This window comes from Pseudonocardia aurantiaca (genome assembly GCF_039526725.1).
Lineage (GTDB): Bacteria > Actinomycetota > Actinomycetes > Mycobacteriales > Pseudonocardiaceae > Pseudonocardia > Pseudonocardia aurantiaca.
The window spans coordinates 165,630-222,115 of record NZ_BAAAJG010000015.1 but is presented as its reverse complement, the minus strand read 5'-3'; the positions used below and the strand labels follow the sequence as shown (position 1 = coordinate 222,115).

Annotated in this window: 57 protein-coding genes and 1 riboswitch (2 of these 58 cut by a window edge); of the genes, 20 read left to right on the top strand and 37 right to left on the bottom strand. The window is 72.7% G+C overall.

Annotated features, from left to right (window positions below; genetic code table 11):
- Positions 1–380: the 3' portion of a LutC/YkgG family protein gene (locus ABD143_RS23265; protein WP_343982202.1), read on the top strand. Its footprint begins 250 nt before the window's first position; the window shows 380 of its 630 coding nt (coding positions 251–630); its start codon lies beyond the left edge, outside the window; the stop codon is at positions 378–380.
- A gap of 16 nt (positions 381–396) precedes the next feature.
- On the opposite strand, the gene ABD143_RS23260 is transcribed toward ABD143_RS23265, so the two are convergent.
- Complete coding sequence (locus ABD143_RS23260; RefSeq protein ID WP_343982199.1) at positions 397–1,275, bottom strand: dihydrodipicolinate synthase family protein; 879 nt, start codon at positions 1,273–1,275, stop codon at positions 397–399.
- A gap of 9 nt (positions 1,276–1,284) precedes the next feature.
- Positions 1,285–1,542, bottom strand: a complete 258-nt coding sequence (locus ABD143_RS23255) for a hypothetical protein (protein WP_343982196.1) — start codon at positions 1,540–1,542, stop codon at positions 1,285–1,287.
- Positions 1,543–1,708: 166 nt separating this feature from the next.
- Between ABD143_RS23255 and ABD143_RS23250 the strand changes: the two genes are divergently transcribed.
- Positions 1,709–2,479 carry a tetratricopeptide repeat protein gene (locus tag ABD143_RS23250; protein ID WP_343982193.1) on the top strand — a complete coding sequence of 257 codons (771 nt, stop codon included), beginning with the start codon at positions 1,709–1,711 and terminating at the stop codon, positions 2,477–2,479.
- Between the two features lie 30 nt (positions 2,480–2,509).
- On the opposite strand, the gene ABD143_RS23245 is transcribed toward ABD143_RS23250, so the two are convergent.
- From ABD143_RS23245 to ABD143_RS23235, 3 genes are all read right to left on the bottom strand, one after another.
- The gene (locus ABD143_RS23245) at positions 2,510–3,298 is read right to left on the bottom strand and encodes an ABC transporter ATP-binding protein (protein WP_343982190.1); all 789 of its coding nucleotides are present in this window, start codon (positions 3,296–3,298) and stop codon (positions 2,510–2,512) included.
- Complete coding sequence (locus ABD143_RS23240; protein WP_343982187.1) at positions 3,291–4,070, bottom strand: ABC transporter permease; 780 nt, start codon at positions 4,068–4,070, stop codon at positions 3,291–3,293. The genes ABD143_RS23245 and ABD143_RS23240 overlap by 8 nt, the downstream gene beginning before the upstream one ends.
- A gap of 2 nt (positions 4,071–4,072) precedes the next feature.
- Complete coding sequence (locus tag ABD143_RS23235; RefSeq protein WP_343982184.1) at positions 4,073–5,110, bottom strand: ABC transporter substrate-binding protein; 1,038 nt, start codon at positions 5,108–5,110, stop codon at positions 4,073–4,075.
- Positions 5,099–5,211: riboswitch (TPP riboswitch) on the bottom strand. It overlaps the preceding gene by 12 nt.
- Before the next feature lie 302 nt (positions 5,212–5,513).
- Between ABD143_RS23235 and ABD143_RS23230 the strand changes: the two genes are divergently transcribed.
- The gene (locus ABD143_RS23230) at positions 5,514–5,834 is read left to right on the top strand and encodes a hypothetical protein (RefSeq protein ID WP_343982180.1); all 321 of its coding nucleotides are present in this window, start codon (positions 5,514–5,516) and stop codon (positions 5,832–5,834) included.
- Positions 5,835–5,868: 34 nt separating this feature from the next.
- On the opposite strand, the gene ABD143_RS23225 is transcribed toward ABD143_RS23230, so the two are convergent.
- The 6 genes from ABD143_RS23225 to ABD143_RS23200 form a co-directional block, all read right to left on the bottom strand.
- Positions 5,869–6,798 (bottom strand): hypothetical protein, encoded by a 930-nt coding sequence (locus tag ABD143_RS23225; RefSeq protein ID WP_343982177.1) that lies wholly within the window; start codon positions 6,796–6,798, stop codon positions 5,869–5,871.
- Positions 6,799–7,419: 621 nt separating this feature from the next.
- Entirely contained in the window at positions 7,420–8,622 is a 1,203-nt protein-coding gene (locus tag ABD143_RS23220) for an ROK family protein (RefSeq protein ID WP_343982174.1), read from the bottom strand.
- The gene (locus ABD143_RS23215) at positions 8,619–10,097 is read right to left on the bottom strand and encodes a sugar ABC transporter permease (RefSeq protein ID WP_379659720.1); all 1,479 of its coding nucleotides are present in this window, start codon (positions 10,095–10,097) and stop codon (positions 8,619–8,621) included. Before ABD143_RS23215 ends, ABD143_RS23220 begins: the two co-directional genes overlap by 4 nt.
- 38 nt (positions 10,098–10,135) lie before the next feature.
- Positions 10,136–10,909: an ATP-binding cassette domain-containing protein gene (locus ABD143_RS23210; protein ID WP_343982168.1), complete on the bottom strand. Its 774-nt coding sequence runs from the start codon at positions 10,907–10,909 to the stop codon at positions 10,136–10,138.
- Positions 10,910–11,005: 96 nt separating this feature from the next.
- Positions 11,006–12,133 (bottom strand): sugar ABC transporter substrate-binding protein, encoded by a 1,128-nt coding sequence (locus tag ABD143_RS23205; protein ID WP_343982165.1) that lies wholly within the window; start codon positions 12,131–12,133, stop codon positions 11,006–11,008.
- A 335-nt stretch (positions 12,134–12,468) separates the two neighbouring features.
- Positions 12,469–13,284, bottom strand: coding sequence for an EamA family transporter (locus ABD143_RS23200; RefSeq protein WP_343982840.1), 816 nt, complete (start codon positions 13,282–13,284; stop codon positions 12,469–12,471).
- A gap of 351 nt (positions 13,285–13,635) precedes the next feature.
- Here ABD143_RS23200 and ABD143_RS23195 point away from each other — a divergent pair, with 351 nt between their 5' ends.
- From ABD143_RS23195 to aac(3), 3 genes are all read left to right on the top strand, one after another.
- The gene (locus ABD143_RS23195; protein ID WP_343982163.1) at positions 13,636–13,821 is read left to right on the top strand and encodes a DUF7455 domain-containing protein; all 186 of its coding nucleotides are present in this window, start codon (positions 13,636–13,638) and stop codon (positions 13,819–13,821) included.
- A 299-nt stretch (positions 13,822–14,120) separates the two neighbouring features.
- Positions 14,121–14,759, top strand: a complete 639-nt coding sequence (locus tag ABD143_RS23190; protein ID WP_343982160.1) for an ABATE domain-containing protein — start codon at positions 14,121–14,123, stop codon at positions 14,757–14,759.
- 27 nt (positions 14,760–14,786) lie between these two features.
- On the top strand, positions 14,787–15,602 hold the full coding sequence (gene aac(3) / locus ABD143_RS23185) for an aminoglycoside 3-N-acetyltransferase (RefSeq protein WP_343982157.1): 816 nt from the start codon (positions 14,787–14,789) through the stop codon (positions 15,600–15,602).
- Positions 15,603–15,651: 49 nt separating this feature from the next.
- On the opposite strand, the gene ABD143_RS23180 is transcribed toward aac(3), so the two are convergent.
- A complete protein-coding gene (locus ABD143_RS23180) occupies positions 15,652–17,370 on the bottom strand; it encodes a DEAD/DEAH box helicase (RefSeq protein ID WP_343982154.1) in 1,719 nt (572 codons plus the stop codon).
- Positions 17,371–17,671: 301 nt separating this feature from the next.
- On the opposite strand from ABD143_RS23180, the gene ABD143_RS23175 reads away from it, so the two are divergent.
- Positions 17,672–19,270 carry a PHA/PHB synthase family protein gene (locus tag ABD143_RS23175; RefSeq protein ID WP_343982151.1) on the top strand — a complete coding sequence of 533 codons (1,599 nt, stop codon included), beginning with the start codon at positions 17,672–17,674 and terminating at the stop codon, positions 19,268–19,270.
- A 12-nt stretch (positions 19,271–19,282) separates the two neighbouring features.
- Here ABD143_RS23175 and ABD143_RS23170 read toward each other — a convergent pair whose 3' ends face one another.
- Both ABD143_RS23170 and ABD143_RS23165 read right to left on the bottom strand, forming a co-directional pair.
- On the bottom strand, positions 19,283–19,960 hold the full coding sequence (locus ABD143_RS23170) for a class I SAM-dependent methyltransferase (protein WP_343982148.1): 678 nt from the start codon (positions 19,958–19,960) through the stop codon (positions 19,283–19,285).
- A gap of 13 nt (positions 19,961–19,973) precedes the next feature.
- Positions 19,974–20,225 carry a DUF3039 domain-containing protein gene (locus tag ABD143_RS23165; RefSeq protein ID WP_343982145.1) on the bottom strand — a complete coding sequence of 84 codons (252 nt, stop codon included), beginning with the start codon at positions 20,223–20,225 and terminating at the stop codon, positions 19,974–19,976.
- Between the two features lie 10 nt (positions 20,226–20,235).
- Between ABD143_RS23165 and ABD143_RS23160 the strand changes: the two genes are divergently transcribed.
- Together ABD143_RS23160 and ABD143_RS23155 are read left to right on the top strand one after the other, a co-directional pair.
- On the top strand, positions 20,236–21,180 hold the full coding sequence (locus ABD143_RS23160; protein ID WP_343982836.1) for a pseudouridine-5'-phosphate glycosidase: 945 nt from the start codon (positions 20,236–20,238) through the stop codon (positions 21,178–21,180).
- On the top strand, positions 21,177–22,028 hold the full coding sequence (locus tag ABD143_RS23155) for a carbohydrate kinase family protein (RefSeq protein WP_343982142.1): 852 nt from the start codon (positions 21,177–21,179) through the stop codon (positions 22,026–22,028). Before ABD143_RS23160 ends, ABD143_RS23155 begins: the two co-directional genes overlap by 4 nt.
- A 177-nt stretch (positions 22,029–22,205) precedes the next feature.
- On the opposite strand, the gene ABD143_RS23150 is transcribed toward ABD143_RS23155, so the two are convergent.
- From ABD143_RS23150 to ABD143_RS23140, 3 genes are all read right to left on the bottom strand, one after another.
- Complete coding sequence (locus tag ABD143_RS23150) at positions 22,206–22,523, bottom strand: DUF3099 domain-containing protein (protein ID WP_343982140.1); 318 nt, start codon at positions 22,521–22,523, stop codon at positions 22,206–22,208.
- Between the two features lie 165 nt (positions 22,524–22,688).
- Positions 22,689–23,108 (bottom strand): ArsR/SmtB family transcription factor, encoded by a 420-nt coding sequence (locus tag ABD143_RS23145; protein WP_343982138.1) that lies wholly within the window; start codon positions 23,106–23,108, stop codon positions 22,689–22,691.
- A 199-nt stretch (positions 23,109–23,307) separates the two neighbouring features.
- Positions 23,308–23,898 carry an HhH-GPD-type base excision DNA repair protein gene (locus ABD143_RS23140; RefSeq protein ID WP_343982135.1) on the bottom strand — a complete coding sequence of 197 codons (591 nt, stop codon included), beginning with the start codon at positions 23,896–23,898 and terminating at the stop codon, positions 23,308–23,310.
- Positions 23,899–23,999: 101 nt separating this feature from the next.
- Between ABD143_RS23140 and ABD143_RS23135 the strand changes: the two genes are divergently transcribed.
- Entirely contained in the window at positions 24,000–25,526 is a 1,527-nt protein-coding gene (locus ABD143_RS23135; protein ID WP_343982131.1) for a DUF7782 domain-containing protein, read from the top strand.
- Positions 25,523–25,948: a D-aminoacyl-tRNA deacylase gene (gene dtd, locus ABD143_RS23130; RefSeq protein WP_343982127.1), complete on the top strand. Its 426-nt coding sequence runs from the start codon at positions 25,523–25,525 to the stop codon at positions 25,946–25,948. The genes ABD143_RS23135 and dtd overlap by 4 nt, the downstream gene beginning before the upstream one ends.
- Positions 25,949–26,016: 68 nt before the next feature.
- On the opposite strand, the gene ABD143_RS23125 is transcribed toward dtd, so the two are convergent.
- Together ABD143_RS23125 and ABD143_RS23120 are read right to left on the bottom strand one after the other, a co-directional pair.
- Entirely contained in the window at positions 26,017–26,454 is a 438-nt protein-coding gene (locus ABD143_RS23125; protein WP_343982125.1) for a helix-turn-helix domain-containing protein, read from the bottom strand.
- 33 nt (positions 26,455–26,487) lie between these two features.
- Positions 26,488–28,104 carry a PHA/PHB synthase family protein gene (locus ABD143_RS23120; protein WP_343982122.1) on the bottom strand — a complete coding sequence of 539 codons (1,617 nt, stop codon included), beginning with the start codon at positions 28,102–28,104 and terminating at the stop codon, positions 26,488–26,490.
- A gap of 146 nt (positions 28,105–28,250) precedes the next feature.
- On the opposite strand from ABD143_RS23120, the gene ABD143_RS23115 reads away from it, so the two are divergent.
- Positions 28,251–29,324, top strand: coding sequence for a sigma-70 family RNA polymerase sigma factor (locus tag ABD143_RS23115; RefSeq protein ID WP_343982120.1), 1,074 nt, complete (start codon positions 28,251–28,253; stop codon positions 29,322–29,324).
- An 89-nt stretch (positions 29,325–29,413) separates the two neighbouring features.
- Here the strand turns inward: ABD143_RS23115 and ABD143_RS23110 are convergent, their stop codons facing one another.
- The 4 genes from ABD143_RS23110 to dhaK form a co-directional block, all read right to left on the bottom strand.
- Positions 29,414–30,352: an aldehyde dehydrogenase family protein gene (locus ABD143_RS23110; protein WP_379659707.1), complete on the bottom strand. Its 939-nt coding sequence runs from the start codon at positions 30,350–30,352 to the stop codon at positions 29,414–29,416.
- A 194-nt stretch (positions 30,353–30,546) separates the two neighbouring features.
- Positions 30,547–32,976 (bottom strand): phosphoenolpyruvate--protein phosphotransferase, encoded by a 2,430-nt coding sequence (gene ptsP, locus ABD143_RS23105; protein ID WP_343982117.1) that lies wholly within the window; start codon positions 32,974–32,976, stop codon positions 30,547–30,549.
- A gap of 22 nt (positions 32,977–32,998) precedes the next feature.
- Complete coding sequence (gene dhaL / locus ABD143_RS23100; RefSeq protein ID WP_343982115.1) at positions 32,999–33,640, bottom strand: dihydroxyacetone kinase subunit DhaL; 642 nt, start codon at positions 33,638–33,640, stop codon at positions 32,999–33,001.
- A complete protein-coding gene (gene dhaK / locus ABD143_RS23095; protein WP_343982113.1) occupies positions 33,640–34,644 on the bottom strand; it encodes a dihydroxyacetone kinase subunit DhaK in 1,005 nt (334 codons plus the stop codon). Before dhaK ends, dhaL begins: the two co-directional genes overlap by 1 nt.
- 100 nt (positions 34,645–34,744) lie before the next feature.
- Between dhaK and ABD143_RS23090 the strand changes: the two genes are divergently transcribed.
- From ABD143_RS23090 to ABD143_RS23075, 4 genes are all read left to right on the top strand, one after another.
- Complete coding sequence (locus ABD143_RS23090; protein ID WP_343982110.1) at positions 34,745–35,494, top strand: IclR family transcriptional regulator; 750 nt, start codon at positions 34,745–34,747, stop codon at positions 35,492–35,494.
- Positions 35,491–36,459 (top strand): aldo/keto reductase, encoded by a 969-nt coding sequence (locus tag ABD143_RS23085; RefSeq protein ID WP_343982107.1) that lies wholly within the window; start codon positions 35,491–35,493, stop codon positions 36,457–36,459. The genes ABD143_RS23090 and ABD143_RS23085 overlap by 4 nt, the downstream gene beginning before the upstream one ends.
- 292 nt (positions 36,460–36,751) lie before the next feature.
- On the top strand, positions 36,752–37,930 hold the full coding sequence (locus ABD143_RS23080; RefSeq protein ID WP_343982105.1) for a L,D-transpeptidase: 1,179 nt from the start codon (positions 36,752–36,754) through the stop codon (positions 37,928–37,930).
- Positions 37,931–38,015: 85 nt separating this feature from the next.
- Positions 38,016–38,582 (top strand): manganese efflux pump MntP, encoded by a 567-nt coding sequence (locus tag ABD143_RS23075; protein WP_343982102.1) that lies wholly within the window; start codon positions 38,016–38,018, stop codon positions 38,580–38,582.
- Positions 38,583–38,624: 42 nt separating this feature from the next.
- Here the strand turns inward: ABD143_RS23075 and katG are convergent, their stop codons facing one another.
- From katG to ABD143_RS23005, 14 genes are all read right to left on the bottom strand, one after another.
- Positions 38,625–40,847, bottom strand: coding sequence for a catalase/peroxidase HPI (gene katG / locus ABD143_RS23070; RefSeq protein WP_343982099.1), 2,223 nt, complete (start codon positions 40,845–40,847; stop codon positions 38,625–38,627).
- The gene (pqqE, locus tag ABD143_RS23065) at positions 40,844–42,004 is read right to left on the bottom strand and encodes a pyrroloquinoline quinone biosynthesis protein PqqE (protein ID WP_343982097.1); all 1,161 of its coding nucleotides are present in this window, start codon (positions 42,002–42,004) and stop codon (positions 40,844–40,846) included. The genes katG and pqqE overlap by 4 nt, the downstream gene beginning before the upstream one ends.
- 55 nt (positions 42,005–42,059) lie before the next feature.
- Positions 42,060–42,350 (bottom strand): pyrroloquinoline quinone biosynthesis peptide chaperone PqqD, encoded by a 291-nt coding sequence (gene pqqD, locus ABD143_RS23060; RefSeq protein ID WP_343982094.1) that lies wholly within the window; start codon positions 42,348–42,350, stop codon positions 42,060–42,062.
- Positions 42,351–42,394: 44 nt separating this feature from the next.
- Complete coding sequence (gene pqqC / locus ABD143_RS23055; RefSeq protein ID WP_343982091.1) at positions 42,395–43,108, bottom strand: pyrroloquinoline-quinone synthase PqqC; 714 nt, start codon at positions 43,106–43,108, stop codon at positions 42,395–42,397.
- A gap of 4 nt (positions 43,109–43,112) precedes the next feature.
- Positions 43,113–44,054 (bottom strand): pyrroloquinoline quinone biosynthesis protein PqqB, encoded by a 942-nt coding sequence (gene pqqB, locus ABD143_RS23050; protein WP_343982088.1) that lies wholly within the window; start codon positions 44,052–44,054, stop codon positions 43,113–43,115.
- A gap of 153 nt (positions 44,055–44,207) precedes the next feature.
- Complete coding sequence (gene pqqA, locus ABD143_RS23045) at positions 44,208–44,303, bottom strand: pyrroloquinoline quinone precursor peptide PqqA (protein ID WP_028936126.1); 96 nt, start codon at positions 44,301–44,303, stop codon at positions 44,208–44,210.
- 47 nt (positions 44,304–44,350) lie between these two features.
- Entirely contained in the window at positions 44,351–46,051 is a 1,701-nt protein-coding gene (locus ABD143_RS23040; protein WP_343982083.1) for a PQQ-dependent dehydrogenase, methanol/ethanol family, read from the bottom strand.
- Positions 46,052–46,064: 13 nt separating this feature from the next.
- Positions 46,065–46,529 carry an MSMEG_3727 family PQQ-associated protein gene (locus tag ABD143_RS23035; RefSeq protein ID WP_343982080.1) on the bottom strand — a complete coding sequence of 155 codons (465 nt, stop codon included), beginning with the start codon at positions 46,527–46,529 and terminating at the stop codon, positions 46,065–46,067.
- A gap of 217 nt (positions 46,530–46,746) precedes the next feature.
- Positions 46,747–47,934 carry a vWA domain-containing protein gene (locus tag ABD143_RS23030; RefSeq protein WP_343982077.1) on the bottom strand — a complete coding sequence of 396 codons (1,188 nt, stop codon included), beginning with the start codon at positions 47,932–47,934 and terminating at the stop codon, positions 46,747–46,749.
- Positions 47,935–47,941: 7 nt separating this feature from the next.
- Entirely contained in the window at positions 47,942–48,823 is an 882-nt protein-coding gene (locus ABD143_RS23025) for an AAA family ATPase (RefSeq protein WP_343982074.1), read from the bottom strand.
- Entirely contained in the window at positions 48,820–49,734 is a 915-nt protein-coding gene (locus ABD143_RS23020) for an XdhC family protein (RefSeq protein WP_343982071.1), read from the bottom strand. The genes ABD143_RS23025 and ABD143_RS23020 overlap by 4 nt, the downstream gene beginning before the upstream one ends.
- The gene (locus ABD143_RS23015) at positions 49,731–52,097 is read right to left on the bottom strand and encodes an aerobic carbon-monoxide dehydrogenase large subunit (protein ID WP_343982833.1); all 2,367 of its coding nucleotides are present in this window, start codon (positions 52,095–52,097) and stop codon (positions 49,731–49,733) included. The genes ABD143_RS23020 and ABD143_RS23015 overlap by 4 nt, the downstream gene beginning before the upstream one ends.
- Before the next feature lie 41 nt (positions 52,098–52,138).
- A complete protein-coding gene (locus tag ABD143_RS23010; protein WP_343982068.1) occupies positions 52,139–52,612 on the bottom strand; it encodes a (2Fe-2S)-binding protein in 474 nt (157 codons plus the stop codon).
- Position 52,613: 1 nt separating this feature from the next.
- Entirely contained in the window at positions 52,614–53,507 is an 894-nt protein-coding gene (locus tag ABD143_RS23005) for an FAD binding domain-containing protein (RefSeq protein ID WP_343982830.1), read from the bottom strand.
- 162 nt (positions 53,508–53,669) lie between these two features.
- On the opposite strand from ABD143_RS23005, the gene ABD143_RS23000 reads away from it, so the two are divergent.
- From ABD143_RS23000 to ABD143_RS22985, 4 genes are all read left to right on the top strand, one after another.
- Positions 53,670–53,909 carry a hypothetical protein gene (locus ABD143_RS23000; RefSeq protein ID WP_343982065.1) on the top strand — a complete coding sequence of 80 codons (240 nt, stop codon included), beginning with the start codon at positions 53,670–53,672 and terminating at the stop codon, positions 53,907–53,909.
- Positions 53,910–53,922: 13 nt separating this feature from the next.
- Entirely contained in the window at positions 53,923–54,789 is an 867-nt protein-coding gene (locus tag ABD143_RS22995; RefSeq protein WP_343982062.1) for an FAD binding domain-containing protein, read from the top strand.
- Entirely contained in the window at positions 54,786–55,307 is a 522-nt protein-coding gene (locus ABD143_RS22990; RefSeq protein WP_343982060.1) for a (2Fe-2S)-binding protein, read from the top strand. Before ABD143_RS22995 ends, ABD143_RS22990 begins: the two co-directional genes overlap by 4 nt.
- 72 nt (positions 55,308–55,379) lie before the next feature.
- On the top strand, positions 55,380–56,486 hold the start of the coding sequence (locus ABD143_RS22985; RefSeq protein WP_343982056.1) for an aerobic carbon-monoxide dehydrogenase large subunit. The gene runs 1,290 nt beyond the window's last position; the window shows 1,107 of its 2,397 coding nt (coding positions 1–1,107); its start codon is at positions 55,380–55,382; its stop codon lies off the right edge, out of view.

Here is a 56,486-nt window from a genome sequence, read left to right as displayed (position 1 = left end):
CGGCGCCGGAGCTGCCGGCCGAGTGGCGGGCCGACGGACCCGACTGGGCGCCCGACGACGGGTCCCTCTCCCCCGCCGAGCTGGACACCTCCGCCGCGGTGGTCACCGCGTGCGCCGCGGCCTGCGCGACCACCGGCACCATCGCCCTCGACGGATCACCCGACCAGGGCAGGCGCGCGATCACCCTCGTGCCCGACGTGCACGTCTGCGTCGTGCGCGCCGAGCAGGTCGTGCAGACGGTGCCGGAACTGCTCGCGGCGCTCGACCCGCGCCGGCCGATCACGTTCGTGAGCGGGCCGTCGGCCACGAGCGACATCGAGCTGGAACGCGTGGAGGGCGTGCACGGCCCCCGCACGCTGATCGTGGTTCTGGCGGGCTGATCCCGCGCCCGAAACGTCAGCCTGTCCGCCGGGCCACCAGCCGGGCGATGCTTTCCCGCGTCTCCGCTGTGAGGCCGGGCGTGGGCATCCGCATCGTCGCCGTGCCCACACCCATCAGCTCCAGCGCGTACTTGAGCCCGGCGATGCCGCCGCCGAGCGCGGCCTTCACCTCGTCCGCCCCGGCCTGAGCCGCCCGCTCGGCCTCCGCGTCGCCGGCCGCGAGGGCGTCGGCGAGCGCGGCGAAGGGCTCCGGGAACACCGACGCCAGCGACGCCACCACACCCCGCCCGCCTGCCCGTGCCACGGCCGGGAGCTCCGTGTCCGCCCCGGCCCACAGCACGGCGTCTTCCGGCAGCGCGGCGACGAAGTCCGGCAGGCGGTCGGCGACCGAGCCGCTCAGCTTGGCGCCGGCGAGCCCGATCTCGGCTGCGAGAGCCGCGAACCCAGCGGCGTCGGCGGGCACCCCGGTGCGTTCCGGGAACAGGTAGCCGTACACGCGGGCGCCGTCGGCGACCTCCGCGACGGCGCTGAAGTGCCTGCTGACCGCCGTCGCGTCAACCGCCAGGAAATAGGGCGTGATCACGGCGAGCCGTCGCGCGCCCGCCGCCACCGCGTCGCGGGCGAGCGCGACGGCGTCCCGGGTGGCGGCGGCGCCGACGTGGACCACCACCTGCTCCGGCCCGAACGCGTCGAGCGCGATACCGAGAAGCCGGGAGCGCTCGGGAAGACCCAGCCCGGGAAACTCCCCCGTGGTGCCTGCGACGAACACCGCGTCGACGCGCCCGGCCAATCCGCTGAGCAACGCTTTGTTCGCGCGCGCATCCAGCTCGCCGTCGGCGTCGAGCAGGGTGGGTGTGGCGGCGAGGACGTCTGCGCGTCGGGTGGATGAGGCCATGCGGCGACTCTAAGACTCCAACCGCGCTCGGGAGGCGTCGACCGGGTCGGTGAGCCAGCAGTAGTTCGACGGCCGCAGCCGCATGGCGTGGAGCACGACAACGGGGTCGCCGGGCGCGACCACCACCTCCAGCAGGTCGCGTCGCGCCGTGAGGCCGATGTGCAGTTCGACCTCGCCCTGCGCCACGGTGCGAAGCGGCGCCGCGAGCACGCGCCGGATCTCGTCAGGCGCGATGCCGTGCTTACGCGCGCTCCGGGTCAATCGCACTCCCCGATGCTACGGACAACCCTTCGTCATCGCGCACGCACCACCCGTGACAATTCCGCGAAATCCCTGGTACCGCCTGCCGAACGGCTCACAGGATGTCCCCGCTGGTTGCGATTGTCCGGTATTTTCCGTGGAAACTGCACTGTGCTCTTCGGGGGGTGGTGTGATGGCGTGGTGGTCACGCGAGGGTCGCGGCAGCGCTGCACGCCTCCAGGAAGGCGTCCAGGATCTGGCCGCGCGGCACTCCGACGCGGTCGCACGATCCGCGGCCGGTCGCCACGACGAGGCCGTGCCGCTGTTCGAGCAGGCGCTCGAGGGCTGCCGGGCCACACTCGGCCCGGACCACCCGGACACCCTTACCGTCGCGGGCAACCTGGGCGTCACGTGCACGGCCGCCGGGCAGTTCCGCATGGGAATCGACCTGCTCAGCGCCAACCTCTCCGATCGCGTCAGGGTCTTCGGTGACGACGACCCGCGCACCCTCACCGCCGCCGACGCCCTCGCAACGGCCTATCGGTTGGCGGGCAATCTGGACGACGCGCTTGCGCTGTCCGGCCGTGTCACGGCCGAACGCAGGCGCACCCTCGGCCCGGCCCACCCCGACACCCTCACCTCGCGCATGGGCATGGCGCTCGCGCGCGGCGCCACGGGCGACGTCGAGTCGGCGCTCACCCTTCTGAAAGCGGCGTTGAACGACTCTGAGCAGGTCCACGGCCCCCGCGACGGGCACACAATCGCGCTGCGTGGCAACGTCGGGGCGTGCCAGGCCGTGCTCGGCCGGGAGAGAGACGCGGCCGCCACGTTCGAGCGCGCGGCCGTCGACGCCTCCGTGCTGTACGGCCCCAAGCACCCGTACACGGTCGCCCTCCAGGAGGACATGGCGAATACGTCCGACGCGGATCGGTTTGTCATCGCGGGGTCGGCAATTTCGGCCTGATTCAGCGCCGCCGTAATTCGCAAAGCATTGCTAATCGGCTCGCGGGGGCTTCCTTCCGGATCCGCGCAACCCGGATCCGCGCAACGCGGCCAACAACTCCTCCTCCACCGCGGCGAACCGGGCCGAGGTGATCATCTCCACGGTGCGCGGGCGCGGCAGGTCGACCAGCACCTCCTGCTGCACGTACGTGGGCCGCGGCGCGAGCACCACCACGCGGTCGGAGAGGAACACCGCCTCCCGGATGTCGTGGGTGATCAGCAGAACGGTCCAGCCGTAGCCGGCGCGGACGCCTTCGAGCCACGTCTGCATGTCGGTGCGGGTGAGCGAGTCCAGCGCGCCGAACGGCTCGTCGAGCAGGAGCACCGCCCGGTCCTGCACGACCGTGCGTAGCAGCGCGGCCCGCTGCCGCATCCCTCCCGACAGCTCGTGCGGGCGGGCCGTCTCGAAGCCGGCCAGCCCGAACGGCGCGAACAGGGGCCGGGCCCGCTCCCGCGCCGCCTTCTTCGACATCCCGGCCACCTCGAGGCCGAGGGTCGTGTTGTCGAGCACCGTGCGCCACGGGAACAGCAGGTCCCGCTGCGGCATGTACGCGAAGGGTTCGACGCGCCCGGTGGTGTCCTCGCCGTCGACGATCACGCGCCCGGCGTCGGGGCGCTCCAGCCCGGCGATCACGTCGAAGAGCGTGGACTTGCCGCACCCACTCGGCCCGATCACCGAGACGAACTCCCCCGGCGCCACGTCGAACGCCACCCCGTCGAGCACCGGGAGCCCGGGGTAGGTCTTGTGGAGTCCGTCGAGGACCAGCTTTCCCTCAGACATCGCTCGACTCCGAGTTGCTCTCGCGGGTGCGCCACGGCACGACGAGCCGTTCCACCGCGTACGTCAGCGCGAACAGCGCCACCGACAGCAGCGCCGTCACGACGACCGCGGCGAGCACCAGGTCGGTACGGAAGGAGTTGCGCTGCAGGCTCATGAAGATGCCCAGCCCGGCCGTCGCGCCGACGTACTCCGCGAAGATCGCGCCGGTCACGGCGTAGGTGATGCCGATTCGCAGCGACGTGAAGAAGCGGGGCAGCGCACCGGGCAGGCGCACGTAGCGGAACTGCTTCCAGCGGGATGCGCCCATGCTGCGCAGCAGGTTGGTGGCCTGCCGGTCGGTGGCCGCGAACCCCTCGATGAGCCCGACCGCCACCGGGAAGAACGTGACGAGCGTGATCACCACGACTTTCGGGAGCAGCCCGAACCCGAACCAGATGATCAGCAGTGGGGCGATCGCGATGATCGGCAGCGTCTGCGACGCAACGAGCAGCGGCATGAGCGCGCGCCGCAGCCACGGGGAGAAGTCCACGGCGATCGCGAGTGCCCAGCCGAGCACCAGCGACACCGAGAACCCGACGGCGGTCACCTGCAGCGTCGGCACGGTGTTGGCCCAGATCTGGTCGCGGAACGCCCAGCCCTGCTCCACCACCCGCAGAGGCGAGGGCAGCACCTGCGGCCGCACCCCGGCAGCCGTGACGTACCACTGCCAGGCCACCAGCGCGACGGCCACGAGCAGCAGCGGCGGCGCCACCCGGCGCAGGGTCCGCACCATGGTCAGGAGACCGGGGCGAGGTAGTCGTTGGTGAACCAGGTGGAGAAGTCGGGCCGCTGGGTGAGCGGGCGGCCGTCCGGGCCGGTGAGGGCCCCGGAGTCGAACACCCAGCCCGAGTAGCCCGCCCACTTCTCCGGCGTCTGCACGCCGACGCGCCCCGACTCGTCACGCAGGAACTGCGCGCTCAGCATCTCCTGGCTGCGTGTCACGAGCTCCGGCTCGGTGAACGCTCCGGGGTTCGCGTCGGTGAGAAGTTTCGCGCCAAGGGCGGGGTCGTCGGCGGCGAGCTGGTAGCCGCGCTGCGCGGCCTGCACGAACCGCGCCGCGGCGTCCGGGTTGGCCTGCAGCCACGGGCTGTTGCCGATGAGCAGGACGTTATAGGCGTCCGGGAAGCCGTAGTCGGTGTAGGCGAAGGTCTTGAGCGGCTGCCCGCGCATCCCGGCCTCGATGCCCTCCCACGCCACGAACGGCTCGGTGAAGTCGACCTGGCCCGCGTACAGCGCCTCGTAGGCCGCCGTGCCCAGCACCACGGTGGAGAAGGTGCCGGTGCCGCCCGCGTCCTTGATGACGGCCCGCATCTTCGGCCCCTCGTAGGCCGCGCCGAACCCGCCGTAGGTCTTGCCGTCGAGGTCGCGCGGTGAGGTGATGTCGGTGCGGTCGGCGCGGACGGCGATCTCCGTGGCCCAGTGTTGCAGCACGGCCATCACCGACGTGATGTCCGCACCGGCGGCCTTGGAGAAGGTGAACGAGTCCTGGAAGGAGATGCCGAAGTCGGCCGCTCCGGACGAGACGAGCGTGTCCGGCGAGGTGTTGTTGTACGGGAGGAACTGCACGTCCAGCCCGGCCTGGCGGAACCAGCCCTCCTGCTGCGCGACGAACAGCCCGGTGTGGTTGGTGTTGGGCGTCCAGTCGAGGGCGACGCGGATCGGCCGGCCCGCGCCTCCGCCGTTACCGGTCCCGCCCGCGGAGCAGCCGGCGAGCACGAACGCCAGGACGGCGCCTAGGACGGCCAGTACGCGGGGTACACGAAGGGAACTCATGTTCCTCCCTACGCCGGAATTAACCGGGTCAGGTTCGAACGGTCGGCGGCCGGTCCTGCCGCCCTCTCAGCCTCGGAACGAGGGCTCCCGCGGGTCGGGAAAAGGATAGACCTTCACTTCGGCACGTGCCACGCAGCCACCGCCACGCTTGGCAGCCCCGGGAGCTCCAGCGGATGGTCCGGCACCCAGGCTCTGCACACACATGCGCACCGGGACGCCCGTGAGATGAACATCAGAGCTGTTAGAAGCAAGATCAACAGCTCTGGTGCGAACCTCACGGGCAGGGCGCCGCAACTGGACGCGTCCGTGTGTGCAGAGCCTGGTGGGAGTTCAGGCCCGCCCGAGCATCGTCCCCCGGGTCGGGCCGTGAAACGCCCGCGGCGTCGGCGCCGAGCACTCCCCCGTGCGTCGTGTCCTGATCATCCTGATCGCCCTGTCCGCCCTGCTCGCCGCGACGGCGTGCACCGGATCGTCCCGCTCCAGCCGCTGCTCGGGCAGCAGCTGCACGATCAGCCTCACCGGCGAGCAGACCGTCGACGTCGAGTTCGGCACCTTCGAGCGGAGCCTGCGGGTGGCGCCGATCGAGCCGGCCAACGTGACGGTCTCGGCGCGCGGCGAGCAGGCGCGGCTGGCCGTCGGCCAGACCGGGGTGGTCGGCGGGCTGGCGGTGACCCTGACCTCGGTGAGCGGCCGCGACGTCGGCCTGGAGGTGCGGCGCCGCTGAGGGGCGGTACCAGCGAGATCCGGCCGGGCCCCGGTCAAGCGCGGGTCAACATCCAGTCGCCGGAGTTGATGGCGAACTCCTTGTCCGGGCCAAGCCATCGGCCGGTCATCGAGCGGCCTGCCGGGTCGAGCACGAGCTGCATGATCCCGTGGTACACCGCTCCTCGGTAGTAGCCGTCGGTGGCCGTTCGTTCGGTCCACGAGCCGGTGACGAGCAGGCCGTCGGTCCGCAGGTCCAGCTCGATCATTCCGGTGCCGTTCGGCTCGCTCCGTCCGGTCAACCGGTCTCCCTCGGAACGCAAGCGGACCCGGTGGCTGCCCTCGAACTCCTCGGCACGGCCGGTGCTGAAGAAGCGATAGCTGCTGCGCCAGAGCCCGGCCAGCTCGGACGGCTTCGGGCCAGTTCCCATTGCCGCCACTGGAGTTGTGCTGGACCGGCCCGCGGCCACCGCTGTGGCGGTGCTCAGCTTGAGGAGCAACGCGCGCCGCTGCTCTCTGGGCAGGCGCTCAGCCCAGTGATCCATGCTGCGGGACAACTCGTCGAGTTCGAGGTGACCGACCTGCCACGCCAGCGTTCCCGACTCGGCGTCCCCTGCCTCGGCTGACTCGTAGTCGTCCGCAGACCGGTGCTCACCCCAACGAGAAAGAAGATCGGCCACGTTGCACTGGTAGAGCTGGGCGAGGCGATCGAGCACGGCGAGGGACGGTGCGTGCCCGGTGGGGCCGGGCCAGTTCTCCCAGGACGAGAACGTCTTGAAGTTCTTCGGATCATCGGGCCACGCAGCGGTCCATGCCGCGGCTGCGTCTGCCTGTCCCCACCCGTGGGCGAGGCGCATGGCGACCAGCGCCTTGAGGCCGTAGCGGTCCTGGAGCGCGGTACCGATCGCGATCCACGTGCGACCTTCGGCCCGGAGGGATGCGGCTCGTTCGAGCTGTTCCTGGCGGCGGGCCGACCGGGCCGTCATGGCCGGAAACGCTACTCCCGGCCGGAGGCGGAGTCACCAAAAGGGTTCGCCTTGCTACGGGATGTTCACCAGCCCGCGCTCGCCCGAATCTGTGCACAGCGTCTGGGGCGCAACCCCGACGTGAGAGACCCGCTCCGTGGAAGGGCACAGACGTGGCAACGGCGGACACTGATCCGATCGACGACGGCACCGGGCGGTGCAGGGTCTGCTCGGGCGGGGCGCAGACTGGCCGCCTGCGGTGGCCGTGCAGGCTTCACGACTGCGCGATCCGGGCCCGACGCGCGCAGGCATCTCAGCAGGCGGCGGGCTGAGTCGTGTACTGGCATTACGCGACCCCCGTCACCGAACAGTTCGGCGCCGGGCTCACCCACCAGGTGTTCGACGTCCACGCGGCGAACCGCTTGGACGGTCATCTGGTTCGTGCGGTCTGCGGCCGGCTGATCACCCCGGCCCCCATGAGCGAGCCGAGCGGCAGACCCTGCCCGGCCTGCGCGGTGAGGCTCGAGGGACCGACGTCGTTGCACCGGGAACCCACCACCACGTTCCCGGGTCTCCGGCCGGGACTGCGGAGACTGCGCTCGATCCTTCGACGCCGCCCCCATGACGAGTGAGCAGCCGCAGTCAGACCGCGCCCAGCACCGGCTCGAACGCCAGCTCGGCCGCGCCCACCACCTTGGCGTCCCGGCCCAGCGGGCTGGTGACGATCCGCGTGCCGCCGACCGCGCGGCTCACCAGGCTGCGCTCGTGCACGACGGCCCGCACGTGGTCGACGACGGCGGGTGGGAGCGCGGTGAAGAGGTCGCCGAGCACCACCAGCTCGGGGGCCATCACGTTCACCACTGTGACGAGCCCCGTGCCGAGCCAGTCGGCGAACTCGTCGAGCGGGCCGGGCAGCGGGGCCGTGGCGAGCGATCGCAGCTCGGCCACGACCACCCCGCGCGGGGTGGTCTCCGGCAGGCCCAGCGCCCGGCAGACCGCGGCCTCCCCCACCTCGGTCTCCCAGCACCCCCGGGAGCCGCAGTAGCAGGGCCGCCCGCCGGGCCGCACCATGATGTGCCCGATCTCGCCGACGTACCCGCGGGTGCCGCGCAGCGGTCGCCCGCCCGCGATCACCCCGCCGCCGACGCCGCGGTCGGCGGAGATGTACACGAGGTCGTCGACGCCGCGGGCGTCGCCCCGGACGTGCTCGGCGAGCGCGCCCAGCTCGGCGTCGTTGGCCACCTGCACCGGCATCCGCAGCACCGACGCCAGGCGCGTGCCGAGCGCGATGTCCTTCCAGCCGAGGTTGGGTGCCTCGTGCACGAACCCGTCGTCGCGCCGCACCACACCCGGCACGGACACCCCGGCGCCGAGTGCGGTGACCGCGAGCTCATCGGAGAGCAGCTGGGCCGACTCGGCGACGTGGGTGATCACCTCGCCCGGCGTGCGGGTGCGGTGGTGGAGGTTCCAGCTGTGCCTGCCGAGCACCTGCCCGCCGATGCCGACCATCGACATCGCGACCTGCTCGACACGCACGTCAACGGCCAGTACGACGGCGGAGGACGGCTCGGGGAGCACCATGAGCGAGGGCCGACCGGCCCCGTTGCGCTGGGTTGGCACCGCCTCGGTGACGACCCCGGCTTCCGCCAGCCCGTCGACGACGGCCTTGATCGTGCTGCGGTTGAGGCCCAACTCGGACGCGAGGGTCGCCCGCGTGCAGGGCCCCTCCACGTGCAGCCTGCGCAGCAGGGCGGCACGGTTGTGCCGCCGGGCCTCGTCGGGCCGGGCGCCCGCGGTGGCGGCGGGCGAACCGCCGCCACCCTCACCCCCCCAGGTGCGACTCACCTGCCGGCGACCGCCGAGCGCCGCCGGGAGAGCACGTCCACGCCGGCCGCCATCAGCAGCACGACACCGTTGACGAGGAACACGACCGACGCGGGCTGGCCGAGCAGGCCGAGGCCGTTGTTCACGGTGGCGAGCACGGCGCCACCGATCACCGCGTTGCTGATCCGCCCACGGCCACCGAACAGCGACGTGCCGCCGATGACCGCGGCTCCGACAGCGAAGAGCAGCGTGTTGCCGCCACCGGCGCTCGGCGACACCGAGCCGACCTTCGACGAGTAGACGATCGCGCCGACCGCCGCGAACGCGGCCGAGATGACGAACACCGCAGCCCGGATGCGCACCACGTTGATGCCGGCCCGGCGCGCCGCTTCGCGGTTGCCGCCCACGGCGTAGACGTGCCGGCCGAAGCGCGTGCGGTCGAGCACGTACGTGCCCGCCACGAGCAGCACGAGCACGATCGGCACCACGTACGGCACACCGGCGATGGCGACCTGGCCGGGCGAGCGATCGAGAGTCAGCAGGTAGGTGGCCACCGCGGCGAGCACGACGACGGCGCCGATCTTGAGCAGGACGAGCCCGGTGGGCTGCGCGACCAGGCCCAGCCGCCGCCGGGACGCCTGCCGGTTGAGCAGCACGGCCGCGTACCCGCCTGCCGCCACCACGAACAGCAGCCAGCTGCCGAGTGTGGAGAGGTTGCCGTTGGCCACCGCGTTGATCACCGGGTCTCGCAGTCCGAGCGTGCCGCCGTCGCCGATCAGCTGCAGGATCACACCCTGCCATGCGATGAACAGCGCAAGCGTCACGACGAACGACGGCATACCCGCCTTGGCGACGAGGAAACCGGTGAGGCAGCCGATGACCACCCCGACGCAGACGGCAAGCAGCATCTCCAGCCACGGGTTCGGTGGGAACCCGACGAGCAGGAGCACCAGCCCCAGCGCGGAGACGACGGCTCCCGCCCAGATCCGCAGCAGCAGCGCCAGCACCACCGCGACCAGCACCACCGCGGCGAACATCAGGAACACCGGCGTACCCATCGCGCCGAGCAGGTTGCCGCCCGACACCAGGTGAAGCGCCATCACCGCCGCGGCGAGGCCGGACGCCGTGCCGGCCGCCAGGTCGATCTCCCCGGTGAGCAGCACGAACACCAGGCCCATGGCGATGATCGTCTGGCCTGCGCCCTGCTGGAGCAGGTTCGCCAGGTTGAGCAGGCTCGGGAACGTGCCGCCCGAGTCCAGCACCGTGAACAGGATGAACAGCGCGAGGAGACCCAGCAGCGCGGGCAGCGAGCCCAGCTCGCCGTTGCGCAGGTTGACGACGTACCCGCGCAAGGCCTCGGCCGTGGTGCGCGCGGTCGTGTCGATGCCGAAGTCGGCAGAGCGCGCCGACGCGGGGGCCGCGCGTTCCGCGGCCGACGGCGGACTCTCGGGCTCGGGTGCAGCCGCCGTGCCGACCGGGGCGTCGGTCTCCGCCATCGGGCTCTTCTCCTTCTGGGCCGACTCTTCCGGTGCCATCAGACCGTCACCGTCTCGGGTCGCTGCAGGCCCAGCTCACCCGACCGGCCGGAGGTGATCAGCTCGACGGCCTGGGTCTGGGTGACGTCCTTCGTGGGCACCTGGGCGACCATCCGGCCCAGGTACAGGGTGGCGATGCGGTCGGAGACCTCGAAGACGTCGGCCATGTTGTGGCTGATGAGCACGACGGCGAGGCCCTGCTCGGCGAGCCGCCGGATCAGGTCGAGCACCTGCCGGGTCTGGGCGACGCCGAGCGCGGCCGTCGGCTCGTCGAGCAGCACGACCTTGGAGTCCCAGAGCACGGCCTTCGCGATCGCGACCGTCTGCCGCTGGCCGCCGGACAGGGCGGCCACCGGCATCCGCACCGACGTCACGGTGCGCACCGACAGCGACGCCAGCGTCCGGCGCGCCGCCTGCTCCATGTCGGCCTCGTCGAGCAGCCACGAGCGGCCGCGCTCGCGGCCGAGGAACATGTTCTGGACGATGTCGAGGTTGTCGGCCAGCGCGAGGTCCTGGTAGACGACCTCGATGCCGAGGTGGGCGGCGTCGGTCGGCGCGTTGAGCGTCACCGGCCGCCCTTCGAAGAGCACCTCGCCGCTGTCGATGGGGTGGATGCCCGCGACGCACTTGACCAGCGTCGACTTGCCGGCACCGTTGTCGCCGACCAGCGCGGTGACCTCGCCGGCACGGACCGTGAAGTCCACGTCGTGCAGCACCTGCACGGCGCCGAAGCTCTTGTTCACCCCGCGCAGCTGCAGGATCGGGTCACTCATGGATGTACCTCCGGTGACCGTGGCGGACGCGGGTGCCGCGGGGGGCCCGGCACCCGCGTCCGCTCACGGCATTCTCGTGGGACGGATCGGCCGGGATCAGCCGGCCGAGATGCCGAGCTGCTGGCAGGTGGCCGCCAGGTTGCCGACGCAGATCGCGCTGGCGGGCACGGCGCCGTCGTCCACGACGGTCTTGACGTTGTCCCGGGTGATGAGCTGCGGCTCGAGCAGCACGGACTTGACCTGACGGTTGCCCTTGGGGTCGTCCTCGGTCTGCGTGGCGATCGCGTCGGCAGCGGCGGTGTCACCCGTCGCCAGAGCGGCGGCGAGCTTGGCAGTGGCGTCCGCCTCCTGCTTGATCGGCTTGTAGACCGTCATGGACTGGTCACCGCGCAGGATGGCCTGCAGGCCGTCCGGGGTGGCGTCCTGGCCGGTCACGGCGACCTGACCGGTGAGGCCGTACTTGCCGAGCACCGTGATGATCGCGCCCGCGAGCCCGTCGTTCGCGGCGACGACGCCGTCGACCTTGCCGCCGTTGCCGGTGAGGAGCTGCTCGAAGGTCGTGCCGCCCACCTGGTTGTCCCACTCCGGGATCTTCTGGGACGCGACCAGCTTGAGCTGGCCGGAGTCGTACAGCGGCTTCAGCACCTCCTGCTGGCCGTTGTAGAACAGCGTGGCGTTGTTGTCGGTCGGGGCGCCCTCGATCTCGATGACCTGCGCGCCCTGCTTGTTGCCGAGCGCCTGGACGAGGCCCTCGCCCTGCAGGTGGCCGACCTTGGTGTTGTCGAACGAGACGTAGTAGTCGCTGGTGCCGCCCAGGTTCAGGCGGTCGTAGTCGATTACCGGAATGCCCTGCGCCTTGGCCTTCGCGGCCACCGCCGCGCCTGACTCGCTGCTGATCGAGGCGATGACCAGCACCTTGACACCGCTGGAGATCATGCCGTCGGCAAGCGTGGCGAACTTCTGCTCGTCGCCCTGCGCGTTCTGGATGTCGGCGTCGAGGCCCTCGGCCGCCATCGCCTGGGTGAGCAGCGGCTTGTCGAAGCCCTCCCACCGCGCCGAGCTGGCCGTCTCGGGCAGGATCACACCTACCTTGGTCGCGCCTGCCGGGGCCGCGCTACCCGGGGCCGCCGGGGCGGATGGGGCGGCGGCATTCTGGCCACAGGCGGCCATGGTCAGCACCAGCCCCAGCCCCACGGCCGCGAGCGCGGTTCTCCTGATGCGCATGATCGTCCTTCCACAGCGTTGGGGGTCCAGCCCGCCGGACGCGGGCAAATGTTGTGCCCGACAACGTATGTCGCCATCGCGAGTGGCGCCAAGCACATTGGATCGTTCAAGTAGTGTCTATTGAGTCACGATCTGGTCACGCAGCCCGGAGTTTGTTGCGACTCACCACCACCCGACCCCCTGACCGAGGGCACCCGGACGGGTGCGGCCCGCTACTCCGAGCGCACCACCGACGCGGGGCAGGCGAGAGTTCACCCGGGCGGCCCGCCGTCACCCGGGCGGGCGTTTTCGGCGTCACCGAAGGTGAAAACGACCACTGTCACAGAGCGTCACAGCTATCCCGTTCGGCCCATGGGCGCCTGGCCGTCTTCGTCCCGGGACCGGAGCGCCACGGCAGCGACGACCGCAGCGATCCCGACCGCCTCCCCGAGCGAGGGCACCTGGGCCAGCCCGACGAGCCCCACGACGGTCGCGGTGGCCGGCAGCAGCGCGAGCAGCACGGCGAAGCGGGCCTGCCCGACGCGGCGCAAGACGATCTGGTCGAGCACGTAGGGCACCACGCTGGACAGCACTCCGAGCCCTGCGCCAATCATCAGCACGCCTGGGTCGGCGAGAGCGGCGGTGCTGCTCGGGCCTCCGACGAGGAGCAGCGGAGAGAGCAGCACAGCGGCCACCGCGAACCCGACGGCCATCTCGTCGAGCCCGTTGCCTGCGCTTGCCACCCGCTTGCCGAGCACGATGTAGGCGGCCCACATCGTGGCGGCCGCGAGGGCCCAGACGACCCCGGAAGGGCTCCCTGACCAGCGCACATCCGCGATGAGCAGCACGCCGAGCGCGGCCAGGACAACCGCAGCGACGTCGCGGGGCCTGCGCGACGCGACGGCCGCGACCGCCACCGGCCCGCAGAACTCGATCGCCACGGCCGTGCCGAGCGGGAGTCGCGCGATCGCCTCGTAGAACGCGATGTTCATCAGCGCCGTCGCCAGCCCGAACGCGACCGCCCGCCCGAGCCGGGCTCCGCGCCACCCCGACCGCCTCGGGCGCCGCCACGCGAGCAGGACGAGGGCCGCCCCGATCACTCGCAACATGGCGACAGCGGAAGCCGAAGTGCGATCGAAGAGACCGACTGCGAGGGCGGCCCCGACGTACATCGAGAGCGCCCCCGCGACGAACAGGAAGGGCGCAGGGACCCTCGCGCCCACACTGGTCGTCACGTGCGCCCAGCGTAGTCGGCGCATCGGGAGTGTTAACACACCCCACCTTGCACCTTCACGATCGGCACCGCATCATTCACACGTAGTCAACTGGATCTGCAGGAGTCACCGGAGCGCAACCGCGAAGACCACATCCAGACCACTCGGTCGAACGTGACGGTCGTCGCGACGCGCCCCGGGAACACATGCAGGGGTGCTGTACGTCTGGGAGAGTGGGCGCACCGCGCAAGCGGTCGTCACAGCAAGCGGCCCCGGGCTCGTCCCGGGGTCAGACGGAGGGAGACCGCTATGCAGCCAGGAACCCTGACCCGGCCCGAGTTGACCGCCGCAGACCGCTGTGACCGGTGCGGAGCGGCCGCAAAGGTCCGGGCCGTGTTGCCGTCGGGCGGCGAACTGCTGTTCTGCGGTCACCACGCTCGGGCCCACGGTGACAAGCTCCGTGAACTGGAGATCGACGTTCAGGCAGGCAGTTGATCAGGGCCGGCGGACGCCGGCCCTGATTTTTTTGCAAGCGCCGACGGGGCGGGACCCATCCGGGACCCGCCCCGTTGTCGTGTGCCGGGTCGCCGTGACCTCGATGGGCTGGGGCACTACGGCCGCGGGCGGTAGTGCAGGTAGACCACGCCGTCGTCGTAGGCCTCGCCGGCGGCGAGCGATCCGTCTATCCCTCGTCGGTGACGCAGATCACGGTGGCGACGGCGGACGATACCGACGGGTAAGTTGACGTTAAATGAGTCGATTCACCGTCAGCCGAGCCGATCGAGGTGTCCGAGGTGGATGCGAGCCGTGACCCGAGCCCCACGGTCGACGAGCTGCCGCTCCTGGGCGAGGTGTTCGCGATCGAGCTGGCGAACTCCCACTACCGCGGCGATCACGACGATCTGGACTTCCTGGCCGACGCCGACGCCGTCGCGACCTGGTTCGCACACGCACCCGCCGCGGCCGGCGTCACCGTGCCGCGGCCCCTCCCCACCGACGCGGTGGCGGCGCTGCGCCGGGTGCGCGACGCCACCCGCCTGCTCCTGGGCCAGGCCGCCGACGATCGCCGGTCACCCGCTGCGGCCGGGGCCGCCGAGGTGCTCCACAGCGCGTCGCGGCGCGCAGCCGGGCATCTCGCCCTCGACGTCGGCCACGACGGTGCCCCGGCCTGGCACCTGCATCACGACGGCAGCGACACCGACGTCCTCGTCGCCGCCACGGCGAGCCGCTGCATCCTCTTCCTCGGCGGAGACGACGTGGGCCGGGTGCGTCGCTGCGCTCGCGCCGGCTGCCCGATGTTCTTCGTCCAGCGACACCGCGCCCGCCGCTTCTGCCACGACTCGTGCGCGCACACCACCCGCCAGGCGCGGTACTACCGCTCGATGGTCCGGCCCCGGCGGGCCAGGCCCGCTGACCCGGCCTCCGGCCCCTGAGACCCGCTGACCAGAGGAGCGAACCCGATGTCCTTCGTCACGCGCGCCGACCTCGCCGCCGACCTGCGCAGGCTCGGCCTGCGACCCGGTGACTCCGTGCTCGCCCACGGCGCGCTCAGCAAGGTCGGCCGGCTGCTCAACGGTCCTGACGCGGTGGTCGGTGCGCTGCTCGACGCCGTGTCCCCGGGCGGCACCGTGCTGGCCTACACCGACTGGGACGCGCGGTACGACGAACTCCTCGACGCCGACGGGCGGGTACCGTCGCGCTGGCGCCCGCACGTCCCGCCGTTCGACCCGGCGACGTCCCGCGCGTCCCGTGACAACGGCGCCCTGCCCGAGTTCCTGCGGACCTGGCCGCAGGCCCGGCGCAGCGGCTCGCCGGGCGCGTCGGTCGCGGCCGTCGGCGAGCGCGCCGGCTGGTTCACCACCGACCACCCGGTCGACTACGGCTACGGTCCCGGCTCGCCGCTCGCGAAGCTGGTGGAGGCCGGAGGCAAGGTCGTGATGATCGGCGCTCCCTGGGACACCATGACGCTGCTGCACCACGCCGAGCACCTCGCCGACGTGCCGGACAAGACCGTGATCCGCTACGAGGTCCCGTTCGCCGCCGAGGGTGGTGTCCGATGGCGGATGGTCGAGGAGTTCGACACCGCCGGGCCCGTCGTCGCCTCGCTGCATGACGACTACTTCGCCGACGTCGTCGCGGCCTTCCTCGATGCCGGCCACGGAACACGCGGCACCATCGGCGCCGCGGACAGCATGCTCGTGGACGCGCCGGCGATGTGCGCCTTCGCCGTGCGCTGGCTGGAGCTGCGGTTGGCGAGGGTCCTTGACCGGGCCTAGTCAGTTCACCTAGTCAGTTCACCTAGCGCCAGGAGCGCTGGCGTCTCACCTAGCGCCAGGAGCGCAGCGTCGCGATGCGCTCCTCGAGCTGCTCGATGCTCGCCATCGCCGTCGGCGGGCCGCCGCAGAGCGAGCGCAGCTCGCTGTGGACCACGCCGTGGGGCTTCTTCGTGCGGTGGTGGTGCAGCGCGACGAGGGTGTTCAGCTCCTTGCGCAGAGCCCCCAGACGCTCGCGCACCGACATCTGCGCCCGCTCCGAGGCCGGAGCGGGGGTCGGCGCCACCGGTGCCGCCGCCTGCGCCTTGCGCTGCGAGCGCGTGAGCCACTCCTTCTGGCGCTGATTGAGCAGCGTGCGCACCTGCTCGGGCTCCAGCAGGCCCGGCAGGCCCAGGTAGTCCTCCTCGTCGGCCGAGAACGACGTGCCCTCGTAGATCAGCTGGTCCAGCTCGGCCTGCGCCCCGAGCGCCGTGAACGGCTTCTCGTCCTCACCGGGCTCGTCCTCCTGGCGCTGGGCCTGGGCGAGCAGCTCGTCGTCCCACTTCTCCTCGGCGCGGTGCGGCTTGCCGAGCACGTGGTCACGCTGGGCCTCCAGCTCGCTCGCCAGGCCCAGCAGCACCGGGACGCTCGGCACGAACACCGAGGCCGTCTCCCCCGGCCGCCGCGACCGGACGAACCGGCCGATCGCCTGTGCGAAGAACAAGGGAGTCGAGGCGCTGGTCGCGTACACGCCGACCGCGAGCCGCGGCACGTCCACACCCTCCGACACCATCCGCACGGCGACCATCCAGCGGTCGTCGGACTCGGAGAACCGCGCGATGCGCGCGGACGCACCCTGCTCGTCGGACAGGACGATGACCGGCGGTGTGCCGGTGACCTCGGTGAGGATCGCCGCGTACGCGCGGGCGGTGGTCTGGTCGGTGGCGATGACGAGCCCGCCCGCGTCGGGCATCCCGCCGACGCGGTGGGCGGTGAGCCGCCGGTCGGCCGCCGACAGCACCGCGGGGATCCACTCGCCACTCGGGTCGAGCGCCGTGCGCCATGCGCGCCCCGTCTGCTCCGCCGTCATCGGCTCCCCGAGCCGCGCGGTGATCTCCTCCCCCGCGCTGGTGCGCCAGCTCGACAGGCCCGAGTACGCGAGGAACACCACCGGCCGGACCACGCCGTCGGCGAGTGCCTCCGCGTAGCCGTAGGAGTGGTCGGCGCGGCTGCGCAGGGCGCCCTCGGCGTCGGGAACGTAGTCGACGAACGGGATCGGGTTGTCGTCGCTGCGGAACGGGGTGCCCGTCAGGGTCAACCGCCGGGCGGCCCCGTCGAACGCCTCCTTGACCCCGTCGCCCCACGAGCGTGCGTCGCCCGCGTGGTGCACCTCGTCGAGGATCACCAGCGTGCGGCGGTTGTCGGTGCGGGCCCGGTGCAGCAGCGGGTGGGAGGCCACGCCCGCGTAGGTGACCGCGATGCCGGTGTAGTCCGACGACGTGCCGCCCGCGGAGTTGCGGAACTCCGGGTCGATCGCGATGCCGGCCTGCGCCCCGGCCTGCGACCACTGGTACTTGAGGTGCTCGGTGGGCGTCACCACCGTGATGGCCTCGATCACTCGGTCGGCCAGCAGCTCGGCGGCCACCCGCAGCGCGAAGGCGGTCTTGCCCGCGCCAGGCGTGGCGACCGCGAGGAAGTCGCGGGGCGTCGCGGCGAGGTACCGGGCAAGTGCGCTGCGCTGCCAGGCCCGCAGCGGGCGCGAGGACGGAGCGATCTGCTGGGCCTGGGACACACCACTCCCTGACGTCTCGACTGCGCTCTGACCGGCCCGGCACGGGCGACCCGCTGCATCGCGGCCCGATGCCCCGGGAGCTCTCGCTCCGGGCGTCGCGGTGGGGCCGCGGTCCCTCAGGGGCGTCGATCAGGGTAACCGGCGTGACGGACCTCGGCGCCGGGACCCGCCGGGCGTGCCGATCGGAGCGGGCCGGCGGGCAGCGCAACGCCCGAACGAGCGAACGGGGACTTGCCTCCCGGCCCGTGGGCCGCCCATGCTTCGGCAGGCGGGCCCGCCGGCACGGAGAGGGATCCAGCAGATGAACGACGAGCACCCCGCGCCGCGGCACGCGGGGCGGGAGGCGGCTGAGGCGGCTGAGGCGGCACGGAACGGGACGAGCGCCGGGGCCACCGGGATGCCCCTCCGCGGGCCGAGATCACGTGTACCGGCCGCGCCAGGGCTGCGGCTCGCGGCGGCCCTGGCCGGGAGGCCGTTCACGGTGGCCCGGCGAGGGACCGGGCTGGCCGCTGAGCTGACCCGCATCGGGCTCGGCCGCTCCGCGCTCGCCCCGCCGCCCGACGACCCCCGCTACGCCGACCCCGCGTGGCAGGCGAACCCACTGCTGCGCCGCGCCGTGCAGGTGCACCTCGCCGCGAGCGCCGCCGCGCAGGCCCTCGTCGGCGACGCGCGGCTCGACAGCGACGACGACGAGCGCATGCGCACGGCGATCAGGGTCGTCGCCGCCGCGCTCGCCCCGAGCAACACCCCGCTGAACCCGGCGGCATGGCGGGCCGCGGCCGACACCGGCGGCAGGCTCATGACGGACCTCGCCGACCTGGCCTCCCCGCTGCGGCCGCCCGCGACCGCCGGGCCCGGCCCGTTCGAGGTCGGCACGGACGTGGCCGCCACCCCGGGCGCGGTGGTGCTGCGCACGCCGGTGTTCGAGCTGCTGCAGTACCTGCCACAGACCGAGTCGGTCCGCGATGTGCCCCTGATCGTCGTCCCGCCGCTGCGGGGCCGGTACTACCTCGCCGACCTCGCGCCCGGCCGCAGCATCGTCGAGCACCACGTGCGCGGCGGGCAGCAGGTGTTCGCGATCTCGTGGCGCAACCCCGCCGCCGGGCACTCCGACTGGGACGTCGACACGTACGGCCAGGCCGTCCTCGATGCGATGGACGCGGCCGAGCACGTCGCCCGCACGCCGCGGACGTCGCTGATGGCGTTCGGCTCCGGCGGGACGATCACGGCGATGCTGCTCGGGCACCTCGCGGCGATCGGGGCGCAGCAGCGGGTTGCCACCGTGACGCTCGCCGCCACCGTGCTCGACCGGGAGAATTCCGCGAGCGACCCGCTGGGGTGGCCGGGCCGCGAGGCGGCGGTCGCGCACGGGGCACCCCACATGCTGTTCTGGACCGTCGACCGGACCCGGATGCCCGCGGGCCTGCACCGCCGCCTCTCGGATGTCCTGCGCAACGGGGCGCTGGCCGTGCCGGGGGCGTCGAGCCTGCTGGGGACGCCGCTCGACCTCGCGAAGGTCGATCGCGACTGCTACGTCGTCGCCGGGGTCGGCGACCGGGCCGCCGTGTGGACCGACGTCCATCGCAGCGCGCGCCTGCTCGACGGCGCCTGCAGGTTCCTGCTGGCCGACGGCGGGCAGCTCGGGTCGCTCGTGAGCCCGCCGGGCGAGCCGGGCGCGAGCTTCCGCGCCGCGACGCCGGGCACGATCGCCGCGCCGGCCGGCGCGCCGCCGGACCGCTGGATCGCGCTGCCCGGCACCGAGCAGGGGTCCTGGTGGGACGACCACCTCAGGTGGCTCACGGCGCGCACGGGACCGGACCACGACGCGCCGCCGGAGCTGGGCGGGCGGGGCATGCACGCGCTCGCGCCCGCGCCCGGCGAGTACGTGCTGGAGGTCTGAGCACCCCGTGCGTCAGGCTGCGGCCGGAGGTGGCTTGGCCACCGCGAGCCGGTAGGACGAGTAGCGGGTGCTGCGCATCGTGGTGAGCTCCTCCAGATCGACACCCGCGTCGGTGAACGCCCCGCGGAACTCGTCCTCGTACGTCACCCGGCCGAACTGGATCGTGGTGATGTGCTTGGCCAGCGGCTTGGCCCACTCCAGCAGCGCGGAGCGCCGGTGGTGAAAGGTCTGCGTGCTGAACACCCGCCCACCGGGCGCCAGCAGCCCGGCGACGTGCTTGATCGCCCCCACCGGGTCCGGGAGCAGCATGAGGCTCGCGGAGAAGTAGGCGGCGTCGTAGGGGCCGCCGTCGTGGTCGTACACCGACCCCAGCTGGGGCCGGACGTGCCCGGTGAGTCCGGCGCCGGCCATGCCGACGCGGCAGCGGGCGAGGTAGTCGGGGTCGATGTCGAGCCCGACGACATCGAGCCGCTTCGCACGCACCAGGTCGGCGCAGCAGACGAGGGCGGCGCCGGTGCCGATGCCGACGTCGAGCAGGCGAGCGCCGTCAGGCAGCCGCTGCAGCACCTGCCGGTACCACTCGGCCGTCATCCCCGACACCAGCCGGTCGTAGAGCCAGCCGCGCAGTCGACTGCGCAGCGGCACCGGTCCGCCCTCCTCCGGGCCGCTCGACCCCGCGTCGGTGTTCAAGCGCGGGAGCCGGTCAGTCGTCCCCGCCGCCGGGGGGCAGCGACTCGAAGATCTTCTTGCACTCGGGGCACACGGGCGAGCCGGGCTTCGGGGAGCGCGTGACCGGGAAGGTCTCGCCGCAGAGCGCCACCACCATGTTTCCCAGGACCGCGCTCTCCGCGATCTTGTTCTTCTTGACGTAATGGAACATCTTGGGCGTGTCGTCGCCCGTGGTGTCGGTGCCCTCTGGGCGGGTTTCGACATCGGGCAGCACCTGCGTGGCCATGTCGTCCATGATGCCCCACGTGTCCCATCCCGTCTCGCAGTCCGGCCGATTGTGGCTGTCCCCGGAGGTCGCCGACGCCGTCGCGGCCGGCCGTCCCGTCGTCGCACTGGAGAGCACCCTCCTCGCGCACGGTCTCCCCGCACCGCAGAACCGCGCCGCGGCCGACGAGCTGGAGTCCGCCGTGCGCGCGCACGGCGCCGTGCCCGCGACCGTCGCCGTCCTCGACGGGATGCCCCGGGTCGGCCTGTCGGCGAGCGAGCTGGACCGGGTGTGCGGCGGCGACCTCGCCAAGCTGTCGGTGCGTGACCTCGGCCCGGCCGTCGGCCTCGGACGGGACGGCGCCACGACCGTCGCCGCGACGGCCACGCTGGCGCAGGCGGCGGGCGTGTCGGTCTTCGCCACGGGCGGGCTCGGCGGCGTGCACCGCGGGGCGGCCGAGACCTGGGACGTCTCCGCCGACCTCGCCGCGCTGGCCGGCACGGCCGTGCTGGTGGTCTGCTCGGGCGTGAAGTCGATCCTCGACGTGCCCGCGACGCTCGAGATGCTGGAGACCGAGTCCGTCCCGGTGCTGGGCTACCGAACCGACGCCTTCCCCGGCTTCTACCGGCGCGACTCGGGCCACCCGGTGCCGTGGCGGGTGGACTCCCCCGCCGAGGCGGCGGCCGTGTGGCGCGCGCACCGGGTGCTCGGCCGCGGGGCCGGGGCCGTGCTCGCCCAGCCGGTGCCGGTGGCCGACGAGCTGGACGCCGGTCTGCACGACCGGCTGCTCGCCGAGGGCCTGGCCATGCTCGCCGAGCGCGGCGTGACCGGCAAGGACGTGACGCCCGCGCTGCTGGAGCACTTCCACGCGGGCAGCGGCGGCGCGAGCCTGCGCACCAACCTCGCCCTGGTGCACGCGAACGCGGAGCTGGCGGCGCAGGTGGCGGTCGAGCTGGCCGCGGTGCCCGTTCCGTGACCGGGCGTCCCCGGGTCGTGGTGGTCGGGGACGTCGCCGTGGACGTGCTCGTCGAGCCGGCCGCGCCGGCCGTGCTCGGGGCAGACGTCCCGGCGCGGATCCGGACCAGCCCCGGCGGGGCCGGGGCGAACACGGCGGCCTGGCTCGCCCACCTCGGCGCCGACGTGGTGCTGGTCGCGCGCGTCGGCGACGACGACGCCGGACGCGCGGCGGCCGCTCACCTGGCCGCTTTCGGTGTGCGCCCGGCGCTGGCCGTGGACGACGGGTGTCCGACGTGCACGGTGGTCGTCCTGCTGGGGGGCGGCGAGCGCACGATGCTCTCCGACCGCGGCGCGGCCGCCCGGCTCGCCCCCGCCGACCTGCCCCCGCTCGACGGCGCCGACCACCTCCACGTGTCGGGCTACGTGCTGCTCGACGCGTCGTCGCGGCCGGCGGGGCTCGCCGCGCTGGCCGCCGCCAGGGCGGCCGGGCTCACGACGTCGGTGGACCCGCAGGCGGCACCGGCCCTCGGCCCGGAGTTCGCCAGGTGGGTGGGCGGGGTCGACCTGTTGCTGCCCAACGCGGACGAGCTGGCCGCGCTCGGCGGACCGGCCGCCGTGCGGGACGTCGTGGGCGCGGTCGCGGTGACCGACGGACCGCGGGGCGCGCGATGGCTCGACCGGGCCGGGGAGTGGGTCGCGGCGGCGCCGGAAGCGCACGTCGTCGACCCGACCGGCGCGGGCGACGCCTTCGACGCGGGGCTGCTCGTGGCGTGGCTCGGCGGCGCGGGGCGGGAGGCGGCGCTGCGCGCAGGATGCGCAGCGGGCGCAGCCGCCGTCGCCGGGCTCGGCGCCCGGCCGCGGCGCTAGGAGGGTCCTGAACGACTCCGCCCGTAGCGAGCGGCGTCCAGGTGGGTGCATCGCAAGGCGGACGGTCGGGCCGATACCGCTGTTGTATCGGTCCGATCGTCCAACGCCGCGAGGTGCCCGCCTGGGCGTCGCGCAGTAGGGCCGAGTCGTTCAGGGCGCTCCTAAGCGCTACGTCGTCTACTCGGAGTCGATCACGGGGTGGTTGCGCTGCTCCAGCTCTCGGCGCTCGCGCTCGTAACGGCTGACGGTCTCGGACTTCCTCGGGAGCCGGTCGTTCGCGATGAGCACAGCGACCCACGGAAGCGGGATCGAGAGGACGAGTAGACCCACCGCCAGCCACGGGATCTGGTAGCAGGCGGCCGCGGCGAGCATGAGCGGGATGCGCATCCCCATCATGATCTTGTAACGCCGCTTGCGGACCGCCAGCTCCTCCTCGTAGGACCGGGCGGCATCGGTGATCAGCACCGGTTCGGCGCCGCGTTGCGCGTCTTCCACACCGGACTCCCTCGCTGGCGCCGGACGGGCGCCGGACCGGCGGTCTGGGCAAGCCGCTCGACCGCCGCCGCCCATCGTGCCACTCGCCCGAGGGGCCCGCGCGCTCACCCGGGTGACGATTCCGTGTCCTGGGGAGACGGCCTATAGAGGAGCGCCCTGACCCTCCTAGTCGGCGGCGGCTACCGGGTCTCGGTGGGCGGCCGACCGGGCGTGCGCGTGCAGCACGACGTCGCCGCCGACGGCACGCTCGGAGATCACGTCGAGGAGACGGGTGGTGAGCTCGCCGGTGACGCGGTAGCGCACCAGCCTGCCCTCGCGGTGAGCGCTGACCATCCCGTGGGCCTTCAGCAGGCGCAGCGCGTGAGACACCGCGCTGTCGCTCATCCCGACGGAGAACGCGAGGTCGGAGACGCACAGGTCACCGGCGTGGTGGAGCGCCATCAGGATGCTCAGCCGGTGGACGTCGCCGAGCGCGTCGAGGACGGAGGCGGACCGGCGCAACTGCTCGCCGTCGGCGAGCACGGCCGCGGCGTCACACACCTGATCCGGATCGACGACTCGCCCGTCACGACGCGCAGTTGGCACCCGGTGCACCTAGTAGATGCTAGCGCCCCGTCCAGAAAGGTTCGCACAGAACTCGGCGGCCCAGGCGCCCGTCGGCCGCGTTGCCGCACGGCCCGAGTACGCCCGGTACGAGGACCGCGCGGCGCCTTGCCGACGAACGCCTGCATCCACCGATTTCCGCACCAACCTTCCTGGACGGGGCACTGGGCCATCGGGGATGTCAGCCCCCGGTCTTGGTCGCGGCTTCCTTCGCCGCCGCCTTCTTCGCCTGCTTGTAGTCGCGCACCTGGACGAGCGACGCGGCGTCCACGACGTCGGCCACCGAGCGGTGCACACCCTCCTCGCCGTACCCGCCCGCGGCCTCCCGCCACCCGGGCGGGGTGACACCGCGCTGCTTCCCGAGCAGGGCCGTGAAGATCTGCGCCTTCTGCGTGCCGAAGCCCGGAAGCGCCGCGATGCGGCGGAACAGCTCGCGGCCGTCCGGCACGTCCCGCCAGATCAGCGTGACGTCGGCGTCGTACTGCTCGACGATCGCGGTGGCGAGCGCCTGCACCCGCCCCGCCATCGAGCCCGGGTAGCGATGAACGGCGGGCGGGCCACGGAAGATCTGTACCAGCGCGTCGGGGTCGCAGTCGGCGAGCTCGCGGGCGTCCAGCTCGGTGACACCGAGCCGCTGCGCGAGCAGGGCGGGCCCGGCGAAGGCCCGCTCCATCGGGAACTGCTGGTCCAGCAGCATCCCGACCAGCAGGGCGAGCGGGTCGCGGTCGAGCAGCGCGTCGGCGTCGACGTCCTGGGCGAGACAGATGGCCACAGGTGGAGGGTAGGGGCCGCTCCGAAGTTCAGGAAAGCCACATCGCAGTCCCCTCCGGACCTGACTGTGGCTTTCCTGAACCTGGGAGCGAGGATTCCTCTGTGCTTCCGCAACTCTCCCCGGCCACCGCCGACGCCCTGCGCACCGCCCTGCGGCGGGCGCGCTACAGCACCGACGGCGTGCGGGCCCTGCTCGGGCAGGGAGCGCACCTGGCGCTCGGCCGCGGCGAGGTCGAGCCCGCCTACCGCGCGAGTCGCGCGAACGCGGGTGCCGACGGCGGCGAGCTGGGTGTGCTGGTGCGCCTGCTGCTGCTCGGCTCGACCGAGCCGGACGCCGCGGTCACCGCCGCTCTCGCCCCGCTCGCCCCCGCCGACGCAGCGGCCGCCGGGCTGCTCACGGCGTCCGGCGACGGCTGGCGCGCGGCGCTGGACCTGCGCCCCTACGGCGACGATTCCGACGGCGAGTCCGATGACGACCGCGGAGCCGAGTGGTGGGTGCTCTCCGATCTCGACGCCCGCCGCCAGCAGCGCGACCACGTCACGGGAGTGGGTGCCGCATCCCTGACCCTGGCCGCGGCCACCGTGCGCCGGCAGGTCGGGTCGCTGCTCGACCTCGGCACCGGCTGCGGCGTACAGGCCCTGCACGCCGTCCGCCACGCCGCCGCGGTCACCGCCACCGACGTGGCCCCGCGGGCGCTGGCGATGGCGCGGGCGACGTTCGCGCTGAACGAGCTGGACGTCGAGCTGCTGGACGGGCCGTGGCTGGAGCCGGTGGCCGGGCGGCGGTTCGACCAGATCGTGTCCAACCCGCCGTTCGTGCCGGGCCCGGCGCGGGTCGACTACGTCTACCGCGACTCGGGCCAGGACGGCGACGCCGCGCTCGCCGCGCTGCTGCGGACGCTCCCTGAGCACCTGGAGCCGGGCGGGGTGGCGCAGCTTTTGGGTTCGTGGCTGCACGTCCGTGGCGAGGACTGGCCGGAGCGGGTGCGCTCCTGGCTGCCGCCGGGCGTCGACGCGTGGATCGTGCAGCGCGAGGTGGCCGATCCTGCCCTGCACGTCGGCACCTGGCAGCGCGACGCGGGCCTCGACCTGACCTCGACGGCCGCGCGCGAGCAGGCGGGCGCGTGGCTGGACTGGATGGAGCGCGAGCGCGTGGAGGCGATCGGCTTCGGGTTCCTGAACCTGCGCCGGACCGACGGCGCCCCGACCGTCGTGTTCGAGGACCTCCCCGGCGACGTCGACGACCCACTGGGCCCCGAGGTCGCCGGCTGGCTGGACCGGGTCGACTGGCTGCGCGCCCACGCCCGTGACGAGGCCCTACTCGCGGCGCCGCTCGCGGTGGCGCCCGGCGTGGTGCTGGAGACCTACGCCGAGCCCGGCGTCGAGGGGTGGACGGAGGTCGGCGCCGCGGTGGCCCGGCTCGACGGGCCGCGCTGGCGCCACGAGGTCGACGGGCCGGCGGCCGCGCTGCTCGCCGGGTGCCAGGGCGCGCTCGCGCTGGGTGAGCTGGTGGAGCTGCTGGCCGTGGCGCACGACCGGCCCACCGACGAGCTGGTGGCTGCGGCGCTGCCCGCGGTGCGGGAGTTCGTGCGCCACGGGGTGCTCGTCCCGGCGGGGCCCCAGGCGTGAGAGCGGTGGCGGCCCGGGTCGCCCACGCGGCCGTGCGGGTCGACGGCGAAGTGGTCGGTGAGATCGACGGGCCCGGCCTGCTGGTCCTGCTCGGTGTGCACCGCGACGACGGGCCCGACGCCGTGCCCGTGATGGCCCGCAAGCTGCACGAGCTGCGGATCCTGCCGGGCGAGCGGTCGTGCGCCGATCTGGGCGCGCCGCTGCTGGTGGTCAGCCAGTTCACGCTCTACGGCGACACGCGCAAGGGCAGGCGCCCGTCCTGGTCGTCCGCCGCACCCCCGGAACAGGCCGAGCCGCTGGTGGACGCCGTGGTCGCGGCGCTGCGGGAGCGCGGCGCGCCCGTGGCGACTGGGGTGTTCGGCGCGCAGATGGCCGTGGAGTCGGTGAACGACGGCCCGTTCACGCTGCTGGTGGAGGTCTGAGCGCGGGCCGCGCGCGGCCGCCTCCATGTACTGCAAGGTGACATCGCTGACGTTGAACGTCTGCGGTGTCACCCTGCTGACGTTCGGGGGGCTTCTACGAAACTGCGGTACACCCCGAGCAGCGCGGTGCGCTGCTCGGGCGTCAGGCGGGGGTCCCTTCGGATCGCCTCCTCCGTGTTGTTCGGCGCTCCGTTGTCCGCAGCGCTCTGCGCGGGCTCCTCCCCCGTCGCCCAGCCGGCCTGGCGCAGCACCTGGTCGGTGGACAGCTGCAGCGCCTCGGCGATGGCGTGGAGCACCTTGAGCGACGGCTGGTGCAGGCCGCGTTCCACTTGGCTCAGGTAGGCGTTCGAGACGCTCGTCATCGCGGCCATCTCGCGCAGCGAGAGCCTCGCGAGCTGGCGCTGTGCCCGGATGAAGTCGCCGAGGGCGTTCGTCCAGCCCGCGGCGCTGCCGGGTCGTGAATCGTCGTCGACCGTCGGATCGTCGGTGCTCCGGGCGGCGCTCATGCCTTCATCATCCCCGGTGACGCAGCCGATGCATCAGGGCTCCAGTAGGTAACGGCCCGGCGCGGGTTCGAGGGCCGGGTGGGCGGCGCTGCCCGTCGGCGGCGGCGGGACGAGTTCACCGGCGCGCGCGGCCAGCCATTCCGCCCAGTCCGGCCACCAGCTGCCCGGCCGTTCGACGGCTGCGGCCAGCCACGTCGCGGGGTCGGCGGCGAGCGGCGCGTCCGTCCAGTACCGGCGCCGGGCGGCGGCGGGGTCGCCCGGCGGGTTCACGACACCGGCGACGTGCCCGGCCGTCGAGAGGACGAACCGGACGTCCCCGCCCAGCAACCGGGCGCCGGCGTGCGCGGACGTCCACGGGGCGATGTGGTCGGCCACGGCCCCGACGACGTACGCGTCCTGCCGCACGGTCCCGAGGTCGAGCCGTTGCCCCGCCAGCTCCAACTTCCCCTCGGCGAGCCGGTTCTCGAGGTAACACGTGCGCAGGTACTCGATGTGCATGGCCGCGGGCATGCGGGTGGCGTCGGCGTTCCACGTGAGCAGGTCGGATGCCGGCGGGTCCTCGCCGAGCAGCCACCCACGCAGGGCGTAGCCCCACAGCAGGTCGCGGGGGCGCAGCAGGTCGAAGACCGCCTTCATGCCTGCGGCGGGGAAGTAGCCGATCGGGGCGAGCGAGCGTTCCAGCCGGTCGACCGCCTCATCGTCGATGAACGCGCCGAGCGGCCCTGGGTCGGTGAAGTCGAGGAGCGTGTTCAGCAGCGTGAGCGACCGGATGCGGCGCTCCCCCCGTGCCGCCAGCCACGCGGCGCCCGCGGCGGCGAGCGTGCCGCCGACGCAGAGGGCGGCGACGTTCACCTCGGCGGCGCCGGTGACGTCGGTGGCGACGTCGAGGGCGGCGAGGAGCCCGTCCTCCAGGTAGTCGCTCAGCGTGAGGTCGCGCAGCGCGGCGTCGGGGTTGCGGTAGCTGATCGCGAACACGGTGTGCCCGTGCGCGACGGCCCACTCGACGAGGCTGCGGCCCGGGGCCAGGTCGAGCACGTAGTACTTGTTGACCCACGGTGGCGAGACCAGCAGCGGCACGGCGTGCACGCCGGCGGTCCGCGGCGCGTACTGGATCACCTCGACCAGCCGGTTGCGGAACACGACCGCGCCAGGGGTGAGCGCGAGGTCCCGGCCGGGCACGAGGGCACCTACCGGCGTCTGCAGGGGCGCGCCACCCGCGGCAAGGTCGCGCAGGGCGCTACGGGCGCCGCGAAGGAGGCTGCGCCCACCGGTGTCGAGCGCCCTACGAAGGACGGCCGGGTTGGACCACGGCCAGTTCTCGGGTGCGGAGGCCGCGACGGCTTGCTCGGCCAGGAAGGCGAGCTTGCGCCGCGTGGGCGCACCCAGCTCCGGGTCGGTGGCGACGGCGGCGACGAGGTCACGCAGGTTGCGGGCGAACAGCTCGTGCTCGGCACGCAGCAGCGCATACCAGGGGCTCGCCGTACCAAGCGACGCCACGGCGGCGAGCCCCGACCCGGTCGCAAAATCTGCGGCTGCCCGGACCGCCGGGAGCGGGTGTAAGGCGAGCGATCGAGCGGCCTCGCCGAGGGCCGTGGCGAAGGCCACGGCCCCGATCGTGACGCCCCGCTCGGACGCTGCTTGCCTGGTCACGGGGCCGTCCGCTGAGGGTGAGCTGAGAATGTACGAGTGCGCAGCCGCATTTCGGGAACGTAATGACGGACAGGGGCGTTCAACCCCATGAGAGCCCCGGCGGCAGCTGCTGAACGCCCCGCCCGGGTCGCGCAAGGGGAGGACCTATGACAGCCACAACGGCGACCCGGCCCACGTCCAAGGCCGGACCCACGACCACGCGAGAGCCCGCCATCCCGGGCCAGCGTACCGACTCCGACCGCGTTGAGACCAGCTTCGTTGAACGCGAGGTCTCCGCGGAGGATCTCGACGCCCAGTCGCCCGCGGCCGACCTGGTCCGGGTGTACTTGAACGGCATCGGTAAGACCGCGCTCCTCACCGCGGCGCAGGAGGTCGAGCTGGCCAAGCGCATCGAGGCCGGCGTCTTCGCACAGCACGTGCTCGACGAGGCGGCGTCCGACGGCAGCGATCTCGCCGACGACTACGCCCGCGACCTGCGGGCGATCGTCCGCGACGGCCGGCGCGCCCGCAACCACCTGCTCGAGGCCAACCTGCGGCTGGTGGTGTCGCTGGCCAAGCGCTACACCGGCCGCGGCATGCCGCTCCTGGACCTCATCCAGGAAGGCAACCTGGGCCTGATCCGCGCGGTCGAGAAGTTCGACTACACCAAGGGATTCAAGTTCTCGACCTACGCCACGTGGTGGATCCGCCAGGCGATCACGCGCGGCATGGCCGACCAAGCCCGCACGATCCGCCTGCCCGTTCACCTGGTGGAGCAGGTCAACAAGCTGGCGCGCATCAAGCGCGACCTGCACCAGAAGCTGGGCCGCGACGCCACCCACGAGGAGCTGGCCGCCGAGTCGGGCATCGAAGAGGAGAAGATCGCCGACCTGCTCGACCACGCGCGTGACCCGGTGAGCCTGGACATGCCGGTGGGCTCCGAGGAGGAGGCCCCGCTGGGCGACTTCATCGAGGACGGCGAGGCCACCGACGCCGAGACCACGGTGATCTCGCACCTGCTGCACGACGACCTCCGCCGGGTGCTGGCCACGCTGGAGGACCGCGAGCAGGCGGTGATCCGCATGCGCTACGGCCTCGACGACGGCCAGCCCCGCACGCTCGACCAGATCGGCCGTCGCTTCGGGCTCTCCCGGGAGCGCGTTCGGCAGATCGAGCGCGAGGTCATGGCGAAGCTGCGCATCGGCGAGCGGGCCGACCGGCTCCGCGCCTACGCGAGCTGACCGAAAAGCACGCACCGAGAAGGTCAACAGACCGGCGCCATCCGCCCCTGAGCCGGATGGCGCCGGTCGCGTGCTGCCGCGTCCCGGGGTCACCCCAACGTGAACGGGTCGCGGGTGCCACCCGAGAGCTCCACCCACACCGACTTGTTCTCCAGGTACTCGTCGAGGGCCGCGGCGCCGTTCTCTCGCCCTAGCCCGCTGGCGCCGAACCCGCCGAACGGCACGCTCGGGGCCACCACGCGGTAGGCGTTGATCCACACCGTGCCTGCCTTGACGCGCGCGGCCACCCGGTGCGCCCGGTGCACGTCCTTCGTCCACACCGCGCCCGCCAGCCCGTACGCGGTGTCGTTGGCGAGCTTTACGGCCTCGTCCTCGTCGGTGAAGGTGAGCGCCGCGAGCACCGGCCCGAACACCTCCTCGCGCACCACGGTCGAGTCCGGCGTCACGCCGGTCAGCACGGTCGGGCGGACGAAGTACCCGCCGAGCCCCTCCTCCGCCGCGCCCCCGTACGCCACGGTGGCGCCCTCCTTCCGGGCGGCGTCGAGGTAGCCGCGCACCTTCTCGTACTGCGGCCCGTTGGACGTGGACGCGGGCGAGTGCTCCGACGGCTTGACCACCACCGTGCAACCGGCGGCGAGCGCGGGGGCGAGCTTCCAGGTCAGGAGCAGCAGCGGCGAGTTCCACGGGGTGATCGCCGCGACCACGCCGACGGGCTCACGGCGGGTGTAGACGAGGTAGTCCGGGTTGGGCGCCGGGATCTGGCGGCCCTCGATCTTGTCGGCGAGGCCCGCGTAGTAGTGGTACCAGGAGCCGAGGCCCTTGAGCTGGCCGATCATCTCCCGGTAGAGCTTGCCGGAGTCGTTGACCTCCAGCCGGGCCAGCCGCTCGGCGTGCTCGCCGATGAGGTCGGCGAACCGGCGCATCAACGCCGCCCTGGCGAACCCGGTGAGCCCGCCCCACTCCCCTTCGAGCGCGGCGCGCGCGGCGGCGACGGCGGCGTCGACGTCCTCGGGGCCGCCGTCGGGCACCACCGCCCACGGCCGCCCCGTGTAGGGGTTTTAGGAGGGTCCTACGACTCGAAGGTCCTGCCCGCCAGGGCATCGACGGGCTTGCCGCCGATCGTCATGCGGAAGTGCTCGAGCGCGGTTGCCATGATCGTCCTCATCGACGGCGGGGCTTCCTTCCCCCGACCGACGAGCCGGACGATCGCCGGTCTACTCGCTCACCGGTCAGGGTCGCCCGCGGCTCGCACTGCTGCGGGTCCGTCGGCGGTCAGCGCACGCTCGGCGCGGTCAGCGGCCGCTGCGGCGTCCACGTCGCGGACGGTCTGCTTCGTGCCCGGCACCGCGGCGGGCGCGACGCTCAGCTCCCGCACGCCGAGCCCGACCAGCAGCTCCGCCGCCAGCGGGTCGGCCGCCGCCTCCCCGCACACCGCGACCAGCGGCCCGTCGCCCGCCGCGCGGCACACGGCGTCGACCAGCCGGAGCACGCCGGGGTCGAGCGGGTCGGCGAGGCCCGCGACGGCGGGGTTGCCACGTTCGGCGGCCAGCGCGTACTGGGTGAGGTCGTTGGTGCCGATGCTGAAGAAGTCGACGTGCGGCACGAACGCCGCGGCCTTGAGCGCGGCGGCCGGCACCTCGACCATGATCCCCACCTGCAGGCCCTCCGGGGTCCCCCGGCCGACGCGCTCGATCGCGGCGTCGAGCGCTTGGCGGGCGGCGTGCAGCTCCTCGACGGCGGAGACCATCGGGAACATCACGCTCACCGGCACGTCGTGGGCGACGCGCACCATCGCGGTCAGCTGGTCGGCGAGCAGCCCGGGGTGCGCGGCGGCGAGCCGGATGCCGCGCAGTCCCAGGAACGGGTTGGCCTCCCCCGCGACCGGCAGGTAGGGCAGGGGCTTGTCGCCGCCCACGTCGAGCGTGCGCAGCGTGATCCGCTTCCCGCCCATCGCCTCGGCGACGGCGCGGTAGGCCGCCTCCTGCTCGTCGACGTCCGGGGCGGCGGGACGGTCGAGGAACAGGAACTCCGTGCGCACCAGGCCCACCAGGTCGGCACCAGCGGCAGCGGCCGCCGCGGCGTCGGCGGGCGAGCCGGCGTTGGCCCCGACGAGGACGGCGACGCCGTCACGGGTGACGGCCGGGGCGGTGGCGTGGCTGCGGGCCTCCCGGTCGCGCTCGGCCTGCTCGGCGGCCCGGTCCCGGAAGGCGGCGGCGACGCCGGGCTCCGGGTCGAGGACCACCTCGCCGGTGGCGCCGTCGAGGGCGACAGGGGTGCCGTCGGGGACCTCGAGCACGTCGCGCCCGGCTCCCACCACGGCGGGCACACCGCGGGCGCGCAGCAGGATCGCCGCGTGCGCCGTGGGGCTGCCACCGGCGAGCACGACGCCGAGCACGCGCGCGGGGTCGAGGGCCGCGGCCTGGGCGGGGGTGAGGTCGGCGGCGACGAGCACGCCGTCGGCGACCACCGCGGCGTCGGGGGCGCCGACGAGCGCCCTGAGGACCTGGTCGCCGACCGCCCGCACGTCCGCGGCGCGAGCGGCGAGGTAGGCGTCGCCGACGCCCGCCAGGTCGGCCGCGGCGCGCTCGCTCGCGTCGGCCCACGCCCGGGCCGCGGACGCACCGGCGGCGATCCCCGCACGGGTGGCCGCGAGCAGGTCGGGGTCGTCGAGCATCAGCAGGTGCGCGTCGAACACCCCGGCCTCGGCCGGCCCCACCTCGCGGGCCGTGGCGTCCCTGGCCATCGTGATCTCGCGTCCGGCGGCGGCGAGCGCCCGGTCCAGGTCGGCGCGTTCGGTCTCCGGGTCGGCGGCCGGGTCGTCCGGGACGGTGACGGCCGCGGCCGCGGCCGTCCGCTTCGGGCCGAGCGCCACCCCGGGAGACGCGGGGAACGGTCCACCCGAGGGGAGCGGCGCCGCCGCCTCGGTCGGTGCCTCCTCGTCGAATCCGCGGCCGGCGAGATCGAGCACGGCGTCCAGCGCGGCGCGGGCGTCGTCGCCGGAGGCGCTGACCTCCACCTGGTGCCCCTGGAGCGCGGCGAGGGCGGCGACGCGTGTGAGACTCGCCGCGGGGGCCCAGCCCGACCCCGTGGTCGTGTTGCGGATGCGAACCTCCCCCGGGAGCCCCCTGACCAGCGCCGCGAGCTTCGCGGCCGGGCGGGCGTGCAGGCCGTGCGGGAGGGTGACGGTGAAGCCGTCGACAACCTCCCCGGCGCCGGGGGCGGCCGATGCCGGGACGGCGGGCGCGGGCGTGCCCAGCTGCTCCTGCTTCGCGGTGAGCGCGGCGGCCGCCTCCGCGGCCACCTCCTCGCGGCCGGCCCCGCCGCCCGCCGTCACCGCCGCGACGACCAGTCCCTCCACGAGCGGCGCCGGGCACAGCAGCACCCGGTCCCGCGCGTCCGGATCGTCGAGCAGGTCGAGCGCCAGCTCCGCGGAGAGCACGGCGCTGCCCAGGTCCATGAGCACGACGGCACCGTCCCCGGTGTCGGCGACACCGACCGCGGTGGCAATGGCCGTCGCGTCGGTGCCGAAGCCCCCGTCCAGGCCGGCGGCCACCTCGATCCGCAGGTCGGCAGGCGCCATCTCCCGGGCGAGTGCCACGGCGGCGTCGGCGAGCGCCCGGGAGTGCGAGACGACGACGATCCCGACGGTCACGCCGACCCCGTCGCAGTCACCGTCATGCCAGCGTCTCCGCGGCTGCCTCGATCAGCAGGGCCGCGGACGTCGCCCCGGGGTCCTGGTGGCCCACGCTGCGTTCGCCCAGGTAGCTCGCGCGTCCCTTGCGGGCCTGCAGCGGGGTGGTGGCGTCGCGGCCCGCCGCGGCGGCGTCGGCGGCCGCCCGGAGCGCCCCGTTCGCGTCCTCCCCGCCGAGCGCGGCGTCCAGCGCGTCGACGGCGGGGGCGAGCGCGTCGTACATGGTCTTGTCGCCCGCCTCGGCCTTGCCGCGGGCCACCACACCGTCCACCCCGGCCCGCAGCGCCGCGGCGAACGCGGCCTGGTCCAGCGGCTCGGCGTCGCCCGCCGCTGTGGCCATCCGCAGGAAGAAGGTGCCGTAGAGCGGGCCGCTGGCGCCGCCGACCGTGCCCACGAGGGTCATCCCCACCTGCTTGAGCAGCGCGGCGGGGTTCGCGGGCGGTGACTCGGCGAGCTTCGCGACCACGGCCTTCATGCCGCGGACCATGTTCGCGCCGTGATCGGCGTCGCCGATCGCGGAGTCGAGCCGGGTGAGCTGCTCCTCGTTGTCGGCGATGGCCGCGGCGAACGCACGAATCCAGCGGTCGAGCGCGGCCGTGTCGATCGCGACCGGCTCGTCGGCCATCAAGCCCTCCACCGCAGGCCGGGGGTCTTGACCGGCGCGTCCCACAGCCGGAGCAGTTCGTCGTCGACCTTGAGCAGGGTGACCGAGCAGCCGGCCATCTCCAGGCTCGTGATGTAGGGCCCCACCAGCGAGCGAGCGACGCTCACCCCGGCCTTGGCGAGGATCGTCGCGACCTCGTTGTAGACGACGTACAGCTCGATCAGGGGCGTGCCGCCCATGCCGTTGACGAACGCGATCACTCCGTCGTCGCCGGTGAAGTCGAGGTCGGCGAGGATCGGCTCCATGATCATCTCGGCGACCTCACGCGCGGGTGCCGCGGGCACCCGGCGCCTGCCGGGCTCGCCGTGGATGCCGATGCCGATCTCGATCTCGTCCTCGCCCAGGTCGAACGTCGGCCGCCCGGCGGCAGGCACCGTGCAGGACGTGAGCGCCATGCCCATGCTGCGCGCCCCGTCGTTCACCCGGCGGGCGACGTCGGCCACCCCGGCGAGGTCGCGGCCCTCGTCGGCGGCGGCGCCCGCGATCTTCTCCACCAGCACCGTGCCCCCGACGCCGCGGCGGCCCGCGGTGTAGAGGCTGTCCTGCACCGCGACGTCGTCGTTCGTGACGACCGCGACCACCTCCACACCGGTCTCGGCGGCGGCCATCTCGGCGGCCATCTCGAAGTTCATGACGTCGCCGGTGTAGTTCTTCACGATGTGCAGCACCCCGACGCCGCCGTCGACGCCGCGGGTGGCGGCCATCATCTGGTCGGGCACCGGAGAGGTGAACACCTCCCCCGCGCATGCGGCGTCGAGCATCCCCGGCCCGACGAACCCGCCGTGCAACGGCTCGTGCCCGGAGCCGCCGCCGGACACCAGCCCGACCTTGCCCTGCACCGGGGCGTCCGCGCGGTAGACGATCCGTTGCTCGTGGTCGACCCGCAGCAGGTCAGGGTGGGCCGCGGCCATGCCCTTCAGGGCCTCGGCCACGACGTCTGCGGGATCGTTGATCAGCTTCTTCATGCCGGCGACCTCTCGAACGATCTTCGATGATGTCGAACGATCTGCGGACGTAAGCTACGCTGCCCTGACGGCGACCACAAGCCGCTTCCCGGGAGGCTCCGTGATCCAGTCGGTGGACCGCGCGATGCGGATCCTCGCCGTGCTCCAGGGACGGCGGATGAGCCTCGCGGAGATCGCGAACCGGCTCGGCCTCGCACCGTCGACCGCGCACGGCATCGTCCGCACCCTGCTCGGGCACGGCATGGTCGTGCAGGAGCCCGACTCGGGGCACTACCGCCTCGGCCCGGCCACCCTCCGGCTGGGCAACGTCTACCTCGACACCCTCGAGCTGCGCGCCCGCGTCGCCGGCTGGGCGCCGGAGCTGGCGCGGCGCACGGGCTGCGCGGTGCGTGCCGGGGTGCCGCTGCTCGACGACGTGGTCGTGGTGGCGCACGAGCCGCGGCCCGACGGCACGCGGCAGATGCCCGAGGTGGGGATCGTGGTGCCGGCACACGCGTGCGCGCTCGGCAAGGTGCTCCTCGCGTTCGGACCGCCACCGTCGGCCTCACTCCAGAGCATGACCGCTGCGACGATCACCGACCCGCGCCTCCTCGCCCTGACGCTGGCGAAGGTGCGGACCTCGGGCGTGGCCGCGGAGGCCGAGGAGGCCGTGATCGGCGAGTGCGGGCTCGCCGCACCGCTCGCCGACGCCACCGGTCTCGCCGGGGCGATCGGGCTGGTCACGCCGATCAGCGGGTGGCCGCTCCCCGACACCGCACTCGACGCGCTCCGCGACACCGCGCGAGCGGTCTCCCGGGAGCTCGGTGCCACCGCATGGCCGCCCACCGTGGCCCAGGCGGTGTCGGCGTGAACGCAGGCGCGAGCGAGCGGCCCGGCATCGGCGTCGGGCTCGGGCTTGCGGCCCTGGGGCGACCCGCGTACATCAACTCGGGCCGCGCGGCCGACTTGGGCGAGCACCGCGGCGTCGAGGAGCTTCGGGCCCGGGCGGGGGCCGTGCTCGACGCCGCGTACGCGGCGGGTGTGCGCTACCTCGACGTGGCGCGCTCGTACGGGCGGGCCGAGGAGTTCCTCGCCGGCTGGCTCGCGAAGCACCCCGAGATCCACGACGTGACGATCGGCTCGAAGTGGGGCTACCGCTACGTCGGCGAGTGGCGGCTCGACGCGGCCGTGCACGAGGTCAAGGACCACTCGCTCGCCGCCTTCCACGAGCAGCTCGCCGAGACCGCGGCCCTGCTGGGTCCCCGCCTCGGCGTCTACCACGTGCATTCGGCCACGCTCGACACCGGCGTGCTGGACGACGCCGACCTGCACCGCGAGCTGGGCAAGCTGCGCGACCGCGGGGTGCGGGTCGGGATCTCCACCTCCGGCCCGCGGCAGGCCGAGGCCGTGCGCAAGGCGCTTGCGGTGGAGGTCGCCGGGGCGCCGCTGTTCACCTCGATCCAGTCGACGTGGAACATCCTCGAGCCCTCGGCCGGACCGGCGCTGGCGGAGGCGGCGGCCGCCGGTGCACGCGTGATCGTCAAGGAGGCGGTGGCCAACGGGCGCCTCGCCCCCGGCAGTCCGGACACCGTGCCCGCCGCCGTCACGCTCGCGGCCGAGCTCGACCTCCCGCTCGACCAGCTCGCGATCGCCGCCGCGCTGGCCCAGCCGTGGACCTGGTGCGTGCTCTCGGGCGCGGTCGACCCCGCGCAGGTGGCGAGCAACGCGGCCGCCTCCGCCGTCACGCTGCCGAGCGGTGTGCTCGCCCAGCTGAGCGAGCTCGCCGAGGAGCCCGGCGCCTACTGGTCGGCGCGCACCCGCCGCGCCTGGGCCTGACGTCGCGGGACGGCACACACAACGCGGGGGCGCCCGACGAGATATCGCTGACACGCGGCACCGTCTGGCTGCGGGCTGCTCCTTCCGGGCCGGCGCAACCGCCTGACGAGGTCGGCCGGGCAAGCCCGAGCGACGGCCTGATTGCGACGTTCGGGGCGAAACGGGCGGCCGATCCGGTCCTCCCGGGCGGGCGGAATTGAGCTCGGCTCAGCAAGCCGGAACAGTCATCAGGTGTCGGGGTCTGGCAGCGCCGCGCGGTCATCTCGCGGGGGGATGCATCCCAGGAGTGCCTGTGGGCCGATTCCTGCTCGTTGTGTACGTCGTGGTCGTGAAGGTGGTCGCTCTCGTTGTCGGTGTCGTCATGGCCGGCGGGAGCGGCGGGCCGGGAGCGCCCCGGGTGCCGGCGCTCGTGCCGCCGCCCGCGGTCGGCTACGTGCCGGCCGGCGGCACGAACGACGTGTCGCCGAGGGCGACGGTGACCGCGTTCGTGGCGAACGGAACGTTCACCGACGTCGCGCTGCGCGGCCCCGGTGGCCGGCCCGTGGCCGGGGAGTTCAACGCCGAGCGCACCGCCTGGACGGTGCGCGAGCCGCTGGGCTACGGGCAGGCCTACACATGGCGCGGCACCGCCGCCGGCACCGACGGCACGCTCGTTCGGCTCGCCGGCTCGTTCACGACGGCCCGGCCCGAGCAGACGGTCCGCGCGAGGATCAACATCGACGACGGCACGACAGTCGGCATCGCCGCGCCGATCGCGATCCGGTTCGAGGGGCCTGTGCGCGACCGGGCCGCGGTGGAGCGGGCGTTGTCGGTGCGGACGTCCGTACCCGTCGAAGGATCGTGGGCCTGGCTGCCGGCGGATTCGAACGGCGAGTTGCGGGTGCACTGGCGGCCACGGGAGTACTGGCCCCCCGGTACCCGGGTCACCGTCACGGCCGACCTGTACGGCGTGCACTACGGCGACGGAGCCTTCGGGGCGAAAAACATCACCAGGACCTTCACCATCGGCCGCCCGCAGATCGTCAAGGCGGACGTGAACACGCACCGCATGATCGTGATTCGCGACGGGCGGCAGGTCGCGGACTTCCCCGCGAGCTACGGGAGCGGCTCGCACCCGGCCACCGTCACCCGATCCGGGATCCACGTCGTCTCGGCGATGTACAAGTCGGTGCGCATGGCCAGCCCCAGGTTCGGCTACGACGGGATGTACGCGTCGGCGGTCCTCATCAGCGCCAACGGCGAGTTCATCCACGCGAACCCCGAGAGCCTCCGCCAGCAGGGCCGGGTGAACGTCACGCACGGCTGCGTGAACCTCTCCCCGAAGAACGCCAGGACGTACTTCAACATGGCAATGTACGGCGACCCGGTCGTGGTGACCGGAACCTCGATCCCACTGTCCCTGGCGGACGGGGACTACGCAGACTGGACCTTCAGATGGGAGGCGTGGCAGCGGCTCTCGGCGCTCCGGTAGCCCGCCGGGCAGCGTGGTCGGACCACACGATCGACTCGCCCGGAAATCTCCGACTTGCGCGCTCAGGAAAGGTCCCCGCTAGAGTGTGGAAAAGTCGGCCGGAGCACTCGGTGATGACATGATCCTCGAACTACTCGTCGTCGGGTTCGTCCTCAGCCTGGACAACTTTCGGGCGTCCATCGCGCTCGGAATGCTTCCGTTCAGTCGGCTCCGCGCCGTCCAGGTGGCCCTGACATTCGGTATCTGGGACGGCGTGGCACCGTTGGTGGGTATCCTGCTCGGGCGTTACTTCGGTGCGGCGATGGGCGATATCGCCCACTATGTGGGGCCGGCCGTGATGGGCGCCTACGGCTTGTACCTCGTCGTCCGCTCCTTGCGGAGCGAAGCTCCGGAAGAGATCGACCAGCCGCTGGCGCTGTTCGGAATTCCCCTGTCGTTGAGCCTGGACAATCTGCTCGCCGGCACGAGCCTGGGATTGCTAGGATTCCCTCCCGTGCTGTCGGCCGTGATCTTCGCTGTGCTCACGGCCGTGATGTCGTTCGTCGGGTTGCGCATCGGACGGGCCATCGGTCGCCTCATTCGCATCCGCGCGGACCTCCTGAGCGGCATAGCCCTCGTGGTCATGGCGGTCCTGCTTGCGTTGGAATTCTGAGAACGTTTCCGGCGCCCCGGCATCTGAGCCCCCGGCGGGGGATCAGGCGAGGTCGTATCGATCGAGGTTCATGACCTTGTCCCACGCGGCCACGAAGTCCTGCACGAACTTCTCCTGCGCGTCATCGCTCGCGTAGACCTCCGCGACGGCCCGCAGCTCGGAGTTCGAGCCGAAAAGAAGGTCGACGCGGCTGCCGGTCCACCTGACCTCGCCGGTGGCGCGGTCGCGGCCCTCGAAGGTCTCCGCGGTCTTGGATGTCGGCTTCCATTCCGTGCCCATGTCGAGCAGGTTCACGAAGAAGTCGTTGGTCAGCGACCCGGGCGCCGAGGTGAGGACGCCCAGCGGGGACTGCCCGGAGTTCGCGCCCAGCACGCGCAGGCCACCCACGAGGACGGTCATCTCGGGTGCGCTCAGGTTCAGCAGGTTCGCGCGGTCGACCAGCAGGTACTCCGACGGCAGCCGGTTGCCCTTCCCTCGGTGGTTGCGGAACCCGTCGGCGGCCGGCTCGAGCGCCGCGAACCACTCCACATCGGTCTGCTCCTGCGACGCGTCCGTGCGTCCCTGGGTGAACGGGACCAGGACGTCGTGGCCGGCGTTCCTGGCCGCCTGCTCGACGGCCGCACACCCACCGAGCACGATCAGGTCGGCCAGCGAGATCTTCTTGCCCCCGGTCTGGGAGCTGCCCCAGGACAGCTGGATGCCTTCCAGGGTGCGCAGCACCTGCGCCAGGGTGTCGGGGTCGTTGACCGCCCAGTCCCGCTGGGGCTCGAGGCGGATGCGCGCCCCGTTCGCCCCGCCGCGTTTGTCGCTGATGCGGAACGTCGAGGCCGAGGCCCACGCGGTGGAGACGAGCTGGGAGACCGTCAGTCCCGAGGCGAGGATCTGGCTCTTGAGGGCGGCGATGTCCGCCGCCCCGACGAGCTCGTGGTCGACGGCGGGGATCGGGTCCTGCCAGAGCAGCGTCTCCTGCGGGACCAGCGGTCCGAGGTAGCGCTGGATCGGGCCCATGTCGAGGTGCGTCAGCTTGAACCAGGCCCGGGCGAACGCGTCCGCCAACTCATCCGGGTGCTCCAGGAAGCGCCGCGAGATCGGCTCGTAGACCGGGTCGAACCGCAGCGCGAGGTCCGTCGTCAGAATCGTTGGGGCGTGTGTCTTCGACGGGTCGTGGGCGTCCGGCACGGTGCCGGCCCCGCCGCCGTCTCTCGGGATCCACTGCCACAGACCGGCGGGGCTCAGCTCCAGGTCCCACTCGTAGCCGAACAGGGTCTCGAAGAAGCTGTTGTCCCATCTCGTCGGGGTGCGTGTCCACGTGCCCTCGAGCCCGCTGGAGATGGCGTCGGCGCCCTTCCCGGTGCCGTAACTGACCTTCCAACCGAGGCCCTGCTCCTCGATGGGGGCGCCCTCGGGTTCGGGGCCGAGGTACTTGTCGGGGTCGTCCGCGCCGTGGGTCTTGCCGAACGTGTGCCCGCCCGCGATCAGCGCGACGGTCTCCTCGTCGTTCATCCCCATGCGCCGGAACGTCTCGCGGATGTCCCGGGCCGAGGCGTGCGGGTCCGGGACCGTGTTCGGGCCCTCCGGGTTGACGTAGATGAGGCCCATCTGGTCGGCGGCCAGCGGATGCGCCAGCTCGCGGATGCCGGTGTGGCGCTCGTCGCCGAGCCAGGTGCGCTCGAGGCCCCAGTAGACGTCCTCGTCCGGCTCCCAGACGTCCTCTCTGCCACCGGCGTAGCCGAAGGTCGTGAAGCCCATCGTCTCCAGCGCACGGTTGCCCGCGAAGATCATCAGGTCGGCCCACGAGATCTTGCGGCCGTACTTCTTCTTCACCGGCCACAGCAGCCGGCGGGCCTTGTCGAGGTTGCGGTTGTCCGGCCAGCTGTTCAGCGGCGCGAAGCGCTGCATGCCGGCGCCGGCGCCGCCGCGGCCGTCGTCGATGCGGTACGTGCCGGCGCTGTGCCATGCCATCCGGATCACGAGCGGGCCGTAGTGGCCGAAGTCGGCGGGCCACCACTCCTGCGAGGTCGTCAGCACCTCGTCGACGTCCTTCGCCAGGGCGTCGAGGTCGACGGTCGTGAACTCCGCGGCGTAGTCGAAGGACTCGCCCATGGGGTCGGCGACGGCGGGGTGCTTCCGAAGGATCGACAGGTCGAGCCCGTTCGGCCACCAGACACGGTTCCCCGCGCCCCCGGTCGGGCGACTGTCACGACCGGCCGAGGCGTGGAGGCCGAGGCCCAGGCTCTTGTCGTAGGTCCGATATACGTCCGTCATGGTGGAGAACCGCCCTTGGTAAATCCCCTACCCTGCCGGGCTGCGTCACGTCGTCCAGGATCTCCTCCGGTCCGGCGAACCGCGTGCGGGCGGGCGATCAGCGGAAGATCGTCGGGCCGCGAGTCCGCGTTGGCGGCCCGTACTACCCCAGCAACCAGGTCGTGGTCGGGCGACAGATGGCAGACCGGGTCGGTACGGGCGGCGTCGCCGGTGAGCTGGAACGCCTGGCAGCGGCACCCGCCGAAGTCCAGCTCGCGCCGGTCGCAGCTGCGGCAGGGATCCGGCATCCAGTCCGTTCCCCGGAACGCGGTCATCACCGAGGACTCGGCCCAGATCCACTCCAGCGGGTCCTTGCGCACGCTGGCCCGCGGCAACGGCAAGGACTGGGCGGCCGGGCAGGGCAGGACGTCGCCGTTCGGCGTCACGGTCAGCTGCCGGGAGGCCCAGCCGCCCATGCAGGGCTTCGGGTAGCGGCTGTAGTAGTCGGAGATGACGTAGATGACGTCCATGCGGTCCCGCAACCGCTCGCGGGCGGCCCGCACGACGACCTCGGCCGCCTCGAGCTGGGTCCGGCTTGGCAGCAGCGCGTCACGGTTGCGCCAGGCCCAGCCGTAGTACTGGGTGTTGGCCAGCTCCACCCGGTCGGCGCCCACCTCCTCGGCCAGCCCGAGCACGTCGGCGACGCGATCGATGTTCTGCCGGTGCAGCACCACGTTCAGAGTGAGCGGCCAGCCCAGGTCCTTGACCACGCCCATGGCCTCGATCTTGCGCTGGAAGGACGGGGTCCCGGCGATCCGGTCGGACACGGCCGGCTCGTCGGCCTGGATGCTGACCTGCACGTGGTCCAGGCCGGCGGCCCGCAGCTGCTCGGCCCTCGGACGCGAGAGCCCGATGGCGCTGGTCACGAGGTTGGAGTAGAGGCCAAGGCCGTGGGCCTCCGCCACGATCTCCACGAGGTCGCGCCGCAGCAGCGGTTCCCCGCCGGACAGGTGGCACTGCAGAACCCCCAGGTCACGGGCCTCTGCCAGCACCCGCCGCCACTCGTCCGTGGTCAGCTCGTCCTGATAGTCGGCCATGTTCAGCGGGTTGGAGCAGTACGCGCAGGCCAGCGGGCAGCGGTAGGTGAGCTCGGCCAGCAACCCGAAGGGGCTGGTCATCCCACCTGTGGATCTCCGCCTTGCTCCGCTGCGGTGTTGATCCACAGGACATGCGTCAGCCATCGGCGAGCTCCACGCAGCGCCGGGCGACGAGCTGGGTCAGGTACCGCCGCACCTCCTCGTCGGGGACCGTCTGGTACCGCGCGCCAAGCTCGGCCACGATCTCGGCCACGGTGTGCCGCCCGTCGCACAGCTCGAGGATGTCGGCGCCGCTGCCGTTCAGCACCACCACCGTCTCGGGGAGCAGCAGGATGGGCTTCTTCCGGGTCGGGCAGAAGCCCAGCCGGACATGGCGCGCCAACTGCGGCCGGTCCGAGCCGGACACCCTGACGCGGGCTCGGGTCACGGTTCCGGTCCGTGCCGTTCCGGTCTCGGTGGGGTCCATGGCGGTCACTCCGGATAGGCCTGGTCGATGGCGTCCATCAGGCTCCACAGGACGTCGCACTTGAACGACAGCGCGTCGATGGCGAGCGCCTGGGACTCGGCGGACAGGCAGTGCGCGGTGACCACCTCGAGGGCGTGCTCGCAGTCGCGGGGGGCCTGCTCGAGGCGGGCGCGGAAGTAGGCGAGGCCCTCGGGGTCGATCCACGGGTACCACCGCTCGAACGCGGCCAGCCGCTCCGCCATCAGGTCGGGGGCGAACAGCTCGGTGAGCGAGGACGCCACCGCCTCCACCCACGGACGGGTCCGGGTGAAGTTCACGTAGGCGTCGACCGCGAACCGCGCCCCCGGGACCAGGTGCCGGTGATCGCGGACCTCCTCGCGGGTCAGCCCGGCGGCCTCGCCGAGGCGCAGCCACGCCTCGATGCCGCCCTCCCCGGGGTGTTGGCCGTCGTGGTCGACGATCCGGCGGATCCAGCGGCGGCGGACCTCGACGTCGGGGCAGTTGGAGAGGATCGCCGCGTCCTTGCGGGGGATGTTCTCCTGGTAGTAGAAGCGGTTGGCCACCCAGCCCTGGATCTGCCGGCGGCTCAGCCGGCCGGTGTTCATCCGGACGTGGAACGGGTGCTGGTCGTGGTACCGCCGCGAGTGGGCCCGCAACGTCTCGACGAAGTCGTCTGCGCCTGCTGTCGTGGTCCCGGTTGTCCCGGTTGTTGTCGTCACGGCCTTATACCTGGACCTCGAGGCCGTCCATGGCCACCTCCATGCCGCTGTCCTCCACGATGCGCCGCTCGGGCGCGTCCTCCAACAGGATCGGGTTGGTGTTGTTCATGTGCACGAAGATCGTCCGCCCCACGCCCAGCGACCGGAGCTGCGCCAGGCTCCCCTCGGGACCATCGATGGGCAGATGGCCCATCTCCCGGGACGTCTTGCCGGCCAGGCCGAGCCGGATGAGCTCGTCGTCGCGCCAGCAGGTCCCGTCGATCAGCAGGCAATCGCAGCCCTCGATCTCCGCGCGCATTTTTTCCACCGAGGAGCCGCCGCCTGGCGGCGTCGGCTTCTCGGACACGCCTTGGGGCGTGAGCGCCTGCACCCCCGGCAGATACACGAGCGTGCCCCCGCTGCGCTCGTCGGTCAGCCGATAGCCCACGACGCGGCCGTGGTCCATCCCGGCTCCGAACCGAGCCCGCTTGGTGGTGGGCACGTCGAACGCCCGGCAGGACAGCCCGTCCGCCAGGGCAACGTCGGCGCCGGGCATCACCGCCCGCCACTCGACCGGGCAGTAGCGCTCGAGCGTGCGCAGGATCCCCGAGCCGTCACACAGCGTCTTGTGCACCGCCGGCGTGGCGTACAGCAACAGGCCGGCGCGGGCCTCGCGCAACAGAAGTAGGCCCAGCGTGTGGTCGAGCTCGGCGTCGGTGAGCAGCACCGCCTCCAGCGGTGTCGTCCGGTCGTCGTGCGGGTGCAGGCCGCGGAAGGCCTCGATCTGGGTGCGGACGTCGGGCGAGGCGTTGATGAGGAACCACCGGTGACCGTCGGCGCTGACCGCGACCGACGACTGGGTGCGCGGGAGGCCGGCCCCGGAGCGGACAGCGGCGCACACGGGGCAGCCACAGTTCCACTGCGGGGAGCCGCCCCCCGCCGCCGAGCCCAGCACCCGCAGCAACACCCTGGCACTCCTGTCCCAACCGACGAGCCGCCGCCTGACGGCGTCGGCTGCTCGGACATGCGCGCGTCCGTTCCGGCCCGGCCATCTGTGGTTGTCCCGAGCCCTCGGAGGGCGCCGGACCGAAGTCCGGCGCCGCCCAACGTCCTGGCCCTGCTAGTCCTCCAACTGAGCGATGTACATGGTCACCTCGGGGGCGACGCCGATCTCCTCGAACTCCGGCGTCTCCCACACAGCGAGCTGAGACTCCATGGATTCACCTCCTCTCCGCCAGATTCCGGCGGCTCCCGGTCACGGTGCTACGACGATTCCGGGAGGGCGAAGACGATCAGGGCGCTTCCGTGGCCCGCGCCGAGCATGCCGGGGAGGAACCCCTCGGCCCACCCGCCCCAACCGACCGGCACGGCGACGTACTGCCTTCCGTCGACGCTGTAGGTCGTCGGGCTGCTGTGGTGGCCGCTGCCGCATTGGAACTGCCACAGCAGCTCCCCGGTGCGGGCGTCGAGCGCGTTGAACTCTCCCGAGGGCTCCCCGGCGAACACCAGGTCGCCGCCCGTGGCCAGTACCGACGCACACATCGGAAGCTCGTTGCGCCAGCGCCACTTCTCCTCACCGTTGGCATCGAACGCGCTGATGGACCCCGCCATGTCCTCGATGTCCACCTGAACGCCCGCGCCCCAGTACGGGATGCTCTCCTTGAACTCCCGGCGGCGCCGGGTGGCCGTTGCGCCGGTGTCCTGGACCGGGACGTAGAAGAGCTCGGTCTTCGGGCTGTAGGCCGCGTGGGTCCATTCCTTGGCGCCGGCCGGACCCGGGTAGAAGTGAACCGGTTCCCCCTCCTTGTCGGGGTACACCCTGGCCGTCACCTTGCCGTCCCGCGTGATCGCCCCCCAGGTGATGCGGTCCACGTAGGGGGTGATCTGGACCAACGCGCCGTCCGTGCGATCGAGGACGAAGAAGTAGCCGTTCTTGTCGAAATGCCCCAGCAGTTTGCGCCCGTCCGACTCGAACAGGATGCACTCCGCGATGCTGTCGTAGTCCCACACGTCGTGTGGGGTGCACTGGTAGTGCCAGCGGATCTGGCCGCTGTCCACGTCGACGGCGATGATGCTGTCGGTGTAGAGGTTGTCGCCCTCCCGGACCTCGCCGTCGAAGTCGGGCGCCGGGTTTCCGGTGCCCACGTACAGCAGGTTCGTCTCCGGGTCGAACGTGCCGGTGAGCCAGCAGTTCGCGCCGCCCCGCGCCCAGGCCTCGCCGTCGGCGGGCCAGGTCTCCGAGCCGGGCTCGCCGGGCTTCGGCACCGTGTAGCAGCGCCAGACGTGCTCACCGCTCTCGATGTCGAACGCGTCGAGGTGACCGCGCACCCCGAACTCCCCGCCGGAACTCCCGACGATGACCATGCTCTTCACGACCAGCGGCGCGACCGTGGCGCTCTCCCCGGCCCGCACGTCCCCATAGGTCTTGTCCCAGACCCGCTTGCCGGTAGTGGCGTCGAGCGCGAGCACGTGGGCGTTCGCCGTGACGAAGAAAACCTTCCCCTGAGCCACCGCGACCCCACGGTTCACGTTTCCGCAGCACAGTGAAACGTCGTAGGGGATCGCGTGCTTGTACCGCCAGATCTCCACGCCCGTCTTCGCGTCGAGGGCCCAGACCCAGCCGTCCCAGCCGGAGACGAACATGACCCCGTCGACGACGACCGGGGCGGCCTCGAACGAGTAGGTCGACGCGCCCGCGATCATGCCGCTCGTGCCGGCCTGGAAGATCCACGCGGGGCGGAGATTCTTGACGTTCTCCGTATTGATCTGGTCCAGCGCGCTGTACCGCTGTCCGTCGTAGGCGCCGTAGTACGTGAGCCAGTTCTCCGGCTCCGAGCGGGCATCGCGAATGCGCTCGTAGTTGACACCGGCCACCACCGGCGGTGCGATCTCCCCCCCAGCGACCTTGCCGCTGAGCAATCCCTGATCGATGGCTTCCCCTGCGTCTACGTATTCAACTGTCACCGCCTGCTCCTTTCTACGGCCGTGGCTGGGGTGGGCGGTCGAGGCGAGCCTCCGGGGGAACGTCCCCCAGCACGACGATGGTCCCGGTCAGTCCCCGGCCTTCGTCATTTCCGGTCGGCGAGCTGAACCAGTAATAGCCCGGGCCGTCGAGGTTGAGGGTGGCCCGTCCGCGCGAATGGTTCACCAACCAGATGAATTTCCGGTCGCCATTGCTCGGCAAGAGCGCGCAGTGCGTGTTGAGGTCATCGTTGATGAGCTCGAGTTCTAGATCACCCCCATGGGGCATGACCACAATCGAAGGATCCCAGACCAGCTCATCGGGCCGGATCCGGATTGTGGCCTGCATGCGGCCATCGGATTTCTCGCTTGCCTGTCCGATATTGCCGGTTCCCAGCAGTCGTCCCAGCGTTGCTCTGTTCTGCACGTCCAACCCGATCTTGTGCATCAGGTCGGATCGTTCTTGCGCCGTACTCGTCAATTGCCGCACCTCCCGGACCAACACCTCCGGCGGACATTAAATGTGTGGAGGTTATCACAGTGTGAAGCCTGGTCAACCTCCCGCGACCGGCGCCGGACTTCGATCATCCACAGTGTGCGTACAATGTGCAGTGATCCGAATTGATCCGAATTGATCGATTCCTGTGATTTGAACTCTCACCCGTTCAAGATTGCGATTCCGGCGCCGGAACAATCACTCAGGGGCCGGACAGGGCAGCCAGCAGGTCCGGCAGTGCGTCCACGCTGTGTGCGCTCACCACGGCGTCGCAGTACGGCCAGGCCGCAGCCATCCCGCCGGCCAGCGGCCGGTAGCCGGGGTGGCGGGTACGGGGGTTTGCCCAGACGACCCGGTGCGCGGCCGCGCGCAGGCGGGCCATCTCCCGGCCCACCAGCTCGGGGTCCCCGGTGTCCCAGCCGTCGGAGAGGATCAGCACCACCGCGCCGCGGGCCGTGCCCGGCCGCCCGTGTTCGTCGTTGAAGCTGCGCAGCGCCTCACCGATGCGGGTGCCGCCGGACCAGTCCGGCGCCAGCCGTCCCGCCCGTTCCAGAGCGACGGCGGGGGTCGTCCGCGCGAGCGCGCGGGTCAGACGGGTGAGGCGCGTGGCGAACGTGAACACCTCGGCCCGCTCGGCGCCTGCCGCGCAGTAGAGCAGCTGGATCAGGGCGCGGGCGTAGGGCTCCATCGAGCCGGAGATGTCGCACAGCACCACGAGCCGCCGCGGCCGCCTGCGGGCCTGCCGGCGGGCGAGCGCGACGGGGTCCCCCGCGGTACGCGCGGCCGCGCGCAAGGTGGCTCGCAGATCGACCCGGTCGCCGTGCGATGCCCGCCGGGTGCGCCGGGACCGCCGTTCCGGCAGCGCGACGCGCAGCGCGCGCATCGCCCCGGCCAGCTGGGCCAGCTCGGCCGGGGACAGCGCCTCGAACTCGCGAGCTGCGAGCCGCTCGACCGCGGCCGCAACCAGGGGCACCGAGCCGGGCCGGGGTCTGCCCTCGGCGGGGCCGCTGCCGGCGCGCGGAGTACCGCCGGTCGCCGTCCCCGCGTCCGGCGCGCTGTTATCAGGGGCGGGAGCGTTCGGATCGCCGCGCGGCTCGTCGGGCGGCCCGTCGGGCGGCCCGTCGGGCGGCGCGTCGGCCAGGGCACGGAAGACCTGGTCGAACACCCGGTCCAGCAGCGCGGCCTGCGCCGGGTCCGAGACGAGGGTCGCCAGCGCGCAGTGCCGCAGGCGCCGGGTGGTGGTCGGGGCGACCGTGACGACAGCCCGCGCGAACCGCTCGGCCCGGTCCGGGCCCACTGCCAGCCCGGCGTCCCGGCACGCGGCCGTGAACCGGGCCACCAGCGCAGGCAGGTCGGGCCCGGACAGGCCAGGCACTGGCAGGTCAGGCACTGGCAGGTCAGGCACCGCGCACCAAATCCGAGAGCCCGGCCGCCCTTGCCAGCCTGGCGTCCTCGTCGTACTTGAGCACGGCACCGAGCGTCCGGTCGGCGGCCCGCTCGTCCAGCTCCGCGACGCCGAGCGCCTGCAACGCCCTGGTCCAGCTGATCGCCTCCGCCACCCCCGGCTGCTTCTGCAGTTCCAGGCCCCGCAGCCGCTGCACCGCGCCCGCCACACGCGGCGCGAGCCAGTCCGCGGCTTCCGGGACGCGGCGGCGGATGATTTCCGCGACGCGGGCGGGGCCGGGGTGGGCGATCCAGTGATAGAGGCAGCGGCGCTTGAGCGCGTCGTGCAGGTCGCGGGTGCGGTTGGAGGTCAGCACGACCACCGGGGCGACGGTCGCGCGGCGCGTGCCCAGCTCGGGGATCGTCACGGCCTGCTCGGCGAGCACCTCGAACAGGAACGCCTCGAACTCGTCGTCGGCGCGGTCGACCTCGTCGACGAGCAGCACCGCAGGCCCTGGTCCCGGGTGCATCACGGCGGCCAGGAGCGGGCGGGGCAGCAGGAACTCGTCGGTGAACAGGTCGGCGTCGGCGAGCCGGTCGCCGCGGGTCTCCGCGAGCCGGATCGCCAGGAGTTGCCGCGGGTAGTTCCACTCGTAGAGGGCCTCCGCCGCGGTCAGGCCCTCGTAGCACTGCAGGCGCAGCAATGGCGCGTCGAGCGTCGCCGCGAGCGCGGTCGCCGCCGCGGTCTTGCCGACACCCGGTTCGCCCTCCAGCAGGATCGGCTGCCGCATCCGCACGGCGAGGAACAGGGCCGTGGCCAGCGCGTCGTCGACGAGGTACCCGGCCGCGCCGAGCGCGGCGGCCAGGTCGTCGACGTCCGCGGGGAGGTTTGTCACCGGGCGAACCGCTGCGGGTCGTCGAGGAACGCCTGCCGGCAGCCGGTGCCGCAGAAGTAGACGGTGCCACCGCCGTGTGCCGCCGAGATGCTCGACGCCGTCACGGCGACGTCCATCCCGCACACGGGGTCGACGGCGACCTCCGGCTCGGCGGGCGTGTCGGCCCCGGCCACCGGCGCGGCGACCCGGGGCCGGCGCGCCACGATGTCGGCGAACACCGAGAGGGCGATCTCCGGCGCGGTCCGCGCGCCGATGTCGAGCCCGGCCGGGGCGCGCACGCGCTCGCGCTCCTCGGCGGGCACACCGAGCTCCGCCAGCTCGGCCAGCACGCCTGCGGACCGGCGCCGGCTCGCCACGAGCGCCACATACGACACACCGGCCTTCAGTGCGGCCCGCAGCACCGCCACCTCGTCGCGCCCGTGCGAGGCGACGACGACCCCCGAGGTGTCGGCCGCGATCGGGGCGGCGGCGTCGGTGCTGGCGCGGACGTCCCAGTCGAGCGCGTGCCCGACGCGCACGAGCGCCCTGGCCACCGGCGCCTCGCCGTGCACGAGGACCAGCGTCGGCGGGATCATCGCCTCCAGGAAGATCTCCAGCGTGCCGCCGGACAGGCACGGGTTGCCGACGGTGCGCACGCCCTCCTCGGGCTCCTCGTTCCCGTCTCCTGCCCGCGGCGTGATCCGCAGCAGCCCCGACTCCCCCGCGCGCAGCAGCCGCAGGCTCTCCAGTCGCACCGTGGACTCCGCGCAGACCCCGCCGACGAACCCGTCGATCGTGCCGTCGGCCAGCACCAGCGCGCAGTCCCCCGGCTTGGCGCTCGTCGGCCGCTCGGCACGTACCACCGTGGCCAGCACGAACGGCGTGCGCCCGGTCCGCAGCCCGTCCACCCGGGACAGCAGGTCGGCTCTCATGATCGTTCTCCGATCGCCAGATCCGTCCGCAGCGGGGAACCCTGCACCGCCCGCCACACCTGGGCCGGGGTGAGCGGCATGTCGGCGTGCCGCACCCCGATCGCGTCGAGCACCGCGTTCACCACCGCGGCGGGCGAGCCGACCGTCGCGCACTCGCCCACCCCCTTCGCCCCGATGGGGTGGTGCGGTGAGGGGGTGACCGTCTCGCCCAGCTCCCACGACGGGCACTCGACCGCCGTGGGCAACAGGTAGTCCATGAACGAGGCGCCGAGGTGGTTGCCGTCGCGGTCGAACGCAACGAGCTCCATGAGCGCCATGCCGATCCCGTCGGCGAGCCCGCCGTGCACCTGCCCCTCGACGATCATCGGGTTGATCCGCACCCCGCAGTCGTCCACCGCGACGAACCGGCGCACAACCACCTGCCCCGTGCCCGGGTCCACGTCCACGACGCAGACGTACGCGCCGCACGGGAAGGTCAGGTTCGGCGGGTTGTAGACACACGTCGCGTCCAGGTGCCCCTCGACGCCGTCGGGCAGCTCCAGGTCGGAGTGGGCGGCAAGCGCGATCTCGCGCATCGACGCCCCGGCCTCGCGGTCGCCCCGCACATGGAAGCGGCCCTTCTCCCACACAAGGTCGTCGCCGGAGACCTCCAGCAGGGCGGCGGCGACGATCCGGGCCCGCTCGCGCACCTTCCGCGCGGCGAGCACCGCGGCCGCCCCGGACACCGGGGTCGAGCGCGAGCCGTAGGTGCCCAGCCCGAACGGTGTGCGGTCGGTGTCGCCCTGCACCACCTCGACGTCGTGCGGCGAGATGCCCAGCTCCTCGGCCACCATCTGCGCGAACGTCGTCTCGTGGCCCTGGCCCTGCGACATGCACGACAGTCGCAGCTCCGCGGTGCCGGTCGGGTGCACCCGCAACTCGGCGCCGTCGGCCATGCCGTACCCGGCGATGTCCATCTGCTTGCGCGGGCCCGCCCCCACAGCCTCGGTGAAGAAGCTGATGCCGACGCCCATCAGCGTGCCCCGCCCGGTCTCGGCGTGCTCGCGGCGCCGCGCGGCCTGCTCGCAGCGCAGCTGGTCGTAGCCCGCCATCTCCAGTGCCAGCTCCAGGGTGCGCGGGTAGTCGCCGGAGTCGTACTCCCAGCCGGTCGCGCAGCGGTAGGGGAACTGCTCGGGCCGCAGCAGGTTGCGCCGCCGCACGTCGGCCGGGTCCAGCCCGAGGTCGTGGGCGAGCACGTCCACGAGCCGTTCGACGAGGTAGGACGCCTCGGTCACCCGGAACGAGCACGCGTACGCGACGCCGCCCGGCGCCTTGTTCGTGTAGACGCCGGTGACGCGGCAGTGCGCGGCGGGCACGTCGTAGGAGCCGGTGAAGATGTGGAAGAACCCGGCCGGGAACTTCGACGGCTGCGCGGTGCCGTTGAAGGCTCCGTGGTCGGCGAGCACGCGGACGCGCAGGCCGAGGATCCGCCCGTCCGCGGTGGCCGCGATCTCGCCGCGCATGTGGTAGTCGCGGGCGAACGAGGTGCTCATCAGGTTCTCGGAACGGTCCTCCGTCCACTTCACGGGAGCGCCGGTGAGCATCGAGCCCACCACGGCGCACAGGTAGCCCGGGTACATCCCGACCTTGTTGCCGAACCCGCCGCCGATGTCCGGGGCCACGATCCGGATCTTGTGCTCGGGGATGCCTGCGACGGTCGCATAGAGCACCCGGTGCGCGTGCGGCGCCTGGGTGGTGGCGTGCACGGTGAGCCGGCCGGTCACGCGGTCCACGCTCGCGACCGTGCCGCACGTCTCCAGCGGCGCCGGATGCACGCGCGGGTAGAGCAGGTCGCAGCTGCTCACGTGCGCGGCGGCGGCGAAGGCGGCGTCGGTGGCGGCGGCGTCGCCCGACTCCCAGTCGAAGATCCGGTTGTCGGTGCGCCCGTCCAACTCGTCCCGCACCAGCGGGGCGTCCGGGTCGAGCGCCCGCCGGGCGTCCACGAGCGGGGGCAGCGGCTCGTACTCGACGTCGATCAGCGCCAGCGCGTCCCGGGCGGCGTAGCGGTCCTCGGCGACGACGAACGCCACCTCCTGACCCTGGTAGCGGACCTTGTCGGTGGCGAGGACCGCGGCCACGTCGTGCGAGAGTGTGGGCATCCAGGCCAGGCCTCGCTCGGCGAGCACGTCCCCGGTGATCACCGCACGCACCTTCGGGTGCGACTCGGCTGCGCTCGGGTCCACCGACAGGATCCGCGCGTGCGCGTACGGGCTGCGCAGCACCGCGCCGTGCAACATGCCGGGCAGTGTGACGTCGTCGACGAAGCAGCCGCGGCCCCGGACGAACCGGGCGTCCTCCTTGCGCAGCATGCGCCCGTGACCCATCGGCGTGCCGTTCTCGCGCGCTCCCCCGTCGACGAGCGCACTCACGACGCCTGCTCCCGCTCCGCGGCCGCCGCGTGCCGCACCGAACGGACGATGTTCTCGTAGCCGGTACACCGGCACGTCTGGCCCGAGATCGCCTCGCGGATCTCGGTGTCGGTGGGGTCCGGGTTGTGATCCAGCAGCCAGCGCGCGGTCATCAGCATCCCGGGTGTGCAGAACCCGCACTGCAGCCCGTGGCACTCGATGAAGGAGACCTGCAGCGGGTCGAGCCCGAACGGCGTCTCCAGCCCCTCGACGGTGCGGACCTCGCGCCCGTCGGCCATCACTGCGAGCACCGTGCACGACTTCACCGGCACCCCGTCCAGCCAGACGGTGCACGCCCCGCAGTTGGACGTGTCGCAGCCCCAGTGGGTGCCGGTCAGCCTGAGCTCGTCGCGCAGCAGGTGCACGAGCAGCAGCCGCGGCTCGACGACGCGGCTGTGCTCCTGCCCGTTCACGGTGAGGGTGATCTCCACGTCACCTCGTCGCCCGTCTGACAGCCCTGGCCGCGGCGCGTTCCAGCGCCCGGCGGGTCAGCTCACCCGCGAGGTGGCGCTTGTAGTCGGCGGGGCCGCGCTGGTCGTCGGCGGGCGAGCAGTGCTCCGCCGCGATCCGGCCCGCGGCGGCGAAGGCCTCAGGGGTGGGCCGCCGCCCGCGCAGGGCGTCCTCGGCCTCCGCGGCCACGAACTGGCGGGCTCCGACGGCGGTGAGCCCGATCCCGACCTCGGTGATCGTGTCCCCGTCGAGCGCGAGGGCGGCGGCCGCGGCCGCGACGGCCCAGTCGCCCGAGCGCCGGTGGACCTTCAGGTAGGCGCTCCCCGACCCTGGCAGGATCGGCACCTGCAGCTCCACGAGCAGCTCGGCGTCGGCCACCACCGTCTGGTACGGGCCGGTGAAGAACTCGCGCATCGGGACCGTGCGGGTGTACCCGGCGCCGGTGCCGGAGCACCCGCTGATAACCGCGACGGCCCGCAACGCGCAGAACGCCCCCGAGAGGTCCTCGGAAGGGTCGGCCTGGCACACCGACCCGCCGACGGTGCCGCGGTTGCGCACCACCGGGTCGGCGATCACCCGCTCGGCGTCGTGCAGCATCGGGCAGAGCGTGCCGACCTCCGCCGAGGCGAGCAGCTCGCTGTGCCGCAGCAGCGCGCCGAGGCGCAGCAGGCCGGGCTGGACGTCGATACTCGCCAGCTCGGCGAGGTCGTTGATGTCGACCAGCATCTCGGGCTGGGCGAGGCGCAGCTTCATCATCGGGATCAGCGAGTGCCCGCCCGCGACCACCCGCGACTCGGGTCCGTGCCTGGTCAGCAGCGCGATCGCGTGGTCCACGCTGGTGGCGCGCTGGTACTCGAACTGGGCAGGAACCTGCATCACGCTCCCGACGCTGGGTGGCGGCCGCGCCTTCATCGTGACCCCGGTCACCAGACCGGGCAAGGGGTCTTAAGCCTTCGCTTAGGGAGTAGGAGCCCGATGCGCCGATCGGGTGCAGCATGTCCGCACTTGACCCCGCCGCAACGACGCGAGTGAGGACAGATGCCGATCGAGTCGAGTGGCCACAGCCGGCACAACCCGCGGATGTACGCCCTGATCGAGGGCGCTCCGAAGACCGGCAAGAGCCCCACGATCTGGGCCTGGCCGCAGATCACCGAGTACCTCAAGGTCGCGGGTCAGCCGGTCGCCGGGCCCTGGCCACCGCACCAGGAGCCGCGCCCCGACCCCACGGACGAGGGCGGGCCCGTGGCCGTGCCCGACACCGCCGACGACGGCCGGTAGATCGGAGACCCGGATGTACCCGTCCCGCTTCCGCTACGAAGCACCCCACTCCCTCGACGAGGCGCTGGCACTGCTGCGCGACCACGGTGACGAGGCGAAGGTCCTGGCAGGCGGCCAGAGCCTCGTCCCGCTGCTCAAGCTGCGCTTCGCCGCCCCCGGCCTGCTCGTCGACATCAACCGGGTCCCCGGCCTCGACCACCTCACCGAGGCCCCCGACGGCACGCTCCATGTCGGCGCGCTGTGCCGGCACGCCACGCTGGAACGCTCCGCTCTACTGGCCGACGGGCACCCGCTGATGGCGTCGGCGGCCCCCCTCATCGCCGACCCCATCGTCCGCAACCGCGGCACGCTGGTCGGCTCGCTGTGCCACTCCGACCCGCAGGGCGACTGGGCGTCTGTGCTGCTCGCGCTCGGCGGGTACGTCGTCGCGGCCGGCCCGGCCGGGCGACGGCCGATCGCGGCCGCCGACTTCTCGCTCGGCCCGTTCGAGAACGCGCTGCGCCCCGACGAGATCGCGGTCGAGGCGGTCGTCCCGGCGGCGCGGGGGGCGGTCTCGGGCACCTACTTCAAGCTCGAGCGCCGCGTCGGGGACTTCGCGACCGTCGGCGTCGCCGTTGCTCTCGAGACCGCGGGCGGGCTCGTGACGCGGGCCGGGATCGCCCTCACCGGCGTCGGCCCGTCCAACATCCAGGCCACCGCGGCCGAGCAGGCGCTGGTCGGCAAGCCGCTCAGCGCGGAGTCGGTGGAGGAGGCCGCGCAGCTCGCGGCCGAGGCGGCCCGGCCGCGCAGCGACCACCGGGGCAGCGCGGCCTACAAGCGCCACGTCGTGGCGACGTTCGTGCGACGCGGGCTCACCCGCGAGGAGGCGGTGGCGGCATGACGTACGGCGGAAGCAGCGAGGTGCGCACGGTCGGCGCGGACGAGCGCCGGATCACCGTCACGGTCAACGGCGAGCGCAGGGTCGTGGAGGTGGAGCCGCGGCTGCTGCTCGCCCACCTGATCCGCGAGGGGCTCGCGCTCACGGGCACCCACCTGGGATGCGACACGACGAGCTGCGGCGCGTGCACCGTGCTCGTGGACGGGGTGCCAGTCAAGTCCTGCACGATGCTCGCGGTCCAGGCCGACGGGTGCGAGGTCACCACGGTCGAGGGCCTGGGCACACCCAGCGAGCTGGACCCGGTGCAGGAGGGCTTCTCCGTCGAACACGGGCTCCAGTGCGGGTTCTGCACCCCGGGGATGATGCTGACGTCGAAGGCCCTGCTCGACGCGAACCCGGACCCGTCGGAGGACGAGGTGCGCTGGGCGCTGTCGGGCAACCTCTGCCGCTGCACCGGCTACCAGAACATCGTCAAGGCCGTCCTCTGGGCAGCTGAGAAGAAGCGGGGGGCGACGGCATGACCGCCGACGTACGTGTTCCCGCGGAGGCGGAGTCATGACCGCCGACGTTCGTACTCCCGCGGAGGCGGAATTATGACAGCGCTCGACGAGGTCAAGATCGGCGGGCTCGGCGCGAGCCGCCGCCGCGTGGAGGACAGCCGGTTCGTCCGGGGCCGCGGCAACTACACCGACGACATCCACCTGCCCGGCATGCTGCACATGGAGATCCTGCGCAGCCCGCTCGCGCACGCCCGGATCGTCAGCATCGACACCAGCAAGGCCTGGGAGATCCCGGGCGTCCGGCTGGTGCTCACCGGCGAGATGATGGCCCAGCGCAACCTCGCCTGGATGCCGACGCTCTCCTACGACACCCAGGCCGTGCTCGCCACCGACAAGGTCCGCTTCCAGGGCCAGGAGGTGTGCGTGGTCGTCGCGGACGACCCGTACATCGCGAAGGACGGCTGCGACGCGATCGTCGTCGAGTACGAGGCGCTGCCGCCGATCGTCAGCCCGGAGCAGGCGAAGGCACCCGGCGCCCCGATCATCCGCGACGACAAGGAGGGGCAGACCGACAACACCTGCTACCGCTGGGAGGTCGGCGACCGCGCGGCCACGGAGCGGGCGTTCGCCGAGGCGGACACGGTGTCGCGGATGCGGCTGCACTACCCGCGCAGCCACCCCTCGCCCATCGAGTGCTGCGGGTCGATCGCGGACTTCAACCCCGCGACGCAGAAGCTCACGGTCTACATGACCACGCAGGCCCCGCACATCATCCGGGCCGCGGTGGCACTGGTGGCCGAGCTGCCCGAGCACATGATCCGGATCGTCTCGCCCGACATCGGCGGCGGCTTCGGCAACAAGGTGCCGGTCTACCCCGGCTACGTGGCCTCGATCCTGTGCTCGATCCTGCTCGGCAAGCCGGTGAAGTGGATCGAGGACAAGACCGGCAACCTCAGCTCCACCGGGTTCGGCCGGGACATGTACCTCGACGCGGAGATGGCGCTGCGCTCGGACGGGAAGATCCTCGCCGTCCGGATGCACGCCGACACCGACCAGGGCGCGTTCTTCTCCGACGCCCAGCCCAGCAAGTTCAAGATCGGGCTGCTGCACTCGGCGTTCGCCTGCTACGACGTGCCCGCCGGGCTCATCACCGCGCAGGGCCACTACACGAACAAGGCGCCGGGCGGCGTCGCGTACCGG

Excerpts from the sequence above, each read along its gene's own strand:
- ABD143_RS23210 (WP_343982168.1), bottom strand. The coding sequence starts at position 10,909 with ATGAGTGACCCGATCCTGCAGCTGCGCGGGGTGAACAAGAGCTTCGGC.
- ABD143_RS23240 (WP_343982187.1), bottom strand. The coding sequence starts at position 4,070 with ATGGTGCGGACCCTGCGCCGGGTGGCGCCGCCGCTGCTGCTCGTGGCC.
- ABD143_RS23020 (WP_343982071.1), bottom strand. The coding sequence starts at position 49,734 with ATGAGAGCCGACCTGCTGTCCCGGGTGGACGGGCTGCGGACCGGGCGC.
- dhaL (WP_343982115.1), bottom strand. The coding sequence starts at position 33,640 with ATGGCCGACGAGCCGGTCGCGATCGACACGGCCGCGCTCGACCGCTGG.
- ABD143_RS23015 (WP_343982833.1), bottom strand. The coding sequence starts at position 52,097 with ATGGGTCACGGGCGCATGCTGCGCAAGGAGGACGCCCGGTTCGTCCGG.
- dhaK (WP_343982113.1), bottom strand. The coding sequence starts at position 34,644 with ATGAAGAAGCTGATCAACGATCCCGCAGACGTCGTGGCCGAGGCCCTG.
- ABD143_RS23195 (WP_343982163.1), top strand. The coding sequence starts at position 13,636 with ATGCAGCCAGGAACCCTGACCCGGCCCGAGTTGACCGCCGCAGACCGC.
- ABD143_RS23165 (WP_343982145.1), bottom strand. The coding sequence starts at position 20,225 with ATGGCCACGCAGGTGCTGCCCGATGTCGAAACCCGCCCAGAGGGCACC.
- ABD143_RS23250 (WP_343982193.1), top strand. The coding sequence starts at position 1,709 with ATGGCGTGGTGGTCACGCGAGGGTCGCGGCAGCGCTGCACGCCTCCAG.
- ABD143_RS23160 (WP_343982836.1), top strand. The coding sequence starts at position 20,236 with ATGCCCCACGTGTCCCATCCCGTCTCGCAGTCCGGCCGATTGTGGCTG.
- ABD143_RS22990 (WP_343982060.1), top strand. The coding sequence starts at position 54,786 with ATGACGTACGGCGGAAGCAGCGAGGTGCGCACGGTCGGCGCGGACGAG.
- ABD143_RS22995 (WP_343982062.1), top strand. The coding sequence starts at position 53,923 with ATGTACCCGTCCCGCTTCCGCTACGAAGCACCCCACTCCCTCGACGAG.
- ABD143_RS23175 (WP_343982151.1), top strand. The coding sequence starts at position 17,672 with ATGAACGACGAGCACCCCGCGCCGCGGCACGCGGGGCGGGAGGCGGCT.
- ABD143_RS23125 (WP_343982125.1), bottom strand. The coding sequence starts at position 26,454 with ATGAGCGCCGCCCGGAGCACCGACGATCCGACGGTCGACGACGATTCA.
- pqqE (WP_343982097.1), bottom strand. The coding sequence starts at position 42,004 with ATGACCAGCCCCTTCGGGTTGCTGGCCGAGCTCACCTACCGCTGCCCG.
- ABD143_RS23260 (WP_343982199.1), bottom strand. The coding sequence starts at position 1,275 with ATGGCCTCATCCACCCGACGCGCAGACGTCCTCGCCGCCACACCCACC.
- ABD143_RS23205 (WP_343982165.1), bottom strand. The coding sequence starts at position 12,133 with ATGCGCATCAGGAGAACCGCGCTCGCGGCCGTGGGGCTGGGGCTGGTG.
- ABD143_RS23215 (WP_379659720.1), bottom strand. The coding sequence starts at position 10,097 with ATGGCGGAGACCGACGCCCCGGTCGGCACGGCGGCTGCACCCGAGCCC.
- ABD143_RS23000 (WP_343982065.1), top strand. The coding sequence starts at position 53,670 with ATGCCGATCGAGTCGAGTGGCCACAGCCGGCACAACCCGCGGATGTAC.
- katG (WP_343982099.1), bottom strand. The coding sequence starts at position 40,847 with ATGACGGACGTATATCGGACCTACGACAAGAGCCTGGGCCTCGGCCTC.
- ABD143_RS23235 (WP_343982184.1), bottom strand. The coding sequence starts at position 5,110 with ATGAGTTCCCTTCGTGTACCCCGCGTACTGGCCGTCCTAGGCGCCGTC.
- ABD143_RS23005 (WP_343982830.1), bottom strand. The coding sequence starts at position 53,507 with ATGCAGGTTCCTGCCCAGTTCGAGTACCAGCGCGCCACCAGCGTGGAC.
- ABD143_RS23200 (WP_343982840.1), bottom strand. The coding sequence starts at position 13,284 with ATGTACGTCGGGGCCGCCCTCGCAGTCGGTCTCTTCGATCGCACTTCG.
- pqqA (WP_028936126.1), bottom strand. The coding sequence starts at position 44,303 with ATGGAGTCTCAGCTCGCTGTGTGGGAGACGCCGGAGTTCGAGGAGATC.
- ABD143_RS23115 (WP_343982120.1), top strand. The coding sequence starts at position 28,251 with ATGACAGCCACAACGGCGACCCGGCCCACGTCCAAGGCCGGACCCACG.
- ABD143_RS23225 (WP_343982177.1), bottom strand. The coding sequence starts at position 6,798 with ATGACGGCCCGGTCGGCCCGCCGCCAGGAACAGCTCGAACGAGCCGCA.
- ABD143_RS23245 (WP_343982190.1), bottom strand. The coding sequence starts at position 3,298 with ATGTCTGAGGGAAAGCTGGTCCTCGACGGACTCCACAAGACCTACCCC.